The organism is Micromonospora sp. NPDC002411, from assembly GCF_053592955.1.
The window spans coordinates 1-57,671 of the sequence record NZ_JBSFBM010000006.1 but is presented as its reverse complement, the minus strand read 5'-3'; the positions used below and the strand labels follow the sequence as shown (position 1 = coordinate 57,671).

General features: G+C 70.2%; 46 protein-coding genes and 1 pseudogene (1 of these 47 running past the window's edge). 18 read left to right on the top strand and 29 right to left on the bottom strand.

Annotated features, from left to right (window positions below):
• From ACWCO3_RS01935 to ACWCO3_RS01915, 5 genes and pseudogenes are all read right to left on the bottom strand, one after another.
• Window positions 1-184 carry the 5' portion of a YybH family protein gene (locus ACWCO3_RS01935; RefSeq protein WP_167524796.1) on the bottom strand. The gene continues 182 nt to the left of window position 1, outside the view, so only the first 184 of its 366 coding nucleotides appear in the window; the start codon lies at window positions 182-184; its stop codon lies beyond the left edge, outside the window.
• Window positions 185-186: 2 nt separating this feature from the next.
• A complete protein-coding gene (locus tag ACWCO3_RS01930; protein ID WP_357929324.1) occupies window positions 187-498 on the bottom strand; it encodes a muconolactone Delta-isomerase family protein in 312 nt (103 codons plus the stop codon).
• Between the two features lie 72 nt (window positions 499-570).
• Window positions 571-1,222, bottom strand: a pseudogene (locus tag ACWCO3_RS01925) (acVLRF1 family peptidyl-tRNA hydrolase).
• Between the two features lie 37 nt (window positions 1,223-1,259).
• Window positions 1,260-1,892, bottom strand: coding sequence for a LysE family transporter (locus tag ACWCO3_RS01920; RefSeq protein WP_358168128.1), 633 nt, complete (start codon window positions 1,890-1,892; stop codon window positions 1,260-1,262).
• A gap of 403 nt (window positions 1,893-2,295) precedes the next feature.
• Window positions 2,296-2,904 (bottom strand): TIGR03086 family metal-binding protein, encoded by a 609-nt coding sequence (locus ACWCO3_RS01915; RefSeq protein ID WP_358078300.1) that lies wholly within the window; start codon window positions 2,902-2,904, stop codon window positions 2,296-2,298.
• Between the two features lie 342 nt (window positions 2,905-3,246).
• Between ACWCO3_RS01915 and ACWCO3_RS01910 the strand changes: the two genes are divergently transcribed.
• Complete coding sequence (locus tag ACWCO3_RS01910; protein WP_145784444.1) at window positions 3,247-3,585, top strand: hypothetical protein; 339 nt, start codon at window positions 3,247-3,249, stop codon at window positions 3,583-3,585.
• Here the strand turns inward: ACWCO3_RS01910 and ACWCO3_RS01905 are convergent.
• The 5 genes from ACWCO3_RS01905 to ACWCO3_RS01885 form a co-directional block, all read right to left on the bottom strand.
• Window positions 3,582-4,844, bottom strand: coding sequence for an ROK family transcriptional regulator (locus ACWCO3_RS01905; RefSeq protein ID WP_145784446.1), 1,263 nt, complete (start codon window positions 4,842-4,844; stop codon window positions 3,582-3,584). The two genes, ACWCO3_RS01910 and ACWCO3_RS01905, sit on opposite strands and share 4 nt — an antisense overlap.
• Before the next feature lie 112 nt (window positions 4,845-4,956).
• A complete protein-coding gene (locus tag ACWCO3_RS01900; RefSeq protein WP_145784448.1) occupies window positions 4,957-6,060 on the bottom strand; it encodes a substrate-binding domain-containing protein in 1,104 nt (367 codons plus the stop codon).
• Window positions 6,061-6,111: 51 nt separating this feature from the next.
• The gene (gene mmsB / locus ACWCO3_RS01895; protein ID WP_145784450.1) at window positions 6,112-7,410 is read right to left on the bottom strand and encodes a multiple monosaccharide ABC transporter permease; all 1,299 of its coding nucleotides are present in this window, start codon (window positions 7,408-7,410) and stop codon (window positions 6,112-6,114) included.
• Window positions 7,407-8,954 carry a multiple monosaccharide ABC transporter ATP-binding protein gene (gene mmsA / locus ACWCO3_RS01890; protein ID WP_145784452.1) on the bottom strand — a complete coding sequence of 516 codons (1,548 nt, stop codon included), beginning with the start codon at window positions 8,952-8,954 and terminating at the stop codon, window positions 7,407-7,409. The genes mmsB (ACWCO3_RS01895) and mmsA (ACWCO3_RS01890) overlap by 4 nt, the downstream gene beginning before the upstream one ends.
• A 522-nt stretch (window positions 8,955-9,476) precedes the next feature.
• Entirely contained in the window at window positions 9,477-10,655 is a 1,179-nt protein-coding gene (locus tag ACWCO3_RS01885; RefSeq protein WP_145784455.1) for a glutathione-independent formaldehyde dehydrogenase, read from the bottom strand.
• Window positions 10,656-10,792: 137 nt separating this feature from the next.
• On the opposite strand from ACWCO3_RS01885, the gene ACWCO3_RS01880 reads away from it, so the two are divergent.
• Window positions 10,793-11,377: a TetR/AcrR family transcriptional regulator gene (locus ACWCO3_RS01880; RefSeq protein ID WP_145784457.1), complete on the top strand. Its 585-nt coding sequence runs from the start codon at window positions 10,793-10,795 to the stop codon at window positions 11,375-11,377.
• Window positions 11,374-12,204 carry an alpha/beta fold hydrolase gene (locus ACWCO3_RS01875; RefSeq protein WP_167524897.1) on the top strand — a complete coding sequence of 277 codons (831 nt, stop codon included), beginning with the start codon at window positions 11,374-11,376 and terminating at the stop codon, window positions 12,202-12,204. Before ACWCO3_RS01880 ends, ACWCO3_RS01875 begins: the two co-directional genes overlap by 4 nt.
• A gap of 14 nt (window positions 12,205-12,218) precedes the next feature.
• Here ACWCO3_RS01875 and ACWCO3_RS01870 read toward each other — a convergent pair whose 3' ends face one another.
• From ACWCO3_RS01870 to ACWCO3_RS01860, 3 genes are all read right to left on the bottom strand, one after another.
• Entirely contained in the window at window positions 12,219-12,890 is a 672-nt protein-coding gene (locus tag ACWCO3_RS01870) for a maleylpyruvate isomerase family mycothiol-dependent enzyme (protein ID WP_450007984.1), read from the bottom strand.
• Window positions 12,891-13,049: 159 nt separating this feature from the next.
• Window positions 13,050-13,286, bottom strand: coding sequence for a tautomerase family protein (locus ACWCO3_RS01865; RefSeq protein WP_145784463.1), 237 nt, complete (start codon window positions 13,284-13,286; stop codon window positions 13,050-13,052).
• A 29-nt stretch (window positions 13,287-13,315) separates the two neighbouring features.
• Entirely contained in the window at window positions 13,316-14,032 is a 717-nt protein-coding gene (locus ACWCO3_RS01860) for an SDR family NAD(P)-dependent oxidoreductase (RefSeq protein ID WP_145784465.1), read from the bottom strand.
• Between the two features lie 115 nt (window positions 14,033-14,147).
• Here ACWCO3_RS01860 and ACWCO3_RS01855 point away from each other — a divergent pair, with 115 nt between their 5' ends.
• The 3 genes from ACWCO3_RS01855 (at window position 14,148) to ACWCO3_RS01845 (ending at window position 18,018) form a co-directional block, all read left to right on the top strand.
• On the top strand, window positions 14,148-14,768 hold the full coding sequence (locus ACWCO3_RS01855; protein WP_145784467.1) for a TetR/AcrR family transcriptional regulator: 621 nt from the start codon (window positions 14,148-14,150) through the stop codon (window positions 14,766-14,768).
• Window positions 14,769-14,879: 111 nt separating this feature from the next.
• Window positions 14,880-16,562, top strand: a complete 1,683-nt coding sequence (locus tag ACWCO3_RS01850; protein ID WP_450007980.1) for an ATP-binding cassette domain-containing protein — start codon at window positions 14,880-14,882, stop codon at window positions 16,560-16,562.
• Window positions 16,549-18,018 carry an aminotransferase class V-fold PLP-dependent enzyme gene (locus ACWCO3_RS01845; RefSeq protein WP_450007978.1) on the top strand — a complete coding sequence of 490 codons (1,470 nt, stop codon included), beginning with the start codon at window positions 16,549-16,551 and terminating at the stop codon, window positions 18,016-18,018. Before ACWCO3_RS01850 ends, ACWCO3_RS01845 begins: the two co-directional genes overlap by 14 nt.
• 23 nt (window positions 18,019-18,041) lie before the next feature.
• Here the strand turns inward: ACWCO3_RS01845 and ACWCO3_RS01840 are convergent, their stop codons facing one another.
• Window positions 18,042-18,440, bottom strand: coding sequence for a hypothetical protein (locus ACWCO3_RS01840; RefSeq protein ID WP_357932009.1), 399 nt, complete (start codon window positions 18,438-18,440; stop codon window positions 18,042-18,044).
• A gap of 382 nt (window positions 18,441-18,822) precedes the next feature.
• On the opposite strand from ACWCO3_RS01840, the gene ACWCO3_RS01835 reads away from it, so the two are divergent.
• The 4 genes from ACWCO3_RS01835 to ACWCO3_RS01820 all read left to right on the top strand — a co-directional run bounded on the left by ACWCO3_RS01835 (window position 18,823) and on the right by ACWCO3_RS01820 (window position 23,073).
• Window positions 18,823-20,079, top strand: a complete 1,257-nt coding sequence (locus ACWCO3_RS01835) for a glycoside hydrolase family 16 protein (RefSeq protein WP_145784475.1) — start codon at window positions 18,823-18,825, stop codon at window positions 20,077-20,079.
• Window positions 20,080-20,248: 169 nt separating this feature from the next.
• Window positions 20,249-21,271 (top strand): DUF4331 family protein, encoded by a 1,023-nt coding sequence (locus tag ACWCO3_RS01830; protein WP_145784477.1) that lies wholly within the window; start codon window positions 20,249-20,251, stop codon window positions 21,269-21,271.
• A gap of 256 nt (window positions 21,272-21,527) precedes the next feature.
• Window positions 21,528-22,073 (top strand): hypothetical protein, encoded by a 546-nt coding sequence (locus tag ACWCO3_RS01825; RefSeq protein WP_145784479.1) that lies wholly within the window; start codon window positions 21,528-21,530, stop codon window positions 22,071-22,073.
• Window positions 22,074-22,113: 40 nt separating this feature from the next.
• On the top strand, window positions 22,114-23,073 hold the full coding sequence (locus ACWCO3_RS01820) for a COG1361 family protein (protein ID WP_145784481.1): 960 nt from the start codon (window positions 22,114-22,116) through the stop codon (window positions 23,071-23,073).
• Window positions 23,074-23,149: 76 nt separating this feature from the next.
• Here the strand turns inward: ACWCO3_RS01820 and ACWCO3_RS01815 are convergent, their stop codons facing one another.
• From ACWCO3_RS01815 to ACWCO3_RS01805, 3 genes are all read right to left on the bottom strand, one after another.
• Window positions 23,150-26,158, bottom strand: coding sequence for a fibronectin type III domain-containing protein (locus ACWCO3_RS01815; protein WP_450007974.1), 3,009 nt, complete (start codon window positions 26,156-26,158; stop codon window positions 23,150-23,152).
• 171 nt (window positions 26,159-26,329) lie between these two features.
• Window positions 26,330-26,560 (bottom strand): DUF2188 domain-containing protein, encoded by a 231-nt coding sequence (locus ACWCO3_RS01810; protein WP_088990612.1) that lies wholly within the window; start codon window positions 26,558-26,560, stop codon window positions 26,330-26,332.
• 74 nt (window positions 26,561-26,634) lie between these two features.
• Complete coding sequence (locus ACWCO3_RS01805; protein WP_244311817.1) at window positions 26,635-27,282, bottom strand: M23 family metallopeptidase; 648 nt, start codon at window positions 27,280-27,282, stop codon at window positions 26,635-26,637.
• 148 nt (window positions 27,283-27,430) lie between these two features.
• Here ACWCO3_RS01805 and ACWCO3_RS01800 point away from each other — a divergent pair, with 148 nt between their 5' ends.
• The 3 genes from ACWCO3_RS01800 to ACWCO3_RS01790 are packed head-to-tail and all read left to right on the top strand — an operon-like array spanning window position 27,431 to window position 31,164.
• A complete protein-coding gene (locus ACWCO3_RS01800; RefSeq protein ID WP_450007971.1) occupies window positions 27,431-29,839 on the top strand; it encodes a PEP/pyruvate-binding domain-containing protein in 2,409 nt (802 codons plus the stop codon).
• A 28-nt stretch (window positions 29,840-29,867) separates the two neighbouring features.
• Window positions 29,868-30,533 (top strand): PH domain-containing protein, encoded by a 666-nt coding sequence (locus ACWCO3_RS01795; protein ID WP_450007969.1) that lies wholly within the window; start codon window positions 29,868-29,870, stop codon window positions 30,531-30,533.
• A 52-nt stretch (window positions 30,534-30,585) separates the two neighbouring features.
• Complete coding sequence (locus ACWCO3_RS01790) at window positions 30,586-31,164, top strand: TetR/AcrR family transcriptional regulator (RefSeq protein WP_145784494.1); 579 nt, start codon at window positions 30,586-30,588, stop codon at window positions 31,162-31,164.
• A 22-nt stretch (window positions 31,165-31,186) separates the two neighbouring features.
• Here ACWCO3_RS01790 and ACWCO3_RS01785 read toward each other — a convergent pair whose 3' ends face one another.
• Together ACWCO3_RS01785 and ACWCO3_RS01780 are read right to left on the bottom strand one after the other, a co-directional pair.
• Complete coding sequence (locus tag ACWCO3_RS01785) at window positions 31,187-32,203, bottom strand: N-acetylmuramoyl-L-alanine amidase (RefSeq protein WP_450007966.1); 1,017 nt, start codon at window positions 32,201-32,203, stop codon at window positions 31,187-31,189.
• Window positions 32,204-32,268: 65 nt separating this feature from the next.
• Window positions 32,269-33,432 carry a peptidoglycan DD-metalloendopeptidase family protein gene (locus tag ACWCO3_RS01780; protein WP_450007964.1) on the bottom strand — a complete coding sequence of 388 codons (1,164 nt, stop codon included), beginning with the start codon at window positions 33,430-33,432 and terminating at the stop codon, window positions 32,269-32,271.
• Window positions 33,433-33,585: 153 nt separating this feature from the next.
• Between ACWCO3_RS01780 and ACWCO3_RS01775 the strand changes: the two genes are divergently transcribed.
• The 4 genes from ACWCO3_RS01775 (at window position 33,586) to ACWCO3_RS01760 (ending at window position 39,575) form a co-directional block, all read left to right on the top strand.
• Window positions 33,586-34,785, top strand: coding sequence for a low temperature requirement protein A (locus tag ACWCO3_RS01775; RefSeq protein ID WP_145784499.1), 1,200 nt, complete (start codon window positions 33,586-33,588; stop codon window positions 34,783-34,785).
• A gap of 101 nt (window positions 34,786-34,886) precedes the next feature.
• Window positions 34,887-35,534: an ABC transporter ATP-binding protein gene (locus ACWCO3_RS01770; protein WP_145785785.1), complete on the top strand. Its 648-nt coding sequence runs from the start codon at window positions 34,887-34,889 to the stop codon at window positions 35,532-35,534.
• A gap of 79 nt (window positions 35,535-35,613) precedes the next feature.
• The gene (locus ACWCO3_RS01765) at window positions 35,614-38,643 is read left to right on the top strand and encodes an FtsX-like permease family protein (RefSeq protein WP_450007961.1); all 3,030 of its coding nucleotides are present in this window, start codon (window positions 35,614-35,616) and stop codon (window positions 38,641-38,643) included.
• Window positions 38,640-39,575 (top strand): ABC transporter ATP-binding protein, encoded by a 936-nt coding sequence (locus ACWCO3_RS01760; protein ID WP_450007959.1) that lies wholly within the window; start codon window positions 38,640-38,642, stop codon window positions 39,573-39,575. Before ACWCO3_RS01765 ends, ACWCO3_RS01760 begins: the two co-directional genes overlap by 4 nt.
• Window positions 39,576-39,590: 15 nt before the next feature.
• On the opposite strand, the gene ACWCO3_RS01755 is transcribed toward ACWCO3_RS01760, so the two are convergent.
• The 4 genes from ACWCO3_RS01755 to ACWCO3_RS01740 all read right to left on the bottom strand — a co-directional run bounded on the left by ACWCO3_RS01755 (window position 39,591) and on the right by ACWCO3_RS01740 (window position 44,838).
• Entirely contained in the window at window positions 39,591-40,901 is a 1,311-nt protein-coding gene (locus ACWCO3_RS01755; RefSeq protein WP_450007957.1) for a hypothetical protein, read from the bottom strand.
• Window positions 40,902-40,913: 12 nt separating this feature from the next.
• Window positions 40,914-42,440: an alkaline phosphatase D family protein gene (locus ACWCO3_RS01750; RefSeq protein ID WP_450007955.1), complete on the bottom strand. Its 1,527-nt coding sequence runs from the start codon at window positions 42,438-42,440 to the stop codon at window positions 40,914-40,916.
• A 119-nt stretch (window positions 42,441-42,559) separates the two neighbouring features.
• Complete coding sequence (locus ACWCO3_RS01745; RefSeq protein WP_450007953.1) at window positions 42,560-43,543, bottom strand: TolB family protein; 984 nt, start codon at window positions 43,541-43,543, stop codon at window positions 42,560-42,562.
• Window positions 43,540-44,838 carry an MFS transporter gene (locus tag ACWCO3_RS01740; protein WP_450007951.1) on the bottom strand — a complete coding sequence of 433 codons (1,299 nt, stop codon included), beginning with the start codon at window positions 44,836-44,838 and terminating at the stop codon, window positions 43,540-43,542. Before ACWCO3_RS01740 ends, ACWCO3_RS01745 begins: the two co-directional genes overlap by 4 nt.
• Before the next feature lie 221 nt (window positions 44,839-45,059).
• Between ACWCO3_RS01740 and ACWCO3_RS01735 the strand changes: the two genes are divergently transcribed.
• A complete protein-coding gene (locus tag ACWCO3_RS01735; protein ID WP_145784514.1) occupies window positions 45,060-46,436 on the top strand; it encodes a CBM96 family carbohydrate-binding protein in 1,377 nt (458 codons plus the stop codon).
• A 1,089-nt stretch (window positions 46,437-47,525) separates the two neighbouring features.
• Here ACWCO3_RS01735 and mmsB (ACWCO3_RS01730) read toward each other — a convergent pair.
• The 6 genes from mmsB (ACWCO3_RS01730) to ACWCO3_RS01705 form a co-directional block, all read right to left on the bottom strand.
• Complete coding sequence (mmsB, locus tag ACWCO3_RS01730) at window positions 47,526-48,776, bottom strand: multiple monosaccharide ABC transporter permease (protein WP_088990622.1); 1,251 nt, start codon at window positions 48,774-48,776, stop codon at window positions 47,526-47,528.
• A complete protein-coding gene (gene mmsA / locus ACWCO3_RS01725) occupies window positions 48,773-50,311 on the bottom strand; it encodes a multiple monosaccharide ABC transporter ATP-binding protein (protein WP_358162981.1) in 1,539 nt (512 codons plus the stop codon). Before mmsA (ACWCO3_RS01725) ends, mmsB (ACWCO3_RS01730) begins: the two co-directional genes overlap by 4 nt.
• 80 nt (window positions 50,312-50,391) lie before the next feature.
• A complete protein-coding gene (chvE, locus tag ACWCO3_RS01720; protein WP_145784518.1) occupies window positions 50,392-51,534 on the bottom strand; it encodes a multiple monosaccharide ABC transporter substrate-binding protein in 1,143 nt (380 codons plus the stop codon).
• Between the two features lie 273 nt (window positions 51,535-51,807).
• Complete coding sequence (locus ACWCO3_RS01715) at window positions 51,808-53,463, bottom strand: glycoside hydrolase family 27 protein (RefSeq protein WP_145784521.1); 1,656 nt, start codon at window positions 53,461-53,463, stop codon at window positions 51,808-51,810.
• 251 nt (window positions 53,464-53,714) lie between these two features.
• Window positions 53,715-54,701, bottom strand: coding sequence for a LacI family DNA-binding transcriptional regulator (locus tag ACWCO3_RS01710; protein WP_208745066.1), 987 nt, complete (start codon window positions 54,699-54,701; stop codon window positions 53,715-53,717).
• 412 nt (window positions 54,702-55,113) lie between these two features.
• Window positions 55,114-57,234, bottom strand: a complete 2,121-nt coding sequence (locus tag ACWCO3_RS01705; RefSeq protein WP_450007946.1) for an RICIN domain-containing protein — start codon at window positions 57,232-57,234, stop codon at window positions 55,114-55,116.
• Between the last annotated feature and the right edge of the window lie 437 nt (window positions 57,235-57,671).

The following is a 57,671-nucleotide window of genomic DNA, read 5'->3' as shown; positions in this document are numbered from 1 at the left end:
GGCCGAGCGGCTGGGCGGCGTAGTACGCGGCGACCCCGGCCCGGCCGACGGTGTACGGACGCAGCCCCTGGAAGATCGCGTCCTCGGTGAAGGACGACGCGACGCGCTCCGGCTCGTGGGCGTCGACCGCCGACGCCCACCGGTCGAGGACGGTCCGCAGGATCTCCACCTCGCTGCTGGCCACGATCACCGCCCCGGCTGCCGGGGCGGCTGACCCGGGTCGTTCGGGTGCGGCGTCAACGGCGTGACGGTCTCCCGCCGCCAGGCCCGCAACGGCATCGACGCGAGAACCGCCTCCAACTCGTCCGCGTCGGCGGCCTCGAACAGCCCCCAGGTACGCCACTCCCCCGGCGCCAGCGGCGGTCGCCACAGCCGCAGGAGGCTGCCCTGCGCCGTCAGCTCGGCCGAACGCGCCGCCTCCCGCCCACGCATCGCGGCGACCTCGTCCTCCGACGTGCCCTCCGGCACCGTCGTCACCATGTCCACCAGAAACTCCACGCGCCCATCCTCCGTCCGGTGGCACGGCGGCAGGCCGGGAACCCCGTTTTGCGTGGCGGTCGTCTCCCGCCCTCAGCCGGGTTCCGGGTCGCGCAGCCGGATGTGCACCGCCCGCGCCGCGGTCACCGCCGCGACGAGCACCGCGTGCCGTGGCTCCGGCACGTCGAGCAGCCGCTCCGCGCGCAGCGGCACGAGCGGGGCCAACCGCCGGTCGGCCAGCACGGTGTCCACCGCCCGCCGGTCCCCGCCGCCGACCACCGCGGTCAGCCTCGTCACCTCCGGCAACAGCAGCCGTACGGCCAGGTCGGCAGCGTCACCCATGGCGGCCTTGGCCTGGTTGTCGCGCCGCCGGGCGAACCGCTGCTGTGACCATCCCCGCGGCGGTGCGCCCCTGCACGTAGCGGGTGTCCACCTTGGAGACAACCAGGTCGACGCCATCGGCCACGCCAACAGCCACCGCGCCCTTGCGGGCCAGCAGCAGGCCGATCCGGCGGGACGCGACAGCGGCGGCCACGAACCCGGCGACGTCGTCGCCGGCCGGCGCGCCGGGCGGGGCGTACAGCTCGGCGGTGGCCCCGTCGTCGGCGGTGAGCAGCAGCCCGTACTCCCGCACTGTGGTGGTGTGCGGGCCGTGCCGGTCGGCGAAGCCCTCGACCCAGCGGCCGACGCGGGCCGGGTCGACCTCCACCCAGCGGCCACCTCCGGCTGCGGGTCGACTGGTCATCGCCCGACCGTACGGCACGGCCGGGTGGGCGGGCCGCTCAGCCCGGCAGCAGCGCGACCACCGCCAGAGCCGCGATCAGCGCGCTGGAGACCAGACCGGTGACCAGCCGCCCACGCGGACTGCTCAACGCCCGACCGACCACGGTGCCGCCGCCGGCGATGAGCAGCTGCCAACTCGCCGACGCGAGGAACACGCCCGCCACGAAGAGCACCGCCGCGCCCGCGCCCGCGCTGGCGGTGTCCCGACGACCGAGCACCAGCGCGGTGAAGTACAGCACCGTCGCCGGGTTGAGCAGGGTCAGCCCGAGCAACGCCGCGTAGGCCCGTCCCGGAGTGCTCAGACCCCCGCCGACAGTTGCCGTCGGCGTCTGCCGTGACCGGTGCGCGGACCAGGTCCGCCACAGGCCGTGCGCGGCCAGGCCCAGCAGGACGACGGCCGCGACCACCCGAAGCGGCCCGGCCACCGGCGCGACGAACCCGGCCAGGCTTGCGCCACCGAGAGCGGCGACCGCCGCGTAGAGCCCGTCGGCCGTCGCCACCGCGAGCGCCGCCGCGGCACCGACCCGGAACGAGGTACGGGCGCTGAGCCCCAGGATGAGGATCGCGATCGCGCCGACCGGGATGGCGACGCCGTAGCCGGCCACCAGACCGGCGAGGAACGCCCCGCTCACGGCCGTCGGTGGCGGGTCGAGGCTCGCCCCCGGACCGGCCGCTGTCGACGCACGGCAGTCGCCGCACGGACAGGGACCTGCATCGGGTACGCCTCAATCACACGCGCATCCTGCGCGCTGAAGCCCCGCCCCCGCCACCGCTTTTCGCCGCGCCCCGCCGCGCCCCCGCAGCCGCCCCCGCGGCCAAGATCGTCACAACATCGGGGATGTTGCTGCCTCCGACGCGCAGGAGACACCAACATCCCCGATGTTGTGTGGATCTTGGGGACGACGACCTGGCGCGGACGGCCGCAAGCCCGCCCACCCCCATGATCGTGCTTGAACCAGGATGTAGTGGTCTCGGCGAGCCGCCGAGACCACTACATCAATGATCGAGCACGATCATCCGCGTCGTCGGGCTCTGTCAGCGCTTGCCGGCCGACCACTGGGGGTCGCGGCCGAGGTAGGCGAGCAGGGCGCTGACCTCGTCGGCTTCCGGGCTGGTGGTGATCGCTGGGGCGTACGCGCCGTAGTTCCGGAGCGGCTCGACGATCTGCCGAGCGACCGCCAGCAGGGGGCGGGCCAGGTCGTCGCCGAGCGGGGACGCCTGGCCGGTGGCCGTCGCGATGTCCCAGGCGTGCACCGCCGCGTCGAGTGCGCATGCGACGGCACCGACGTGGGCCGGCAGCTTGCCCTGGGGCAGCGGCGTGGGCACCTGCGGGTTGTCGTCGGCGACACTCGCCCAGGCGTGGGCCGAAGCGTCGAGAGCGGCGCGCAGGTCGACCAGCTTGTCACCCTCGATCCGGCCGGAGGGAGCGAACGGGTCCTCCGTCGGCCCGGGCCCGCCGACGATCGCCGACGCGAAGGCAAGCTGGTCACCTGTCGCATGCTGGAGCACCTGGGTGACCGTCCACCGCTCGCACGGGGTGGGCAGGTCCCAGGCATCGGCCGGGACCCCCTCGACGGCCGTCCGGAGCGCCGTGTGCGCCTCGTCGAGCACGATCCGCCACTGCGCCGCTGCCATCTCGCTCATCGTCCTGGCCCCTCCGCCGATCCGGCCAGACGGGCGGCAATCCCGCCCGCCTGTGGAGCGGAATGTTCCGCTCCGTTTGCTGAGATCAGCCTATCAGACCGGAACGATCCGTTCCATACCTGGAGCGGGCGGGATTCGGAAAGCGTCGAGCGCCGGTGTCCACCCGGAGGTCGAAGCCGTCGAGAGCGAACCGGTCCCGATACCGCTTGCGCAGCCCCTCCGCGGCTATCGCCGCACCGTTCGTTGTCACGCCTGTCCCCTTCCCGTGGCCCCAACCTTCGGGCTCACCGTACAACATACGGTAGGACGTACGGGAACAGTGGATCGACTAGCGTCGGTGGCATGACGATCTCGTTGGACGGCCGGCGGTTCGCCGCGCTCACGGATGTGGTGGCCGGCGAGGTGGGCACCGAGACGGTCTTCACGTACCACGAGCGGGCCGGTGAGGTGTGGGCCGAGTACGCGGGCGGGTCCATCCGACGCGGCTACCTCGTCGGCACCCGTGAGGGCGACCGGTTGGAGTTCCGCTACGTCCAACTCAACGCCGAGGGGCAGACATCCTCCGGGCGCTGCGTGACCGAGGTGGGCGCGTTGGCCGACGGCCGCCTGGAGCTGCGCGAGAGGTGGACCTGGGAGTCCCGGCCGGGCAGCGGCACCAGCGTGGTGCGGGAGCTCCCCTAGATCGGGTCGACGGGATCCATCTGGCCGGCGACACCGACGTTGAGCGGGTCGGCCAGCAACTTGTCGAACGCCAACTCGGCAGCGCCGATCAGGACGGCGTCGCGGCCCAGTGCCGCCGCACGCAACCGCAGGTACTCGCGGGAGGCGGGCAGTGGCATGGTGTCCAGCCGCTCACGGACCACGTCCGCGCCGGCGGTGAAGATGTCGCGAAGCGACCCACCGAACACCACAGCGTCCGGGTTGACCACGTTGACCAGGTTGGCCACACCGAAGCCGAGCCAGTCGGCGACCTGCGCGACCGCCGCGCTGGCGGTCCGGTCGCCGTCCGCCGCCGCGCGCAGCACCTCGGCCACCGCCGCCCGGTCGCTCGGGTTCCGACCGGCGTGCCGCAGCAGGGCGGCTTCGGAGATCTCGGTCTCCCAGCAGCCACGTGACCCGCAGCCACAGGGCAGACCGTTCGGGTTGACGACCATGTGGCCGACCTTGCCGCTGTGGCCCCGGTGGCCGATCACCAGCCGACCACCAACGATGATGCCGGCGCTGATACCGAGGTCGCCGTGCAGGTAGATGACGTCGTCGATGCCCGTCGCCACACCCCGGACCTGCTCGGCCAGGGCGGCGATGTCAGCCAGGTCGCCAGTCACGAAACCTGGGCCGGCGCTGAACTCCGCCTCCAGGGCGACACCGAGCGTCTCGTCGACGCCGGCGATCCGGATTCTGCCGTCCGGCTCGCGGGTGGTGTCGGTGACCGCGACCGCCCCACCGACCAGCAGCGCGTCGGGGGCCACGGATCGTTCCATGTCACGGACCAGGTCGGCGAGGGGCCGGACGGCGTCGATCGCCGACGTCCCGCTCAGTCGCGGGATCTCCCGCAGGTCCAGGATCTGCCCACCGAGACCGACCCGAGCGGCGCGTAACCGGTCCGCGTCGATGCTCAGGGCGTGCGCGTAGACCCGGTCGGAGCGGGGACTGACCACCAGCGAGGGCCGCCCGGCGCGGCGCACGCTCGCCGGCGCCCCCTCGGTGACCAGTCCGCCGGCCACGAGATCGGCGGCGAGGGCGCCGATGGTGCTGCGGTTGAGGCCGAGCTGGCTGGTCAGTTCGGCCCGGGACGTCGGACCGTGCAGGTGGACGTAGCGCAGGACGGCGCCGAGGTTCTGCCGCCGGATCTCCTCCTGGCTCGCGCCAGGGACCGCCGGAAGCGGGGATTCGGTGGTACGACCGACGCCGGTTGGCCTGGCCCGGACTGGTGCCGCCACGGTCAGACCTCCTTCCGGGTCGAAGCCGATGGGCGCGGAGGTGCGGAGACGACGATGGGTCCCGGTAGTGGAGACCCGGGACCCATCGGCGTTGCTGCCTACCGTGCGGTGATTACTTGGTGAGCGGCGCGAGCTTCGGGTCGTTGGCGTACGCCTCAGCCGCGTTCGCCTTGGTGACGGCGACCGGCGGGAGCAGGAACGTGTCGACGACCTTGCTGCCGTTGTTGTAGGACTTGGTGTCGTTCACCTGCGGGGCGTTACCGGCCTGGAGAGCCTTGACCATGTTGATGGTCTCCTTCACCAGGTTGCGGGTGTCCTTGTTGATCGTCATGTACTGCTCGCCCTTGACGATCGACTTGACCGACTCGACCTCGGAGTCCTGACCGGTGACCACCGGGGTCGGCTTGCCAGCGCCCTTGACCGAGGTCAGGATCGCGCGGGCCAGGGTGTCGTTCGGGGAGAGGACGCCGTCCAGCTCCTTGCTGCCGTAGGTCGAGGTCAGCAGCTGGTCCATGCGGGCCTGCGCACCCTCGGCCTTCCAGCCCTGGATGGCGGTCTGCTTGACGTCCTTCTGGCCCGAGGCGACGACGACGTTGCCCTTGTCGATCTCCGGCTTGAGCACGTCCATCGCGCCGTTGAAGAAGACACCGGCGTTGTTGTCGTCCGGCGAGCCGGAGAACAGCTCGATGTTGTACGGGCCGTTCGGCTTCTTGGCCTTCATGCCGTCCAGCAGGGCCTGGCCCTGGAGCTGGCCGACCTTGAAGTTGTCGAACGCGACGTAGTAGTCGAGGTCCGGCGTGTTGGTGATGAGGCGGTCGTACGCGATCACCTTGGCACCGGCGGCGTGCGCCGCGGCGACCTGGGTCGACAGCTGCGCGGCGTCGGTCGCGCCGATGACGATGACCTTGGCGCCCTTGGTGGTCATGGCGGTGATCTGGGCCTGCTGGTCGGCGACCGTGGTCGACGCGCCGGCGTACTGCACGTCAGCCTGGAAACCGGCCTCCTTGAGGCCGTTGGTGAACAGGTCACCGGCGAGGACCCAGTTCTCCGAGGTCTTGGCCGGGAGGGCCACACCGATCAGCGAGTTCGCAGCGAAGCCCTTGGCGTCGCCCTTCGAACCCGAGTCGTCGCCGTCGCGGCCGGAGCCGCAGCCCGCGAGGGCCAGCATGGCGGCGGCGCTGACCGCGACCACCGACGTGCCAAAGAATTTACGCATGGTGAGGACTTGCCTTTCTTGATGTGAGACGGGTGGAGAGGTCGGTGGCCGTCAGCCGGACACCGCTGCCTTGGCGGGCTCGCGCTCCGCGTCCGGCGGTGAGGCGGGTGGGGCGGAGTCCTCGCGGCGGAACGGCCGCATCAGGCTCCCGATGATGGAGAAGCGCCCCTGGCTCTTGTTGTAGACGTCGATCGCGACGGCGAGCAGCAGGACCAGGCCCTTGATGATCTGAACCCGGTCGGTGCCGACGCCCATCAGCTGGAGGCCGTTGTTGAGCACGGCCATGACCAGACCACCGACGATCGAGCCGCTGATGGTGCCGATACCACCGGAGACGGCCGCGCCACCGATGAAGACAGCGGCGATGGCGTCCAGCTCCCAGCCGTTGCCGTCCTGCGGGCCGGAGGCCGCCGAACGGGCCACGAAGATCATGCCGGCCAGCGCGGCCAGGACGGACATGTTCATCATGACGAAGAAGTTGACCCGCTTGAGCTTCACGCCGGACAGCTCGGCCGCCCGGGAGTTGCCGCCCACCGCGTAGATGTGCCGGCCACCGGCCGTGTTGCGGGTGTAGAAGGAGTACGCGATCACGAGGAGCACCAGGATGATGCCGGAGATCGGGAAGCTGGTGCCGACGCGACCACTGGCGAAGCGCAGCGCCGCGAAGGCGATCACCCCGACCATGACGGCCATCCGCAGGATCGAGATCCACATGGGCGCCGGGTCGGCGTCCATCGCCCGACGGGTCTTGCGGGCCTGGAGCTCCCGCCACACCACGGCTACCGCCGCGGCCAGGCCGAGCAGCAGCGTCGCGTTGTTGTAGCCGGTGTTCGGACCGAACTCGGGCAGGAAGCCGGAGCCGATCTCCCGGAAGCCCTCCGGCACCGGGATCGTGTTGGCGTTACCGATGAACTGGTTGCCACCACGGAACAGCAGCATGCCGGCCAGGGTCACGATGAACGCCGGCACCCCGATGTACGCCACCCAGAAGCCCTGCCAGGCGCCGATGATCGCGCCGATCGCGAGGCCGAACAGGATGGCGACGGGCCAGGGCAGCGACCATTCGGCCATCGACTTGGCCACCAGGATGCCCGCGAAGGCGGCGACCGAGCCGACCGAGAGGTCGATGTGCCCGGCCACGATCACCATGAGCATGCCGATGGCCAGGATCAGGATGTACGAGTTCTGCTGGAACAGTGCGATCAGGTTGTCCGATCGCAGCGTCAGGCCGTCCGTCAGGATCTGGAACAGGACGACGATCGCCACGAGAGTGAAGATCATCCCGAACTGACGGGCGTTGGAGGTCGTGCCTCCGAACAGGTTCTTCTGAAGGTCCTTGATACGGCTCATCGGGTGGCCAACTTCTTCGTCGAGGTCATCTGCTTCATGAGGGTCTCCGGGTTCGCGTCCGCCCGGGCGATCTCGCCCGTGATGGCGCCCTCGAACACGGTGTAGATGCGGTCGCAGAGCCCGATCAGCTCAGGCAGCTCCGAGGAGATGACGACGACGCCCTTCCCCTGGTCGGCGAGCCGCTGGATGATGCCGTAGATCTCGTACTTGGCGCCCACGTCGATGCCGCGGGTCGGCTCGTCGAGGATCAGCAGGTCCGGGTCGGTGAACATCCACTTGGCCAGGACGACCTTCTGCTGGTTGCCACCGGAAAGCTTCGAGACACCCTCGTCGACCGTGGGGGCCTTGGTCCGCAGCTCCTTGCGGTACGACTCGGCCGCCTGGTACTCCTCGACCTCGTTCAGCACGCCGTGGTGCGAGATCTTGGACAGCTTGGCGGCCACCGTCGACGTCTTGATGTCGTCGAGCAGGTTGAGGCCGATCGCCTTGCGGTCCTCGCTGACGTACGCGAGCCCGTTGTCGATGGCGTCCGCCACCGACTTCAGGACGATCTCCTTGCCGTCCTTGATGATCGTGCCCGACTCGTACACCCCGTAGGAGCGACCGAAGACACTCATCGCGAGTTCGGTGCGGCCCGCGCCCATCAGACCGGCGAAGCCGACGATCTCGCCGCGGCGCACCACGAAGCTCTCGTTCTTGCAGACCTGGCGCTCGGCGGAGATCGGATGCCGGACGTTCCAGTTGCGCACCTCGAAGAAGACGTCGCCGATCTTCGGGGTGTGGTCCGGGAACCGGCTGCTCAGCTCGCGACCGACCATGCCCCGCACGATCCGGTCCTCGTCGACCCCGTCCGCCTTGACGTCGAGGGTCTCCACGGTCCGGCCGTCGCGCAGGATGGTGATCTGGTCGGCGATCGCCTCGATCTCGTTCAGCTTGTGCGAGATCATGATCGAGGTGATGCCGCGGGAGCGGAAGCCGCGCAGCAGGTCCAGCAGGTGCCGGGAGTCGGCCTCGTTCAGCGCCGCGGTCGGCTCGTCCAGGATGAGCAGCTTCACGTCCTTGGCGAACGCCTTGGCGATCTCCACGAGCTGCTGCTTGCCGACGCCGATGTCCTTGACCAGGGTGTCCGGGTCCTCCTCCAGACCGACCCGGGCCATCAGGTCCAGCGCCATCCGGTTCGCGGCCTTCCAGTCGATCGCGCCCCGCTTGCGCGGTTCGTTGCCGAGGAAGATGTTCTCGGCGATCGACATCCCCGGAATGAGCGCGAGCTCCTGGTGAATGATCACGATGCCGGCGTTCTCGCTGGCCCGGATGTCGGAGAACTTGCTCTCCGACCCCTGGTAGACGATCTTGCCGTCGTAGCTGCCGTGTGGGTAGACCCCGCTGAGCACCTTCATCAGCGTGGACTTGCCCGCACCGTTCTCGCCGCAGATGGCATGGATCTCGCCGGCGCGAACCACCAGGTTGACGTCGGAGAGGGCCTTGACTCCGGGGAACTCCTTGGTGATGGAGCGCATCTCAAGGAGGATCGGCACGTCGCTCATAGCTCGTACCACCTCGCCAACGTCATCGGTTGCCTCCGGAAGGTTGAACCTTCACTTGGTTTTGTTGTTGACGGCAACGTATTGCGGCCGGAGGGTCATCCGCAAGGCGAGGGCCTGTTGAAAATGTAACAATCCGGCAATATAGACGTAGCGCAGTATTCGCCCGTCACAGCCGCCCCCGCAGCCCCGCAGGGCACCTTCGCGTGCCGGTGGCAACGTTGTCAAATGATAGCGACGCGACAGCCCGACCCCAGCCGCCCTTGACAGGCCCGCTACCAGGCATGATCCGCCGCGCCCGGACGAAAGACGACACAGCCGTCTGTTCACCGCCATCGAGTGATCTTGATCGGGTCACGACGCCGGCACCGCCTCCGGGACGTCACGTCGCCCCTCGGCCCACTGTGTGACCCACGCCTCTACCAGAGAGTCGGATCGACGATGATCGTCTCGACACGGCCGCCACCAGGTGAGGGATCCGCGACCTAACGCACCTTAAGGCCGATTCGGGGCCGATCCGCACGGTCAGCTCGGACGCAGCACCGCCTTGATCACGCCGTCCTCCCGGCGGTCGAAGCGGCGGTAGAGGTCCGGCGCGTCGGCCAGGGTGCCGTGGTGGGTCACGACAACGCTCGGCCGGGCACGACCGGCGACGACCAGGTCGCGCAGCAGCACTGTGTAGCGGCGGTCGTGGGTGCGGCCGAACCGGACCGCGACTCCCTTGCTGAACAGCGTCCCCCACGGCGCGACGAGGTCTTCGTGGCTGTCCGCGCCGGGGGCGGGATGCAGGTCCTTGTCCGGGTACACGCCGGCCACCCCGATCGCCCCGACCGGGTTGACCAGCCGGGCCGCATCGGCGATGACCTGGTCCGGGCGCTCCCGCTCGGGATGCTCCCGGTCACGAGCCTGGAACCCGACCGCGTCGATCACCTTGTCCACCCCGCCCAGCTTCTCCTCGCCGAGCGGCAACCGGGCCCGGGCCCGGTCGGCACGGATCTGCTCGACCGGGTCACCACGGCGGAAGTCGATCGGCACCGCGCCGATCTCGCCGGCCTTGTCGAGCCGGGCGTCGACTCCGTCGACGCAGTAGACGACGCGGGCACCTCTCAGCAACGCCGAGTAGGCGCCCAGCAGGCCGATGGTGCCCGCACCGAACACGGCCACCGTGTCCCCGGCCTCGACCCCGGCGAGGGTGGCGGCGGCGTGCCACCCGGTGACGAACGCGTCGGCGAGCAGCACGAAGTCGTCCTCGTGCTCGTCCCCCGGCTCGCCGGGCACCGGCACGCAGTTCGCGTCGGCCCACGGCACGCGCAACAGGTCGGCCTGGGCACCCCGGTACGGGCCCATCCCGGCGTAGCCGTACGCCGCGCCCGGCGCCTCGGCCCGGGCCCGTAGGCAGGCCGCCGAGAAACCGCGCGCGCACATCACACACGTGCCGCAGAACAGGTGCGTGGGGATCACCACCCGGCTGCCCGGCCGGACGGTCTGCACCGCGCTGCCCACCTCCTGCACCACTCCCAGCGGCTCGTGACCGAGCACCAGCCCGGAGTCTGCGCCGGTCCGTCCGTCGTACATGTGCAGGTCGGTGCCGCAGAGAGCGGTGGAGGTGATCCGCACGAGCACGTCGGTCTCCGCCTCCAGCGTCGCGTCGGGCACCTCCCGCACGGCGACGGTTCGCACGTCGGCGTAGACGACGGCTCTCATCCCGGCCCTCCTGTTCGGCGACGGATGGCCGGTCTTCCCCCCACTGCGCCGTTCATGCCACCGCGCCGCCGAACCGCGTTCGCGGCGGTGCTAACTTAGGTGTCCTAAGTTCTTTCCTAGGGAAGCAAAGGACCGGCATGCCCCGACAGGGACTGACCAGCGCGCGCGTCTCCGCCGCCGCCGCGGAGCTGGCAGACGAGGTCGGCCTGGCTCGGTTGACCGTCGCGGCCGTCGCTCGACACTTCGGGGTCTCCGACGCCGCTCTGTACGTGCACGTCCGCAGTCGCGACGCGTTGATCGAGCACGTCGCGGTACGGGCGGCGGCCGGGTTCGCCGACGAACTCGCGATCGCCGTGGCCGGTCGCTCGGGCCGCCACGCACTGGAGGCGTTCGCCGACGCCTGGCGCGCGTTCGCTCTCGCCCACCCGGGGCAGTACGCGGCGACCCAGCTTCCGTTGCCGCCCGAGATCGGCACGAGTTCCGTCGGGCACCTGCGCCTGATCGAGCTGAGCTACGCGATGCTGCGCGGCTACGGGCTCGATGAGCCCGCGCTGACCGACGCGATCCGATTCGTCCGCAGCACCCTCCACGGCTTCACGAGTATCGAGACCGTCGACGGGTTCGGGCATCCCCGCCCTCTCGACGCCTCCTGGCACTCTCTTCTCGACGCCGTGCACACCACACTGAACAACTGGCCGACCGGAACCCGGGAGCAGAAGTGAACAGCGACGACCTGACCGTCGAATCCCCCGACGGGACCCGTCTGGTGGTGCGGCGTCTCGGGGCCGGGGATCCCGTCGTACTCGTGCACGGATCGGGTGGCGGGCTGCACTCGTGGGCCGCCGTCGCGGACGATCTCGCTCGGGATCACACGGTGTGGATGCCGGCCCGGCGCGGATACGGCCCCAGCGACGTCCCGCCGGGCACGAAGTCCTTCGCGGACGAGACCGTCGACCTGCTGGCCGTCATCGAGGCAGCACACCGCCCTTCGGGCAAGCCGGTCCATCTCGTCGGGGCGTCCTACGGCGCGACCCTGGCACTGCACACCGCTTCGGCCAACCCCCGCAACCTACGTTCGCTGGCCGTCTTCGAGCCTCCGCTCTACGCCGCCGGAGCAGGGATCACACCGCTGCTCGACAGGTACCGGTCCGCCTTCGAACGCGACGACGCCACGGCGATGGCAGCGGCGTTGAACGACGTGACGCGGGTTCCGGCCGAGATCGTCGCCGCCCTCGCCGCCTCGGCCGGCGATCGGACGCCCGATCCGGTCGAGGCCCGACGCTCGGCGATCGGCTGGCTGCACGACCTCGAAGCCCTCGCCGGGGACGGCACGGACATCGCACGGTGGTCCTCGATCAGTGTGCCGACGCTCCTGCTGGCGGGCGCCGACACGTGGGAGCCGATGCCCACCACTGTTGACGCCCTGGCGGCGGCGATGCCAACGGCGCGTCACATCGTCTGGCCCGGCCAGTCGCATTTCGCGACCATGACGGCACCCAACCTTTTCGCCGACGCGCTGCGGCAGTTCTTCGCGGAGGTCTCGGGATAGCCCGAACGCGACGCTCAGCGGGCCAACCGGTCGCGCAGTATCGGGACGCCGTCACCGGACAACTCGGCGAGGACGATGGACCGACCGGTCAGCGCGAGCATCACCGCCTCTGCCGCGCCCCGGACCACTCGCCCCTCCCCTGATGCCCAGCCCAGGTCGGTCGCCTCGAACCGCAGGCCGTCGGTGTGACCTCTGCGGACGAAGGAACCGATCGCGCGACGGTGCACCAGGAAGTCCAGCGACGCCCGGAGCCGATCGGGACGCAGGTCGTGCGTCAGACCCAGCGGGCGGCGGATGTCCTGTCCGTGCACCTGGAGGTCGGTGAGCTGACCGAAGAAGCCGACCCGCGGTGCCCGGAACGGCGTCTCGGCGTTCTCGCGCAGCAGCGCCGAGATCTCACCGGCCGGTCGGCGGGCGACCATCCCGGCCAGCCGGGCGTTGGCGTCGTGCAGATTGAAGCGGCTCCGCAGCAGGAGCGGTAGGAACCAGCGGCGACGAGCGGCGAAGGGGGCGACGAGATGAGCGGCCACCTGCCGGACGGTCCATGCGCCGCACAGACTCGGGACGCCCAGTTGCTCGGGCGACAGCGCGTCGATCAGGTCAGCGGCCCGCCGCCGTTCGTCGCTGATCATGACCATGAGGTCGGTGGGTGTGGGATCTGGCGGGCCGGCGGACGGTGTGGTCATCGGAGTCCTCCCCGTTAGGACAGTGAACTCGGCCAGTATGCCGACCGCGTCCGTCCGAGACTGCCCCCTCGCGTCCGGCTCACGACCCGGCAGCGGCCCTTGCCGACGAGCCCGCCCTCGCCGGTGCGGAGACTGGGCCGCACCGGCGAAGGGCCGGGTCTACTCGGACGCCTGGGCGCTCTGCTGCCGGAACTGGTCGACCGGCAGGCCGCCACGACCCCAGTTCTCGGTCGCGACTTCGTCGATCACCACGAAGGTCGACGTCAACGGCTTGTTCAGGACGTCGCGCAGCAACTCGCTCACGCCCTTGATCAGGGCGGCCTTCTCCTCGGCGGTCGCCGCGGACGTGCCGGGTGTGCTGCCCTCGCGGGTGATCTGAATGGTGACGATCGGCATCGTCTGCTCCTCTCCGGGATCGGGTCAGGTCAGTGGCCGGCGTTCTGGCCACCGTCGACGTGCAGGATCTCGCCGGTGACGAACGGGGCGGACTCGAGGTAGACGACGGCCTCGACCACGTCACTGGTCTCGCCCATCCGGCCGACCGGGTGCAGGCCCGCGAGCGTCTCGTGCGTCTCGACCGGGTGCATCGGGGTCTTGATGACGCCGGGCGCGACGGCGTTGACCCGAACACCGCGACCCGCGTACTCGATGGCCAGGGACTTGGTGGCCGAGCTGAGGCCGCCCTTGGTCAACGACGCGAGCACCGACGGAACGTTCGAGTTGGGCTGGTCGACGAAGCTGGTCGTGATGCTGACGATGTGACCGGCGCCACTGGTCAGCAGGTGCGGCATGACGCGCCGGGTGAGGTGGAAGAACCCGGCGAGGTTGATCCCGGTCACCTGGTCGAAATCCTCGTCGGTGTAGTCGGTGAACGGCTTGGCGACGAAGACGCCCGCGTTGTTCACCAGGGTGTCGATGCGCCCGAAACGGTCGAGGGCGGCGTCCACGACCCGTTGCGCCGTGTCGGCGTCGGCGATGTCGCCCTGGACTGTGACGACCTGCGGGTCGTCGGACGCGCCGATCGAGCGCGACGTGGCGACCACGCCGTAGCCGAGCTTGCGGTAAGCGTCCACGAGGCCGGCGCCGATGCCCTGGGACGCACCGGTGACCACGACGACCTTCTGTACCTGACTGGTGTTCATGGGAACCCTTCCTGACTGGCCGAAGCCCTGGGGGCCGGACCGGGAGGCCCAACCGGATGACCACTAGACGACTGGTCTACTAAAAGCTAGCCGACCGGTCGTGTATCGTCAAAGCATGGGACGGACCAGTGACGCGCGGAACAAGATCCTCGACGCTGCCGCCACGCTGATCGAGCAGCGCGGCTACTCGGCCCTGGGCGTGGCCGAGATCTGTGCGACGGCCGGCGTACCGAAGGGCAGCTTCTACTACTTCTTCGAATCCAAGCAGGCCCTCGCCCGCGTCGTCATCGACGAGCACTGGGTCGCCCAGCGTCGCCAGTGGGAGCAACTGCTCGGCGCAGAGCACGACCCGCTACGGCGGCTGCGGGACCTGTTCGTGGCGACCGAGGAGATCCAGCGCGTCGGCCAACAGAACTCCGGAGTCGTCGCCGGCTGCCTGTTCGGCAACCTCGCCCTCGAACTCAGCAACCAGGCCGAGGAGATCCGCGGTCGGCTCCAGGAGATCTTCGAGGAGCAGATCGCCCTCATCGAGCAGGTCGTCGTCGAGGCGAAGGAGCACGGCCTGGCCGGCCCGTCGGTCGACGTCCGGGAGGCCGCCCGCTCCATCGTGGCCCAGATCGAGGGACGGGTCCTGCTCGCGAAGCTGCTCAACGATCCGACCCAGCTGGAAACGCTGTGGCGCAACTGCCTGGATCTTCTCCAGGTGCCGGCGGAGGCACGGACCACGATCGACTGAGTGGGCGGACAGCGCTGACCGATCAGGCCGACACACCGACCGGGCCACTCAGTAACATCGGCGAGGCACGATATCCAGGCGGACCCTCACCGACCCGATCGGGCACCCGACATGACGACCGAGCAGACCACGACTCCCCCGCGCACCGGCGTCGGCATCGCCACCAACGGGCTGGGCCAGAGCGTCCGAGGCGGTCGTCAGATCCTGGACGACGTCTCGCTGGCCATCGCGCCGGGCGAACTGGTCGCGATCATCGGTGCCAGCGGCGCCGGTAAGACCACACTGCTGGAGCTGCTCGGGGGCGTACGGCGACCGACGGCGGGCACCGTGACGTACGACGGCACCGCGGACCCGGGCGCCATCGGTTTCGTCCCGCAGGACGACATCATCCACCGGGAGCTGCCCCTGGCCCGCACCCTGCGGTACGCCGCCCGACTGCGCCTCCCCTCCGCGACCGGGACGGCCGAGGTCGGCGACCGGGTCGCCGAGGTGCTCGCCGAGCTGCGACTCAGCGAACGGGCCGACACACCGGTGGGCCTGCTCAGCGGCGGTGAACGCAAACGCGCCAGCATCGCTGTCGAGTTGCTCACCCGGCCCGGCGTGTTCCTCCTCGACGAGCCCACCTCCGGGCTGGACCCGGCGATCGCCGTGGAGCTGCTCCAGGTGCTCCGCACCCTCGCCGACACGGGGACGACGGTAGTGCTCACCACCCACCAGATCACCGACGTGGACCACTGCGACCGGGTGGTCGTGCTGACCCGAGACGGCCGCCTGGCGTTCAGCGGCACCCCGGCCGCAGCCCGGGAGTTCTTCGGCCTGCGGTCCCTCGTCGAGGTGCACCTCCATCTCGACGAGGCGACGCACCCGACCCAGTGGCCCGACCGTTTCGCCGAGCAGCGGCGCGACGCCGAATCAGCAGCCCGTCCCACCCACGCTGGTGACAGCGCCGCGCCGGTGCCCGTCGGCCGGCTGCGTCAGTGGTCCGTCCTCACCGCACGGAACGCGGAGATCGTCGTCCGCAACCGGCTGACGCTGGCGATCCTGCTCGGCTCGCCGCTGATGGTGCTCGGCATGTTTGCGCTGCTCTTTCGTCCGGGAGCGTTCGAGCCGAGCAGGCCGAGCCCCACGGTGACGGTGATGATCCTGTTCTGGATCGCGTTCGGCGGCTTCTTCTTCGGGCTGACCTACGGGCTGCTCCAGATCTGCACCGAGCTACCGATCCTGCGGCGGGAGCGGCTGGCGGGTGTCCGGCTGGTGCCGTACCTGACGGGGAAGGTCGCGGTGCTGCTGCCGCTGCTGGCCCTGGTGGACCTGGCCCTGCTCGGGGTGTTGCGCGGCATCGACCGGCTGCCACCTGTCGACGGCCCCGACTTCGCCGCCCTGTACGCGACCCTGCTGCTCTCCTCGACGGCCGCGCTCGCCCTCGGTCTGCTGTGCTCCGCGGCCGTGTCCGACGCGGCACAGGCCACGCTCATGCTGCCGATGCTGTGCTTCCCGCAGGTGCTGTTCGTCGGCGCGATCCTGCCGGTGCCGGCCATGGCGGTCGGCGGGCAGTGGCTCAGCTTCGCGATGTCGAACCGGTGGGCGTTCGAGGCCCTGGGGCACACCGCGGGGGTGGAGCGACTCTGGCGGGACGGCGGCTCCCCGCTCGGCCCGCCGCTGCTCGCCACGTACGGCGACAGCTTCTCCCGGCCGGTGTGGGTGAACTGGCTGGTGCTCGGTGGCTTCGTGGTGCTCTTCCTGAGCGCCACCTGGGCGGTGCTGGCACGAAGGGACTCCCGTGGCAACCCGTGAGCCGGCAGCGCCCACCTCGCCGACGGCGTGGCCCGGATACGCCGCCACGAGCCGCATCGACGACCTGCGGGCCACCGAGTACCACCACCTGGACCGGAACGGGCAGGTGTACCTCGACTACGCCGGGGCGGGGGTGGCCGCACAGGCCCAGGTACGCGAGCATCACGATCGGCTGCTCGCCGGCCTGTACGGCAACCCGCACTCGGAGAATCCCACCAGCAGCGCGGCGGGTTCGCTGGTGGAGTCGGCCCGACGCGCGGTGCTCGACTTCTTCCACGCGGATCCGGCCGAGTACACGGTCGTCTTCACCCCGAACGCCAGCGGCGCCTGCCGGCTGGTCGGCGAGGCGTACGACTTCCGTCGGGGCGCGTCGCTGGTGCTGACCTGGGACAACCACAACTCGGTCAACGGTGTCCGCGAGTACGCCCGGGCGGCCGGCGCGACCACGCGCTACGTACCGCTGAGCGGGCCGGACCTGCGGGTCGCGGAGTCTGACCTGGTCGCGGTGCTCGATGCCGGCCGGGGCAGCCTGGTCGGCCGACGGGGTCGGGCCGGTGGTCGGGGTCTGTTCGCCTATCCGGCGCAGAGCAACTTCTCCGGCGTGCAGCACCCGCTGGACTGGGTGGAGGTGGCGCACCAGCGCGGGTACGACGTGCTGCTCGACGCCGCCGCGTTCGCGCCGACGAACCGGTTGGACCTCAGCGTGGTCAAGCCTGATTTCGTGTGCCTGAGCTGGTACAAGCTCTTCGGTTACCCCACCGGGGTCGGCGCGCTGCTGGCCCGCCGCGACGCCCTTGCCCGGCTGCGCCGGCCGTGGTTCGCCGGCGGCACCATCCGCGCGGTCAGCGTGCAGGGCGACTGGCACCGGTCGACGGACGACGAGTCGGCGTTCGAGGACGGCACACTCAACTTCCTCAGCATCCCGGACGTGGAGTTCGGGTTGCGGTGGCTCGACTCGATCGGCGTCGACCTCGTCCACACCCGCGTCGCCCTGCTCACCGAGTGGTTGCTGGAACGGCTGACCACGCTGCGGCACGACACCGGCGGGCCCCTGGTGCAGGTGTACGGGCCGACGACGGGTGCGGGGCGCGGCGGGACTGTGGCGTTCAACCTCCGCCACCCGGACGGCACCCTGGTCGACGAACGGCTCGTCGCACGGGAGTCCGCGGCAGCCGGGTTCTCGCTGCGTACCGGCTGTTTCTGCAATCCGGGCGCGGGTGAGGGCGCGTTCGGGATCAGGAGGGAGTCGGTGCGGCAGCGGCTGTTGGCGCGGGTCGACACGATCGACCAGTATCTCGACGCGTTACGGCTACCGACGGGCGGCGCGGTACGCGTCTCGTTCGGGCTGGCGTCGACCGCGACCGACGCGGAGCGTCTCGTCGCCTTCGTGCAGTCGACGTACCCGAACCGTGACGTCGGGGTGGGGTCACCTCTGCCACCCCGACTGCGCTGCTGACGGCAGCGCGGGCCAGCGCGGCCCTAGCTGACCTGGGCCACCGGGGCCGGGCGGTGCTTGATCTCCTCCATGAACGGGAACCGGGCGGTCAGCTCGGTGAACGCCAGCCCGGCCCGCCAGGCCGCGGCCACCTGGGCGACCTGCAACAGGTCCATGACGTCGCCGCGCGCGAGGACCTCGCCGGAGACCCGCAGGTCGATCATGAAGTATCGGGCCTGCGAGCCCAGCTTGACGCAGACCACGCCCTGGTCGGAGTGCAGTTCGGCGCAGGTGAACCGGCTGCGCCCCTGGTCGGGGGCGCTCACCCGGCCGATGTCGAGCCCGTGGCGGGTGGCGGTCTCGACGAGCGCGGGGGCCAGACCACCGTGCTCGACCAGGTCCGGGTAGAGGCGCACACCCAGCGCCGTCGACGCGTCGCTCATGACTGACTCCCACTTCCTTGTGACAGAGACCAGCAGCGCGCAGGTTACGAGGAGGTTTCCCGCACGCCTCGCCATCCTGTCCCGGTTGGACGCCCCACGGCAATAGGAAGGGTCGATTCGACCGCCATCGAGTAACGGTCGGGGTTCCCGACCTCCGTCGATGGGCTACCGCCGTCCACCTCGGAGACATCGACGAGCCTCGCGCCCTCGTCGCACTCCGACATCCCGCCGCTCACTGGCCAGCATCGGGCGGTAACGGACGGTTGTCATATTGGAAACACTCTTGACAGAAAGGACTCGACATCGACATGCTTCAGTTTGGAGAGCGCTCTCCGCCTCTTCGTCACGACGCCTCCATCACCCCCACGCTGAGGAGCCTCCCGTGTTCACAGCCCGCCCCAGACTCCGCTTCCGACCATTCGTACTCGCGGCAGCCGCGCTGGTCACCACCACCGTGGCACTCGTCGTCCCGCCGCAGCCCGATCGGGCCGAGGCCGCCATCGGCCCGATCAGCTGGCAGGACGAGTTCAACTCCCCCGCCGGCACGCCCGTCGACCAGAACAAGTGGCGGTTCGACATCGGCGGCGGCGGCTGGGGCAACAACGAACGGCAGTACTACACGAGCAGCACCAGCAACGCCGTCCACGACGGCCAAGGCAACCTGGTGATCACCGCCCGCCGGGACAACCCCGCCAACTACCAGTGCCACTACGGGCGCTGCGAGTACACGTCGGCCCGACTGCTGTCGGCGGCCACCTTCACGCAGACGTACGGCCGGTTCGAGGCACGCATCAAGATCCCGCGTGGTCAGGGCATCTGGCCGGCGTTCTGGATGCTCGGCACCGGCGGCGGGTGGCCCGACGCGGGCGAGATCGACATCATGGAGAACATCGGCCGGGAGCCCAACACCGTGTACGGCACCGTGCACGGGCCCGGCTACTCCGGCGGCGGCGGCATCACCGGCAGCCGCACCCTGGGCAGCCCTCTCGCCGACGGCTTCCACACCTACCGGGTCGACTGGGAGCCGAACGTCATCACCTGGTACCTGGACGGCGTGCAGTACCACCGGGTCGACCCCGCGCGGCTCGGCGGCAACCGGTGGGTGTTCGACCACCCCTTCTTCATGATCCTCAACGTCGCGGTCGGCGGTAACTGGCCCGGCTACCCGGACGGATCGACGCAGTTCCCGCAGCAGATGCTCGTCGACTACGTCCGGGTGTCCAGCTACACCTCCGGCGGAGGCGACCCCGCCCCCGGCACCAGCCGAATCCGGGGCGCGCAGAGCGGTCGCTGCATCGACATCCCCAGCGCCAACCCGGTCGAGGGCGCCAAGTTGCAGATCTGGGACTGCAACACGAGCGCCGCACAGGCGTGGACCTTCGCCTCCGACGGAACCGTCCGCGCGATGGGCAAGTGCATGGACCCCGCCTGGGCCGGCACCGCCAACGGCACCGAGGTCAACCTGGTCAGTTGCAACGGCAACACGGCGCAGCGCTTCACCCTCAACGGGTCCGGCGACCTGGTCAACCTCAACGCCAACAAGTGCGTGGACGTGCGGGAAGCCAACCCCAACAACGGCGGCAAGCTGCACCTGTGGGACTGCCTGGGCGCGGCCAACCAGAAGTGGTCTCGCATCTGAGGCACCGGCACCGCGAGTGGGCCGTTCGAGCACAGTCTCGGGCGGCCCACCGCCCTGCGCGGACCGCTCCGCCGCCCGGGTGAATCGCGAGCCAACCCTCGCTCCGGTCCAGCCCACGCCCACTACGTTCGGATCAATCCAGATATCCGGCCGTTCCGGGAGTGAGTTCATGTCGCACCATCTCGACACCCCCCTCGCCGCCCAGGGCGGTCAGCTCTACATCGACGACCTCTTCGTCTTCAACGGCGATCGCGCCACGGTGTTCGTCATGGACGTCAACAGCTCGGTGACCAAGGCTGACATCAAGCGTGGTTTCCACGCCGAGGGCCGGTACGAATTCAAGATCCACGTCAACGGCACGGAGATGGAGGACCTGACCTACCGGTTCGCCTTCGGTGAGCTCGACGGCGACGGCAAGCAGGCCTTCCAGTTGTACGAGCTGACCGGATCGGACGCCCGCGACGACGCCGCGATGGGCACTCCCATCGCCGAGGGACGGACCGGTGAGATGTCGACCGGCACCAACGTCCGGATCTGGGCCGGGCGGATCACCGACCCGTTCTTCGTCGACCTCGACGAACTCGCCACCATCAACGGCGCGGTCAAGGACGGGTCGACTGTGGACCGTTCGGCGTGGCGCGTCGACCAGGCCAAGAACAGCTTCGCCGGCACGACCGTCGAGTCGATCGTCCTGGAGGTCTCCCACGACGAGCCGCTGCTGCGCGACGGCACCGAGATCGGCGTGTGGTGTCGGACCCTCCTGGCCACCGACGCCGGAGGATGGCGCCAGATCAACCGCGCCGGCCACCCCATGATGTGGCCGATCTTCTGGCCGCACGACACCGACTTCTCGGACCCCGCCAACTTCCGCCACCCCAGTCGCGACCTCGCCGAGGACGGTGAGGAGATCGCCAACGCGGTAGCGGGTGTCGTCGCGGCAAACGGCACCGCACCGGACCCGCAGGCGTACGGCTGGAGCGTCGCCCGGCAGCTCTATCCCGACCTCCTGTCGTACACGGTCGGCACTGCCGCGAACTACGGCTTCGCGATCCGCAACGGACGCGCCCTGGCCGACAACGCGCCCGAGGTGATGTTCTCGCTGGTCCTCAACACCGGCACCACCTCGGGCCTCACCCCGGAGGTCACCAAGGCCGCCCGCGCGAGCAGCTTCCCCTACGTCGTGCCGGCCTGAGGGTCCGCAGCGCAGCGGGCCAGGCTCCAGCAGCCGACGCTCGGCCGCATGCCGAGGGCCCGGTCTCTCTGCAGGATCGGCTTGTCGACCCAGTCGCGATCGCTCGCTGTCGTAACGACCGGCGGGCGATCGACTTTTCCCAGCTCACGACTGCCAGACGACCGGGTGATCTACGGGCTGTTTGCCCATTTATGGGCGATTCGCGTAGTTAGTCTTCGAGAGCTCCGTATGGGCGATTCGAGGATAAGGAGATTCGATGCGCAGGAAACTTCTCGCGGGCTTGGCCGGCGTCGCCGCCGTCGTCGCGCTCGCCGGACCGGCCGCCGCGGACACGACTGGCGACACGATCGTGACCCTGACCGTCGACGCCGCCGGCGGTCTGTCGATCACCGTTCCGGCGACGGCGAACATCGGACACGGTGTCGAGGGCTCGACCGTAACCGGGCAGCTCGGCCCGGTCACGGTGCTCGACCAGCGCGGGTCGCTCACCCCCAACTGGACGGCCAGCGTCATCTCCACCGACTTCGTCACCGGCGGCGGCAGCTCGGGAGAGACGATCCCCAACATCAACGTCCTCTACTGGTCGGGTCCCGCGACAGCGACGGCCGGCGGCGGCACCTTCACGCCCGGCCAGCCGACCGCCGCCCAGCAGGTGATCATCAACGTCCCCCGGACGGCGATGACCCACACCGGCGGCACCGGCAACAACTTCGCCAGCTGGAACCCGACCCTGGTGGTGAACGTACCGGTCGGCACCGTCCAGGGTGTCTACACCGGGACGGTGACACATTCGGTGGTCTGACCCGCTCGGCCGGCTGGCGCTGCTGGCCTCGGTCGCCCTCGTGGCGCTCGGGGTTTCGGCGGCGCCAGCCGTCGCCGTGCGGGAGCACCGACAGGAACCCGCCGAGGAAGCCGCGATCAGCATCCGCATGCTCGACATCCCCGCCAGCCGCGTGCAGGATCCCCGCGCCCAGGTCTACATCGTGGATCACCTGAAGCCCGGGACCACGATCAACCGCCGGGTCGAGGTGCTGAACTCCTCCGGCGAGTCGCAGGAGATCGACTTCTACTCCGGGGCGGCGTCGGTGGAGAACAACGCCTTCACCGTGCCGGAGGGGCGCACGGGAAACGAACTCAGTGGATGGATCCGGTTGAAGACCGCCACGATGGTGCTGGACCCAGGCGAGCGACGGCCGGTCGAGGTCGAGATAGCCGTGCCGAAGAAGGCCTCGAAGGGCGAGCGGTACGCCGCGATCTGGGCGCAGGTCACCAGCGCGAAGGAACGCACCGGCAACGTCACCCAGATCCACCGGGTGGGCATCCGGGTCTACCTGGACGTCGGTCCGGGTGGAGAACCACCGACGGACTTCCGCATCGACGGGCTGGCCGCCGAACCCGGGATCGGTGAGTTCCCGGTGGTCACCGCGAAGGTCACCAACACCGGCCAGCGGGCGCTGGACATGACCGGCACCCTGTCGCTGAGCAGGCAGGCGGTCCGGGCCGGTCCGTTCAAGGTGACAAACGGTGTGACGATCCTGCCCGGCCAGAGCGGCCAGGTCCGGATCGAGGTGAACCAGGCGCTCCCCGCAGGGACCTGGGACGTGCAGGCGAAACTCGCCAGCGGCATCGTGGAACGCACCGCGACCGGGACGATCAGCCTGCCCGTCGCCGCGCCGATGACTGTCGCGACGTCCGCCGGGCCGAGTTGGCTGGTCTACACGGTCGGCGCGATCGCCCTGCTGGTGCTGGTCACCCTCGGCGGCTGGTATCTCGTCCGCCGGCAACGGCCCCGGCTCGCCTGAGGTTCCAGCCCGCACGGACTGCCCGGCCGTTCCGCTGCGAAACGGCCGGGCAGCGTCGTCTCCGACGACGGGCTCCTCAGATGACCGAGTGCGTCACGACTGCCACGTAGTCGCCGACCACCACCCCGGACGGGAGCGTCACCAACAGGGTGGGGTTCCAGGTGGCGGAGTTCGGACCGCCGGCCTGGCCGGTCCACTGGGCGGCCGTACGCGGGGTGTTCAACACCGCGCCGGGTTGCGGGACGAAGGTGCCGACGCCGCTGGCGGCGAGGGCGGCCCCGGAGGCGTACGTGATGCTGCTGTTGGGGATGGTCTCCCCGCCCGAGCCGGAACCCGTGGTGAAGCTCGTGCTGGAGACGACGCTGACCCAGTTCCCGGAGAACGGTCCGCGGTCGTCGGTGACGGTCACCGGGCCGAGTTGGCCCGAGACGCCCGTCGTACCCGAGGTGACGGTGCCCAGTGCGGAGATCGCCGGGACGCTGATGGAGAGCCCACCGAGCGGGTTGACGACCAGCTCGACCGGTCGGGTCGCGGACTGGTTGTACGAGTCGGTCACCCGCACGGTGAACGGGAACGTCCCGGACACTGTGGGTGTGCCGGAGAGCAGGCCGGTGGCCGGGTCGAGGGTCAACCCGGTGGGCAGGCTCCCGGCGCTGACCGACCAGGCGAAGGGAGCCGTGCCGCCGGTCACTGTGAGCTGGTGCTGGTACGGGTCGTAGACCCTGCCGGGCGGCGGCGGAGCGAAGGTCAGCGTCGGCGCCGGGTTGACAGTCACCGACGCGGAGGCGGCCGACTGTGGGCCGGTACCGGCGGCGTTGATCGCCGCCACCCGGAAGGTGTAGCTGGCGCCGCCGGTCAGCCCGGTGACGATCTGGGTCGTTGCGGTTCCGGTGAAGGTCTGCGGGGTCTGCGCCACAGCGCCGAGGTAGGGCGTCACTGTGTACCCGGTGATCGGCGACCCGCCGTTGGCCGGGACGGTCCAGCTCAGCCTGGCGGCGGTGGTCCCGGCGGTGACCGAGGTGATCGTCGGGGCGCCGGGCAGGGTGTACGGGACCACAGCCGCCGAGGCCGGGCTGGCCGCGCCGGTGCCGTACGCGTTCACCGCCGCCACCTGGAAGGCGTACGAGGAGCCGGCGGTCAGGCCGGTCAGGGTGCGGCTGGTGGTGGAGGCGTCGAACGTCAGGGTCGGCTGCGTGACGCCGTCCCGGATCGGGGTGATCAGGTAACTGGTGATCGGGCTGCCGTTGCTGGCCGGCGCGATCCAGGTCACTGTGGCGCTGGTGAAGCCCGCGACGGCGGTCGGCGTGGCCGGTGTGCCCGGGGCGGACGCGTAGACGTAGCTCGCCGATCCGGCGGCGCCTCGGGTGACGACCGTGACCGTGACGGTGGCCGGGCCGGACCGGGCGGGCATGGCGGCAATGGCGAGCGTGCCGTTCGCGTTCACCGTGAAGCAGCCGGCGGCCGGGCCGGAGGTGCACGGCACCAGCAGCACCGAGGTGCCGGCCTGCTGTTCGGCGGCCGTACCGATGGTGATCGCTGTCGCGCCGGTGAGGTTGCTGCCGCCGACGGTGACCGGGATGCCGCCGGAGATCGAGCTCTGGCCCGGGGTGACGGTGACGCCGGTCGGTGCGGTCGCCGGCGCGACAGGGGTGGTGCCGGTGGCGAGCCCCGGGTTCGCGTCGATCGACGACGAGGTCGCCACGGTCGCGGTCTGGATCTGCGCCGGGGTCACGCCCGTGCCGGTGACTGTCGCGACGACAGTGATGGGTGGCAGGAAGGTGCCGCCGGGGAACGGGCCGTTGCTGTTGGTGCAGGTGATGGTCTGCCCGGAGGGTGCGCCGCAGACCCAGCCGGACCCGTAGGCGGCGCGCGGCGCGACACCGGTGGGGAGGGTCTGGGTCACCGAGATCGGTGCCGTCTCCGTGGCCCCGGCGTCGACCCCCGCGGTGATCGAGTAGGTGACCAGGTCACCGGGTTGCGTGGAAGCGCCGACCGCGCTGGTCTGCGACACGTTCAGGTCCGGCACCTGGTTGAAGCTGACCGCCCGGGCCTCGTCGACCTCGTGGAAGTCGGTGACCGAGCCGGTGGAGCCCACCCACCCGAAGGCGAGCTGCCGTGGGTAGCCGTTGGCGTTCAGCCAGGTCGGCGACGGGTACAGGCTGGGCGACACCACCGGGAGCGTGCCCTCCAGAAGTCGTGCCTGCCCGCCGACCGGGGTGAATCTGATCCGGTACTGGCCGGCGGGAGTGGTGATGCCGGTGTCGGTGGTGTACGGCGACGAGGTGGTGTTGATGACGACCTCGACCGGCACCACGGAAGCGGCCCGGGTGCTGGCCCGCAACGGGATGGCCGGTGCCGAGGTGCTTCCGGCGGTGCTGTTGAGCGCGCAGTAGCCGACGCCGTTCCGGCCCGGTCCACGGACCACGACCTGGCCGGGGACGCGCCCGTTCGTGGTCGAGATGTACGGCGGGTTCGTGCAGCCGGTGCCCTGGTAGGTGCTGTTGCTGAAGTTGCCGAAGACGTCCAGCCCGACGCCCAGGTAGCCGTTGGAGAGGCCCGGTGACACACCGTTGAACGCCGCCGAGTAGCCCAGCGAGCCGCCCGACGGGCCGAGGGTCGACGGCGACCTCGGGTTGGCCGGGTCGACAGCTGCCAACGCGAAGGCGAGGCCGTCCGCACCCGGGGTCGTGCCGCCGTACTGGTAGGTGTTGAAGGTGAGGTGCAGGCCCTGTGAGGTGGGCACGCTCACCGCGCTGAACGCCCCACCCTGCCGGTTGACGGTGGCGGGGGTGAGGCGCAGTTTGCCCGCGCCCTGCGGGTCGGTGGCGGTGGTGCAACTCAGCAGCGGACCGATCGTGGAGTTGCCGGCGGCGCTCAGGCAGGCGGCGTTGGTGGCGGAGACACCGGGCACGGCTGGCACCGCCACGGCACCGATGCCGTTCGCGGTGTTGTTGTGGAATGGCTGGTCGAACAGGACGGAGCCGGCCGCCGACGCCGGAAGTGGTCCGAACGCGAGCACGCCCGCGATCAGGACGACGACCAGCGCACCGGCACTGGCCGGACGACGCCGGCCCCACAGCGACATGCCCACTCCCAGCTTTCACTCCAGTCCCGATTCGGACTATAACCCCCCAAACCACCCATATTTTCGGTACGCAAATAACATCGGAAGGCGACGACGCCTCGACGGAAACGGACCGACCCCCGTCGGCTCCTGCCGAGGGGATCGGTCCGCAGAAAACACGGACGAGGGCGGTCAGCCCTCGATGTCCCGGGGATCGCGGCTGCGGGGATAGGTGTTCTTCTCCCCGATCGTGCCGTCCTGCTTCTTGACCACGTGTTCGACGCCCCGGTCGGCCGCCATCTCGCGGCCCTGGGCCTGCGCGTCGGCCTTCACGTCATGCGTGCTGCTGGCCCGCTCGTTGCCCTCCGGCTTGTTCTTCCACTGCCCGTCCTCGTGGTACGTGTCGACGTCACCCTTAGCCATGGCCAGCTCCTCCCTGCGCGTCCGAACTGTTCCCCGAATCAGTGCCCCGAGACGCGCCGGGCAAACCGCCGTCCTCACGAGACGGCCGGGCAGTTGTTGCTCACCCGCCGCAGAATCTGTTCACGGTCGTCGGTGGTGATCCCCGACGGCTCACCGTCGAAGTAGGTCTCGACCTTCTCCCAGCCGCGCCGCTGCTCGTAGTGCAGGTGCGGGGCACCGGAGTTGCCGGTGCTGCCGAGTTTCCCGATCTGCTCACCCTGGGCGACCTTCTGACCCACAGCGACCAGCGGTGGTTCGAGCAGGTGCAGGTACTGCGTCTCCCACTTGCCGCCGTGATCGATCTTCACCCAGTAACCGCCGCCGCGCCCGCGTGGACCCTCTGGGTTCTCCGGGGTACGACCACCGAGCGACCCGTTGATGCCGGCCACGGTGACCGTTCCGGCATAGGACGCGAGGACCGGACGCCCCCACGCCTCGCCCTCGATGGGGAAGAAGTCGACGTCGTAGTCGTCGTGGCCGGGATAGGTGCTGAGCTGCCAGGTCTCGTCGCAGGCGACCGGCATCTGGAACAGCGGGCGCGGACCCGCCGGTCGCAGCATCGGCACCACGACCAACGCGACGCCGAGGACGGCTGCCACCGCGACGAGCGCGAGGAGAACGAGGAGGATGCGGCTTCGCGGGCGGCGGTGGGTGCGGGCTCTGGCGGGGCGGCCGGTCGTCACCGGCCCGAGCATGGCAGACGCCGACAACGTCGCGGCTCCGGGTCGCCCCCAGATGGGTCGCCCCCGAATCGGAGACATTGCAGTCGCATCGTAAACGAGCTACGGTCGAGCGCAATGCAGTCGTATTGCAACGAGAGTGGGCTCCCCGATGCACGTGATCCCGTTGTCCCAGGTGACCACCGAGATGCTCGACCTGGTCGGCGGTAAGGCCGCCGGGCTGGGCGAGCTGATCCGGCGGGGCGAACGGGTTCCCGAGGGCTTCTGCGTCACCACCGAGGCGTACCGACTCGGCGTGATACCCACCGCCGAGGTCGCCGCCGCCTACGAACGGCTCGGGGCGGGCCCGGTCGCGGTGCGTTCCAGCGCCACAGCTGAGGACCTGCCCGACGCGAGCTTCGCCGGACAGCAGGACACAGTGCTCGACGTGGTCGGCACCACCCAGCTGATCGCCGCCATCGAGAAGTGCTGGGATTCGCTGCACAGCGACCGCGCCACCGCCTACCGCGACGCCCGCCAGATCGACCACCGGCAGGTGCGGATGGCCGTCGTGGTGCAACGCATGATCACGCCCCGGGCGGCCGGGGTGCTGTTCACAGCGAACCCGCTCACCGGACGTCGCGACGAGATGGCTGTGGATGCGGCTCCGGGTGTCGGTACGACAGTGGTGGACGGCGCGGCGACAGTGGACCACTACGTCCTCGACGGTGTCGTCCGGGACGACACCGGATGCCTGACGTCCGCGCACCTGGCCGACCTGCGCGCCACCGGCGAGCGACTCCAGGCCCACTTCGGCTGCCCGCAGGACATCGAGTGGGCGATCGACGCGCACGACGTCCAGTGGCTCCTCCAGTGCCGACCGATCACCAGCCTGTTTCCACAGCCGCCCGCCACCGACAAACCTCTCCCCCGGGTCTACCTCGAGTTCGGTCACGTCCAGGGCATGCGGCAGCCGGTCACCCCGATGGGCATGGCGACCCTGCGGACACAGATCGCCGCCATGCTGGCGTCGCTGGGGGTGCGGGTCGAGATCGTCGACATCGGTGGACGGCTCTACGGTGACCTGACGGACCTGGCTCGGGACCGGTCGTCCCGCAAGCGGCTGGTCAAGCTCCTGGCTGTCGACTTCGGGCCACGCGCCCAGGCGGTGATGCAGCACGTGCTTGCCGATCCCCGCTTCGCCCCGACCAGCGGCGGCGCCCGGCGCGGCGGAGCGCCGACGGCCGCGTCGCTGCGGACGGCCCGGCGGGCGGTGGTGGGGATCCTGCGGTCCCTGGCCCGTCCCGACACCGCGCGGATCCGGATGTTCGAGGCGATCGAGCAGATGAGGACACGATCGGCCGCCCCGGCCGACCTGAGTTCCGCCGCCGACCGGCTGCGCTTCGTACAGGCACGGCACGCCGACGCCGACGACAGCGCCGACGCGATCATGTGGCCGATCGTCGCGGGGATGCTCGCCGCCGCGCTGCCGGCCGCGCTGCTCAAGGGCATCGCCGGCCCGGACGAGATCCACACCGTGCTGGGCGGCATGCCGCACAACGTCACCATCGAGATGGACCTGGCACTGTGGCGGCTCGCCCAGAGCGCGGGCGACCACCGTCAGCTCCTCCTCGACACACCGCCGGCTGAGCTGGCCGCGCGCCACCTGCGCGGAACCCTGCCCGACATCGGCATGACCGCCTTCCTGGACGTCTACGGTCACCGGGGCGTCGCCGAGGTCGACCTCGGCGTACCGCGCTGGGAGGAAGACCCCACTCCGGTCTTCGCTGCGGTCGCGAACTACCTCCGGGTCACCGATCCACAGCAGGGCCCCGACCGACGCTTCCAACGGGCCGCCTCCGCAGCGGAGACAGCTCTGCAGGAGCTGACCCGGCGGGCCCGCCGCCGGCGGCCGGTGCGGGGCACCATCGCCGCCTTCCTGCTGCGCCGGGCACGGTCCCTGGCCGGCCTTCGCGAGGCCGGCAAGTTCGCCGGGCTCTACCCCCTGCGCGAGACGCGCCGTCAACTGCTGCTCGTCGGCGCCGACCTGCACGACTCCGGGTTGCTGGACCAGCCCGACGACATCATGTTCCTGACTCTCGACGAGGTGCACAGCGCCGTACACCAGGGGGTTGATCCGCGTGCGACAGTCACCGCCCGACGGGCCGTGCACCGGCGGGAACTACGGCGCGCGGCGGTGCCCGTGGCGCTGCTCTCCGACGGCACGGATGTCGAGGCCGTCCTGCCGGCGGCGCCCGCCGGCGACGGGACGCTGACCGGCGTGGGCGCGTCGGCGGGCCGGGTGACCGGCCCCGCCCGGGTCGTCCACGACCCGCGTACCGCGCACATCGAGCCCGGCGACGTCCTGGTGGCCGCGACCACCGACCCCGGTTGGACGCCGCTGTTCCTCACCGCCGCGGCGCTGGTCACCGAGACCGGCGCGATCATGGCGCACGGCCCGACGGTGGCCCGTGAGTACGGCATCCCCGCCGTCATCTGCGCCCCCGACGTCACCCGGACGATCCGCACGGGGCAGGTCGTCACAGTGGACGGCGCCGCCGGCACCGTCACGCTGCACTGACCGTCGACAGCTACCGAGAAGGACGACCATGAGCGACACGAAGGCCCCGACCAGGGCACGGGTGGGCCCGCTGCTGCGTCGCGCGGCGCGGGCCGAGGCGGCGACGTGGCGCAGCCTGTACGTGTGGGCCCGACGCCGCCCGCTGCCGCTGGCTCCCGGCGACGAGCCGTTCGGCTACCTCGGCGTGGTCAAGCCGATCCTGGGCATCTTCATCGGCCTGTCGGCAGTGGAGATCCCGATCTTCGATGTCGTCGTCACCCACGTGGTGCCCTGGCGGCCCGCCCGTTGGATCGTGCTCGGCCTCGGCGTCTGGGGTCTGCTCTGGATGATCGGCCTGTACGCCAGCATGACCATCCACCCCCACGTCGTGGGCGACCGGGGCCTGCGGGTGCGGCTCAGCTCCGGCATCGACGTCTTCGTCCCGTGGACGGACGTCGAGGCGCTGCGCAAGCGTTACCGCTCGCTGCCGTCGAGCAGGTCGGTGCAGGTCGAGCAGGAGGGCGACCGGCGGGTGGTGTCCATCCCGGTCGGCAGCCAGACGAGCATCGACGTCCTGCTGCGCCGGCCGATGACCTTCGACCTGCCGAAGGGCGGATCCGTGCCGACGAACGAGCTGCGACTGTACGCCGACGACCCCGACGGCCTCCTGCGCAGCGCCCGGGGCACCCCCACGAGCAACACCGTCAGCCGGTAACCACCGCCGCTGGCGGGGTGTCCGGGTCACCCACTGTGAAACGATCGAGGCCATGCCCAAGAAGGTCGATCACCAGGAGCGACGCACCCTCATCGCGGACGCGTTGATGCGGGTCGCCGCGGACCAAGGGCTGGAGGCCGTCAGCCTCCGACACGTGGCCGCCGCGGCCGGCGTGTCCGCCGGGATGGTCCAGCACTACTTCCGGACCAAGGACGAGATGATGGCGTTCGCGTTGAGCGTCGTACGCGAGCGCAGCCAGGTCCGGGTCACCGACGCGGTGGCCCGGCTGGGCGAGAACCCGCCGCCTCGGCTGCTGCTGCGGACCCTGCTCGCCGCCCTGCTGCCCCTCGACGAGCACACCCGCGACGACGGGCGGGTGGCGCTCGCGTTCCTCGCGTACACCGCGGTGCGACCGGCCGCCGCGACCGGCCTCCGTGAGGGCACCCGGCAGCTCACCGAGTTCGTCGCCGGCGTCCTGCCCGCCGGCCGGGGCGACGCCGCCGCGGCCGGCCTGCTGGCGCTGATGGAAGGGCTGGGTGTCTACCTGCTCGGCGGGCAGTACACCGCCGAGCAGGCGCTGGGCGCGCTCGACGCCCACCTGGACCTGCTCTTCGGCTCGTCGCCCGCCTGAGCGGTCATGGGAGTACCGCGCCTCAGCAGCGCGGCACGTTCGGGATGTACCCGTCGTAGCCGGTGAGCACGTACGCGTCGGAGACGTAGCGGTTGGTGCCGATCCGGTTCCAGACTGCCGTCGTGCCGTACGGGCCGGTCACAGTGCTGCCGACGGCCTGACAGTAGACGGCGACGGCAGCACCGCCGGCGACGGATCCGACGACCGGATAGTTGGCTCCGGGGCCGGAACGGACGTTCAGGGTGCTCGCGCTGGTGCTCACCGTGCCGGACCCGACTCCGGTGATCCCGTTCACCAACTGCAGGTAGTAGGTCCAGTTCCAGTTCGGGCCCGGGTCGGTGTGGGTCGCGCCGGGCACCTCGTTGTGCCCGATGATGTGCGCCCGGTCCTTCGGGATGCCGTACTTCGTGGCGAGGCTGCGGGTGAGCGCGGCGGAGGCACGGTACATCGCGTCGGTGAGCCAGGCGGCGTTGTCGACGAACCCCTCGTGCTCGATGCCGATCGACTGGGTGTTGTACGTCCAGTTGCCGGCGTGCCAGGCGATGTCCTTCTCCCGCACCGACTGGGTGACAGCCCCGTCGGAGGACCGGAACGTGTAGTGCGCGCTGGCCTGGGCGGCCGGATTCTGGAACCAGCCGACGGTGCCGGAGTACGAGCCCTGCGCGGTGTGGATGACGATGCGGTTCACCTGGTGACTGCCCGGTCGACTGGCCACCGTGTAGTTGCTGGTGCTGGCCGGTGCCCAGGCGGCCGGCCCGTAGTCCGTGCTGAGGGCGCCGACCCCGCCGGGCACTACGACGCGCTCCAGGCCGCCGGCCGCGCTCGGTGCGCCGCCGTGCATGTCCAGGCGCGACTCGGCGTACCCGAGTGCCACCAGCAGGTCCCGCGGTACGTCGTACCGTGCGGCGGCGGTGTCGAACGCGGTGGCCAGCGGGGCGGCCGACGCTGTTGTCCCGACGGGGTCGGCGATGGCTGGTGACGCGCCCACGACGACTCCGGTCAGGGCGGTGGTCAGGGTGAGCAGGGCTCGAACGGACATCAGCGCTCCTTGCGGTGACTGAGGTCGGCGGCCCGTGGAGACCGCCGACCTCGGGGGCGGGCTCGTCAACACCAGCCGTTGACCGGACCGTTCACACCTGTCGACAGGTAGGCGTCGGACACCCAACTGCCGTCGCTCAACCGGTTCCAGAGCGCCGTGGTGCCATACCGCCCGGTGTGGGAGGTGCCGTTGGCGGAGCAGGAGATGGTGACAGTGGCGCCGTCGGCCACCGAGCCGAGCGAGCCGTAGCCGGTCCCCGGCCCTGCACGGCGGGTGAGCATCCCGCCGCCGTTGGCGTCGACGACCCCCTGGTTGAAGCCGAGCGCGCCGTAGTTGTAAATACCCGCACCGGCACCGGCCCAGGCCGAACCGTGCCGCGCCCCGCCCTGGTAGGCGGCGGCGCCGTTGGCCAGCACCCACTTGCCGATGTCGTGCCCGGCGATCGGCACGTACGCGCTGTTCTGCCGCAGCCCGAAGTGGACGTGCCGGCCGTAGGCGGCTCCGCCGCAGGTGACGTCGGTGCCGGTGTTGCCCAGCACGGCACCTTGGCCGACGCTGGCACCGTTGACGGAGATGCTGTTCCAGAGGTGGTAGTAGTCGGTCGAGTAGCCCCGGTCATGGATGACCCGGATCCACCCCTGGCACATCGTGTACGCGGCTCCGGCCCGGGCGGCGCGAACCACCTGGTCACCACCGGCCAGGTCCACCGAGCTGTACGGCGACTCGCTTCCACCCCAGCCGTGTGGGCCGCTGGTGAGCGTCCACGTCTGGCCCACACCGAAGGGCAGTGCCATGCCGGTCCGGTAGTCCCCGCCCGCGTACATCGGGGTGGGGGTGGTGGTGAGCACGTCCCTCTCCTGGCTGGTCGTCAGGGGCGACTCGGAGGCCAGTGCGCCGAAGGCGGCCTCGCCGTCGAAGGCGATTCGCCAGCCGGCGGGCTCGGATCGGGCGATGAAGATCGAGCCGGTCGGGTGGGCGCCCTCCTGGCGGGGTGCGAGCGCGACGGCGGTGCCGAACGCCCACCGGCCGCTGGTGCGGCTGACGGTGACCCGGGTCTCCGGTCGCGCGGCGCTGGACATCTGGACGGTGCCGAGCAGCTTGGCGGTCACCGCGTCGGTGAGCGCCGGGGTGACGGCTGCGGAGGCGGCGCTGGGCGCGGCCCCGATCAGGCCCGTGACCATCAGCAGGACTGCGGCTGTGCCGCCGGCCAGTCGTCGACCGTGTCTCATCGCGCCCTCCCAATAAAGAGACGAACGTAAATGTTGACGCCGATTGTTGTGTAGCAAATCATCGAAGTCAACGCGGCTGTCGAAGGTTTTCTACAGACCCCGATTTCGCGCATCGTCCGCCGGGCAGGGTGACCGACCGGCGAGGATGAGCCGATGAGCCGCGCCCTTCGGTCCCGGCCGGTGCCGGTCGAGGAGGCGCACCGGGCCACGACCTTCGAGATCTTCTTCGACCTGGTCCTGGTGTTCGCGCTGACCCGGCTGATCGGTTTCATGGCGGAGTCGCTGGGGCCGCTCACCCTGTACCAGGGGCTGCTGCTCCTGCTCTGGTTCTGGTACGCGTGGAGTTGCTACGCGTGGCTCGGCAACCAGGTACGCGCGGACACCGGGCTCGTGCTGGCCGGGATGCTCGCGGCGATGGCCGCCATCTTCGTGGCCGCGCTGGTGATCCCGGAGGCCTGGCAGCGCCACGACGGCACGTTGAGCCCACCGCTCACCCTGGCCATCGCCTACCTCGTGGTCCGCGGCCTGCACCTCACCCTGATGTTCTACGCCTCATCCGGCAACCCGCAGTACCGCCGGCAGGCCTGGCGCTTCGCCGTGACGACCACCCTCGCCTGGATCCCGCTGCTGCTGGGAGCCGTCCTCGGTGGGACCGCGCAGACCGTGCTGTGGACCGTCGCGTTCCTCGTCGACTACGGCGGCGGCCGGATCGCCACCGCCGCCAGCTTCGGCGAGGTCCGCAGCGGGTCACACTTCGCCGAACGTCACGGCCTGGTGCTGATCATCGTGCTCGGTGAGTCCCTGCTGTCGGCCGGCGCGGGCGTGGGTTCCGTCGTGATCGGTTGGCCGGTGCTGCTGGCCTCGGTGCTCAGCTTCGCCGCGACCGTGTGCCTGTGGTGGCTCTACTTCGTGGGCGGCGCACCGGCCGCCGCCGAGGCGCTGACGGCGGCCTCACCGCGCTCCCGACGCCGCCAACAGCTGGCGTCGGACGCGTACACGTTGGCGCACCTGCCGATGGTCGCCGGGGTCGTCTCCTTCGCCCTGGGCATCCACCTGTGTCTCGACGGTCTGGCCGACGAGGCACGACCAGGCGACGACAACGCCGTTTCGATGGGTTGGGCCCCGGCGACAGTGCTCTACGGCGGGGTAGCGCTCTATCTTGTCGGCCGTTTCCTGTTCCTCCGGCTGACAGTGCGTACGCCGCCGAGTCAACTCGTCGCGGTCATCGTGCTGCTCCTGCTGGTGCCCGTGGCCCGGGTCCTCCCCGCGTTGGCCGCCCTGGGGCTGCTCGCGGCTCTGCTCACCACGATCGTCAGCTACGAGAGGCTGGCGGGACGGGCACGGACCGGCTGACGACGAGGCAAGCCCGTGCAGCGCGGGCCGCCTCGACGAGGATTGTGCGATTCCGTCGGGCGTGGCACTCTGCGGACGCGGTACGGGGAGGGCGGGTGCAGATGTTGACCATCCACGACATGTCTGTCGGCTACGGCGAGGATCGAACAGTTCTCCGGGACGTGTCGGTGACGGTCCGCCCCGGCCGGATCCTGGCGCTGACCGGTTCGTCCGGTGCCGGCAAGAGCACCCTGCTCAACGCGATGGCCGGGCTGCTGCGCCCACGCGACGGAGTGGTGCGCGTCGACGGGCAGCCGCTGCGCGATCGCGACCACGCGGTCGAGCACCGGATCGTCCTCGTCCCGCAGGACAACGGTCTGGCCCCGATCCTCACCGCCGCCGAGAACCTTCAGGTGGCGCTCGTGGCCGACGGCGTGACGCCACCCGAGGCCCGTCGGCAGACCACCGCGATGCTGGATCTGCTGGGCCTCGCCGGCCAGGCCGACCAACTCGTCGAAGAGCTGTCCGGTGGCCAACAGCAGCGGACCGCGGTCGCCCGCGGCCTGGCCCTGCGCGGAGGCGTGTTGCTCGCCGACGAGGTGACCAGCGAGCTGGACGCGGGCAACCGGCAACGCGTTCTGGACCTGTTGCACGACGAGGCGCGGCGGGGCGCGGCCGTCGTGTTCGCCACCCACGACCCGGAGGTGGCCGCCGCCTGCGAAGCGGAGCTGCACCTCGTCGAGGGTCGGGCGGAGGTCCTGCGCGACTGAGGAGCCCCGACAACCGACAGGGCTCGGTGCGTTCGCACGGGACGGCGGGCCGTCGGCCCGGCCGATACCCTCGGCACCAATGCTGACCGTCATCTGGGGCGCGATCGCGGCCCGCCGGGTGCAGGCCCTGGCGGTGCTCCTGCTCACTGTGCTCGCGAGCGCGGCCGCCGCGGCCGCGCCGAGCTATGTCGCCGCCGCCGGCCAGGCCCTGGCCCGCTACGAGGCGTCCAGGGCAACGCCGAACGAGCTTCGGCTGCGACTCGCCGAACCCGTCGAATATCCGGGGATGCCCGGCGACCCCGCGCGGACCCCGTTCGCCGACAAGGTGAGGCAGCTGACGCCAGCCGGGTTCGAGGTCGTCCTGGGTGCGCAGAGCAGCGGCGTCGCCGCCGGCCGTTCCGGAAGGGTGACCTCGAGCCTGGTCTTCCGCGCGGGGGTCTGCGAGCGGGTCACCCTGTCCGGCGCCTGCCCCCGGGCCACTCCACGGGGGCAGGCCCCCGAGGTCATGGTCAGCACCCAGACCGCCGCGCGTCTCGGTGTCGCCGTCGGCGACCAGTTCACCTTCGGCGTGGTGCCGGTGCGGGTAGCCGGCGTCTACCAACCACTGGACGTGACAGATCCGTTCTGGCTGGGCGCGGAATACATTCGGCCCGCCGCGGCGGGCCCGTCCAGCACTCCGGCCGTGGGGAGCGCGGAGGACGCCATCTTCACCGCCGAGGCCGCGCCCCTGACCGACGACGATGCGATCCTGCATCGCTCGATTGCCGACCTCTACGTCACCGAGCACCTGCTCGACACCCGTTCCGCTTCGGACCTGCGGACCGCTGTCGCGGTGGTGACGCGGGACGGGAGCAGCGCGGGCCTCGGGGGCGGCAGCAGCCTGTCCCTTCTACTCGACCGAGTGGCCCTGCAACGTGGGCAGTTGGCCGACGGCGTGACGCTGGGCGCCGGGCTGCTCGTCCTGCTCTGCTGGCTGGTCCTGTTCGTCGCGGTCAGTTCGGCGGCGGATCAGCGCCGACCGGAGCAGGGCCTGCTCCTGCTCCGCGGGGTGCAGCGCCGACGGCTGTGGGCGCTGGCGATCGGCGAGCACGCCGTACCCGTCTTGATCGCGATCCCCCTCGGCTGCCTGGGCGGCGTCGCCGCCGCCACACTGCTCGCCGCGCACACCCTTCCGGCCCGGGCCGACGTCGCAGTGGACGCCACCGTGATCGGCTTCGCCGCCGTCGGCGCGGTCGGCGCGCTCGCCGCGGTGCTGCTTGCCCAGCTTCGGATGTTGTCCGGGTCGGTCGTCGACCTGCTGCGGCGGGTTCCCGCCCGGACCCGCGGCTGGCGGGCGACCATCGGTGACGTCGTCGCGGTGTCCGTCGCCGTGGCCGCCGTGGTGCAGTTGCGCTCCGGCGGATCGCCCAGCGGACTGGCCCTGGTGGCACCGGTCGCCGGGGCGCTCGCCGCAGGTGTGCTGCTGGCCCGGGTCGCGATGATCATCGGCGCGGCGGCAGGCGCGGCGCTCCTGGCGCGCGGGCGGACGGCCACCGGTCTCGCCCTGGTGCAGGTGGCCCGACAACCCCGCTTCCGGCCCCTGATCGCGCTTCTCACAGTGGTCGTCGCGATGCTCGCCTTCACCGCCGCGACGAGCGAGGTCGCCTCGGCCGCCTACACCGACCGGGCAGTTGTCGAGGTCGGCGCACCGCGCGTGGTCCAGGTCGACGCGACGTCCCGTTCGCACCTGTTGAAGGCCGTGCGGACGGCCGATCCCGAGGGTCGCTTCGCGATGGCCGCAGTGGTGACGAGCGTGTCCTCCGCGGCCGGCACACCGCTACTCGCTGTGGACGCCGACCGGCTGGCGACGGTGGCCGCGCCGCATCCGTCCTACGGCGTGTCCCTGACGGACGTCGCGCGGAAGATCCACCCGGCCGCGCCCGGGGAGCCGGTGTACTTCCGGGGGCAACTGCTCGACATGGTCCTCTCCGCCAGCTTCGACGCCGAGGCCTTCGCCGGGAACAAGGTTCGCCTCGCGGTCACGGTAGCCAGTGCCAACGGCACCCGGGTGGTCGCCTCCCTCAAGGACGTCGAGCCCGTCCGCCAGGCTTACCCATTCCAGGTGCCCGAGTGCGCGCAGGAATGCCGTCTGATCAAGATCGAGATCGTCGCTCCAGTGGTCTCCCGCCAACTGGAGGTCCACTTCGAGGAGTTACGCAGCAGCGACGAGGACGGCGGACGCGAGATGGTGGTGCTGACCGGCGCGCAGTTCGCCGACCTGACGCGGTGGCGGCTGTCTGACACGAGCACCACCCGCGCGAGCGCGACGACCACGGCGATGGTCCTCACCGTGGACGAGAACCGGCGGGCGACACCGGCCGGCATCAGTGTCGTCGACGCGCCGTTTCCGCTGCCGGGCTACCTGACCGGATCGACGGGGACCCCGCTCGGCGGGGCCCACCCGTACGACGGCGTCGACGGCACACCGACCACGGCATCCGTCCAGGGCCTGGCCGATCGGCTGCCGCGACTTGGTGGCACCGGTCTGGTCGTCGACCTGGAGTACGCGGATCGCCTCGCCGTCGCCAGCCAGAACGGCAGTGAGGAGGTCTGGTTGACGTCGTCGGCACCCGCCGACGTCCTCGACCGGCTTCGCGCCCAGGGTCTGGTCATCACAGCCGATCGGACGACCGCCGCCGTACGACAGGAATTCGACCGGCAGGGTGCCGCGCTGGCCCTGCGCTTCAACCTGTTCGCCGCGCTGGCCGGGGTGCTGATCGGGGCGGCCGGCCTGGTCGCGATGGCGGCGGCCGAGCAGCGTACCCGGGTGGCCATGTTGGTGGCGCTGCGCCGGCAGGGGCTGCCGCCACGAGCGGTGCGGGGCGGTTACGGGTGGCCGGTCGCCGTCGCCGCCGTGTCGGGCGGTCTCGTCACAGTGATGATCTGGCTGCTCACCCGGGGTGGGCAGCGCCTGTTCAGTGACGGCCGCTCGCCGGTCCCGTTGCCCGACTGGCCGGACGTCGGCCGGCTGCTGTTGTTCACGGTGCCGACCATCACGCTGTTCGCCCTCACCGCGCTCGTGCTCGGTCGGGTCGTCGCCGCCTCGGTGCGTCGCCGGAGCAGCCGATGACCATCGAGCCGCAGGAGCCGACGACCGCCGCGCGGCCGGGCGGGGGCGTGGCCGTCACCTGCCACCGGCTCATCCACATCTACCCCACCGGCACCGGTGACGTCGTCGCGCTCTCCGGTGTGGACCTGCGGATCGCACCGGGCGAAATGCTGGCGCTGGTGGGGCCGTCCGGCTCGGGAAAGTCCACTCTGGTGGCGATCCTCGGCGGGCTCATGCAACCGTCCGCCGGGCGCGTGCACGTGGGCGACCACGAGCTGTCCCGGCTCTCGGCCAAGGGCTTGGCGGCCCTTCGCGGGGCCACGGTCGGCACGGTGCTCCAGGGCGCCGAACGCAACCTGCTGCCGTACGTGTCGCTGGCGCGCAACGTCTGGTTGGCGCAGCGACCTGCGGCACGCATCGCCGGACGCCGGCTCGATCCGCCGGAGGCGATCCTGGACCTCGTCGGTCTCGGCGGCGCCAGCGCGCGGCGGGTGGGCGACCTGACTCCGGGGCAGCGTCAGCGGGCAGCTCTGGCGCAGGGGCTCGCGGCCGGGCCCGGGCTGCTCCTGGTCGACGAGCCGACCAGCCAGCTCGACGCGTCCGGTCGCGACGAGGTGCTCGCGGCGCTGGCCACCGTCAACGCGGAGCGCGGCACCACAGTGGTCGTGGTGACCCATGACGGCGAGGTGGGTGCCCGGTTGGGCCGCGCCGTCACGATCCGGGACGGTCGCGTCGGGGCCGAGGGGCGGGACGGGCGGGACTTCGCCGTGGTGGCCGGCGACGGCACGATCCAGTTGCCACCCGAGACGCTGGCCGGCTTCCCGGCCGGAACGCTCTTCGAGGTCGACCACACCGACCAGTCGGTAACTCTGCGCGCCGTGGCCACCCCGTCGTCCGGCGGCGCGGACGACGGGGTGGCGAGAGTCGGCGACGAGCCCGACCACGCAGGCTGAACGGGCCCGGCCGGCTCAGTGGGTCGGGGTGCCCCGCGCCTTCAGTCGGCGCAGTTCGTCGGCGGACATCAGCCAGGTGGAGTTCGTCGTACCGAGGCCGAGGAGCACCTGGTCGAAGGTGTTCCCGTCGTTGTCGTCGGTGTAGCAGACGCTCACCTCTCCCCACGGGGACGCGGCGAGCGCGACGTGTTCCTGGCGCCCGGTCGTGGTCTGGCTCAGCGCCTGGGCGGCCAGCCGGCCGTCGACAGTGCCGTCGGGATTGAGGCCCCGGGCCCAGACGTCCGGGTTGGCGCCCGACACGGCCCAGCCCACCACGGCGTTGTCCTGGTCGTCGATGCCCACGCTGGGCACGATGGCGCCGGTACCGGTGGAGACCTCGACCTCCCCGTGCCGGGCCGCGCCGGCCGCGGTGAACGACCGGGCCCAGACACCCCGGGTGCCGGTGTGGTCGGATTCCCAGCCGACGGTGAAGTCACCGGCGAAATTCGCCGCGACCGAGGCACGTTGCTGCTGGCCGCCGCTCTGCGCGTTGGCCGTCCGCCGGGACAGCACCACCGCGCCGTTCGACCGGGCCAGCCGGGTCAGCCCGATGTTGTACGACCCGTTCGCGTCGGCGTCCTCGTCCCAGACCACAAGTGCCTCCCCGGACGCCGACACCGCCACGTCGGGACGGTGGTGCGTTCCGGTCGTCTGCGAGGCCGTCACCTCGTACCCCTTGGTGGTGGGCGCGGTGAAACCGGCGGCCTTGACGGTGGCGGGTGCGGTTCCCTGCACGTCCTCCCAGACGACGGTGAAGCCGACGGCGGCGTTGGTGGGCGAGCCGTCCGGGTCGACGCCGACCTTCGGCCAGATCTGCTGACCGGCGTCGGAGGCGTTGGCCTGACCCGAGCCGAGCACTGCCCCGGTCGGCGAGACCACCCGGTACTGGATGTTGTAGACGCCGTTGCCGTCGCCGTCGGCGGCCCAGACCACCACGGCGTTGCCCTTGTCGTCGAGCCCGACGTCCGGACTGATGTGCCGCCAGGCGGCCCCGCTGGTGCCGCCGTTGGAGAGTTTCAGCTCGTAGCCGGGGGTGCCGTCGCGGAACAGTCGCAGGTAGATCTCGCTGTGGGTGTCGTCCTCGGGCGCGCTGCCGTCCCGGTCGTCTTCCCACACCACAGCGACCTGACCGTTGCGGTTCATGGCGATGGAGGGCAGGTCCTGGTCGCCGGTGGCGACACTGTTCGCGGTGGTCCAGGTGACCGCCTCGGCGGTCATGGCGGTCGGGGCCGGTGCCAGGTTCGGGACTAGCAGGGATGCGGTGAGCAGTGCGGTGATCGCGGTCATGGTGGCTCTCCCTTACCCGGCCTGGAGGCCGGGCTGGCCGTCGAGGATCACGAACGAACGCACCGTGGACGCCGCCGCGTCGTGCTCGGTCACCGTGTTCAGCGCGCGGAAGTCCGCGCGGACCTGGCTGCGACTGATCGTGGTACGCACGTAGCCTCGCCGGTCCGAGTGGAACTTCAGGTGCGGGTTGGTCGCCGCGTTCGGGATGGTGGTGCTGCCGGTGCCGTTGCCGGCGGAGGTGATCGAGGTGCAGACCAGTTCGGTGCCGATCGTCGCGGACGACGGGTTGGCGTAGTCGGCCTTGAGTTCGTTCGCCCACGACTTGTGGACGTCGCCGGTGAGCACCAGCGGGTTGCGTACCCCGCGCTGCTGCCAGCCGGTCTGGATGCGGCTGCGGGAGGCGCGGTAGCCGTCCCAGGCGTCCATGCTGGCCGCCCCTGCGGCGTCGAACTGACGGGCGAAGAAGACCTGCTGGCCGAGGATGTCCCAGGTGCCGTAGTGCTGGGCCAACCCGTCGAGCAGCCACGCCTCCTGGCTCGCCCCGGTCAGGGACCGGGAGGTCAGGTCCGCGTCGGCGCACACCTTCCAGCCGTCGCCGCACGCCTGGTCGTCGCGGAACTGCCGGGTGTCGAGCATGTGGAAGGTGGCGAGCTGTCCCCACCGGACGCGTCGGTACAGCGGGATGCTGTTGCCGCTCGAAGCGGAGGCCGGTCGCAGCGGCATGTTCTCGTAGTACGCCCGGTACGCGGCGGTCCGCCGTGCGGTCCACTGCGCGGCGGTCAGCGTGGGGCTGCTGTCGTTGCGGACCATGTTGGCGTAGTTGTTCTCCACCTCGTGGTCGTCCGGCACCACCAGCCAGGGTGCTGCCGCGTGCGCTGCCTGCAGGTCCGGGTCGGACTTGTAGAGCGCGTACCGGCGGCGGTAGTCGGCCAGCGACACGACCTCGGCGCCGACGTGCTGCCGCACCGCCGAGGTGTTGACACCACCCTCGTAGATGTAGTCCCCGAGGTGCAGGATCAGCCCGGGGTTGTCCTCGGCCATCCGCCGGTACGCGGTGTAGTAGCCGGCCTCGTAGTGCGCGCACGACGCGAACGCCATCACCAGGTCGCGGCCGAAGGAGCTGGGCGCCGGGGCGGTCCGGGTCCGCCCGACCGGCGAGATCTGGCCCTGGGCCCGGAACCGGTAGTAGTAGTCGGAGTCGGCGGCGAGCCCTCCCGCGATCGCGTGCACCGAGTGCGCGTCGGCGTAGCGGGCGACCACCGAGCCGGAGGCGACCAGCGAGGTGAACCGGTCGGTGGTGGACACCTGCCACTCGACTGTCACGTCGGCGTTGGCCATGCCGCCCTGCCCGTCGGCGTTGAGCGGTGATGGTGCCAGCCGGGTCCAGAGGACCACGCTGTCGGGCGCCGGGTCACCGGACGCCACACCGAGCTTGAAGGGGTACGGCACCGCGGCGCGGGCACCCTGACGGGGTGTCACCGCCACTCCGGCGGCGGCGAGTCCACTGAGGACGAAGATGCGACGGCTGAGCCTTGTCATGGTCAGCAGCCTCGAGAACGTCGATGAACGGCGATGGGTGCGGCGCGGAATCCCACATGACGGAATGCTGTCCGCGCCAAGGCGGTCAGGTGTCCTGACCGCCCGACGAGGCCGGACCGTCAGGTCAGCGGGGACGGCGACTCGGCGCCGGGGATCACCAGCTTCGGCGCGCCGGACCCGTCCGCCGGGACGCTCCACACGTCCGGCCGACCGTCGTCCTGCCGCAGCGTGTAGGCCAGCGTGCCGCCGTCCAGCCAGGCGGCCTGGTCGTCGACGCTCGTCGTCTCGGCTGTCGCGGTGACCCGCATGGTCGCCAGGTCGAGGACCGAGAGCCGCCAGCCCTTCACCGGATCGGCGTCGACGGCCTCCTTGAACGCGAGCCGGGTGCCGTCCGGTGACAGCGACGGGCACTCGACGTTCTCCTTCATCGTCTCGACAGTGCGGGCGGCGACGTCACCCCGGACGAGGTACCTCTTGCCCCCGGTCGACATGGTCGCGTAGAAGCGGTTGTCGTCGGCGGTGAAGGTGACACCCCAGTAGTTGACGTCCGGGTGGCGGTAGCGCCGGCCGTCCTTCGTGATCGCGAACTCCTCCAGCGAGGCGACAGTGGCACCACTGCGGGTGTCGAGGATTCCGGTGCGGGTGGAGAAGCCGCTGGAGGTGTAGGAGTCGCCGCCGACGAACGTCGTCCAGGAGACCATCCGTCCGCTGGCCGAGACCCGGGCCCGGTTCGGCAGACCCGGCACGCTGATCGTCCGGGTCTCGCGCAACGCGGCGTCGAGCACGACCATCTGGTACGACCACGCGGTCTCCGGCTTCAGGCAGACGCCGGTGCCGGCGGCGGCGTACACCCGGAGGCATTCCAGACCGGCGACGGTACGCGGCCCGCTGGGGTCGGCCGCGGCGACGGTCGAGACGTGCCGGTCGGTGATCGCCAGCAGGCGCGGGCCGGATGTCAGGGTGACCGCCTGGTCGCCGGTGGCGGGAGGCGGCGTCGGTGCGGTTTCCGCCGCCGTGGCCACGTAGCCGGCCGCCACACCGCCCAGCAGCACAGCCGAGGCGGTCACCACGCCGAGTTTCGCCCGGGTCGACATCGCGGTCATCGGGGCACCTTCCGAGTGGTCAGTCGGGACGGGGAGATCAGCAGAAGCAGCGTGAGGACCAGGACCCCGGCGACGGCTGCGGCCGCCGCGCGAATCGCGGTGTCCGGCCCGAACGCCTGCCAGGCGAGACCGAACAGGACCGAGGAGACGAGGTACGCCAGGGCCTGCCCGGTCTGCACGAGAGCGATCCCGGTGGTCCGCAGCCGCGCTGGCAGGACCGGCCCAGCGAGCGCGATGAGCACGCCGTCGGTGGCCGCGTAGAACGCGCCGTACAGCGTCAGCGTCAGCACGATCAGCGGCCAACCGTCGACCGGGCCGGCCAGCAGCAGGTACGTGGCGCCGAGGGCGGTGTAGCCGCCGATCACCACGGGCAGTCGGCCGATCCGGTCGGCGAGGACACCGAGCGGGGCGGCGAGCAGCAGGTAGGCCAGGCTGGTGCCCACCGCGAGCAACGGGAACCAGCGCAGGCCGAGGTCCTCCCGACGCTGCAACAGCAGGTAGACGAAACCGTCGCCGATGGTGGCCAGCCCGAGCATCGCCGCGGCCAGCACGAGTCGACGGGCCGGTCCGCCACGGAACAGCCCGAGAGCCTCCCGGACGGAGACCTTCGGCTCGCCCTTCACCTCGCCCTTCACCTCACCCGGTGGCCGCTCCCGGACGAAGAGCACGAGGACGACCACCGCCAGGGCGGCGACGCAGAAGCTGGTGACGAACACCGCGTCGTACGACTGCCCGACGACCAGCAGAACCGCGAACGCGGCGAGCGGCCCGAGGAACGCTCCGAAGCTGTCCATCGCCCGGTGCACCCCGAACGCCCGACCCAACGCCTCGGGTGGGGTGGAGAGCGTGATCAGGGCGTCGCGCGGGGCGCTGCGGACACCCTTGCCGAGCCGGTCGACGGCGATCACGGCGCCGATCGCCGGTATCGACCGGCCGGCGAGCAGAAGCCCGAGCTTCGCGACCGCCGAGAGGGTGTACCCGAGGCCCGCGATCAGCTTGCGCCGTTGGAACCGGTCGGCGGCGTAGCCACCGACGACCCGCAGCAGCGCTGTCGCGCCAGTGTGGACGCCGTCGAGCACGCCGAACGCCACCGGGCTGAGTTGCAGGCCCAGCACCAGATAGAGCGGGAGGACGGCGGCCACCATCTCGGCCGAGACGTCGGTGATCAGACTGACCGTGCCGAGCGCTACGACGTTGCCGCTGACCATCGCCAACCGCCGGCGCCGCGGCCCCGATTCCGGTGACCCCGATTCCGGTCGGTCGGCGACCGGTCGGGAGACGGTCGACAGGTACACGAGCATCTCCTCAGGTCGGAAGCTGACGGTCAGCCATCGTGGCGACTGAGCGGAGAGGCGGCAAGGGTCCGTCGGGGACCGCCAGACGTGCGTCGGGTGAACATACGACAAACATCGAGATGTTTCACTGCCTGAGCGTACTGTTCATACGACCGTGGCCCTTCGGACCGTCGACTCTCCTACATTCCTTGCGCTCTTCCCACGATGTGAAGGAGTCCTGGATGGACATTCGATTCCCCCGTCCGTCGGTGACGCTGGGGGTGGTCACGGTGGTCCTCGCCGCGACCGCCGCCGTCGTCGTGACCGGCGCTGGCTCGGCGTCGGCGGCGAGCGTGACGTTCACGCCGGTCGCCGACACCTACGTCCAGAGCGACACGGCCTCCACCAACTACGGCACGTCCACGCAGATCGTGGTCGACAACTCCCCCGTACGGCGTTCGTTCCTGCGCTTCACGGTGAGCGGCGTCAGCGGCACGGTGACCAGCGCCAAGCTGCGGCTGCGCACGATCAGCGGCAACAGCGGCAGCGACGCCGGCGGCACGTTCCGCCGGATGTCCAACACGACCTGGTCGGAGACCGGCACCACCTGGAACAACCAGCCGACCATCGACGGCGCCACGCTCGGCACGGTCGGCGCGGTCAGCGGCAACACCTGGTACGAGGTCGACGTCACGGCTGCGGTGACCGGCAACGGCACGTACAGCTTCGGTGCGACCTCCACCAGCGGTGACGGCGCGTACTACGACACCCGCGAGAGCGGCGCGGACGCCCCGCAACTGGTGGTCACCACCGGGACCACGACCCCTCCGTCCGGCGACCCGGTGTTCGTCGGCGCTGGTGACATCGCCGACTCCGGTTCCGGCGACAGCGCCACTGCCGCGTTGCTCGACACCATCTCCGGCACGGTCTTCACCACCGGCGACAACGTGTACGACAGCGGCACCGCATCGCAGTTCAGCAACTACTACGAGCCCACCTGGGGGCGGCACAAGAGCCGCACCCGCCCGTCGCCGGGCAACCACGACTACAACACGTCGGGCGCGACCGGCTACTACAACTACTTCGGTACGTCCGCCGGCCCGAGCGGCCGCGGCTACTACTCGTTTGACCTCGGCAACTGGCACATCGTGTCGCTGAACTCGAACATCAGCATGTCGGCAGGCTCGACGCAGGAGCAGTGGCTGCGTGCCGACCTGGCCGCCACCAGCAAACCGTGCACATTGGCGTACTGGCACCACCCGCTGTTCACGTCCAGCTCCAACCACGCGCCGTCGACGTCGACGCGCCCGCTGTACCAGGCGCTCTACGACTACAACGCCGACGTCGTGGTGTGGGGCCACAACCACGTGTACGAGCGGTTCGCGCCGATGAACCCCTCCGGCGGCGCCGACGCCAGTCGGGGTCTGCGCAGCTTCGTCGCCGGCATGGGTGGCGCGAGCCACTACGGCTTCGGCACCATCCAGCCCAACAGCGAGGCCCGCAACAGCTCGGCGTGGGGCGTTCTGAAGTTCACCCTGCACTCCGGCAGCTACGACTGGCAGTTCGTGCCGGTGGCCGGGCAGACCTACAGCGACAGCGGCACCGGCAACTGCCACTGACCGCGCGATCCCGCTGCACCGTTCGCGGTGCAGCGGGATCCCCTCCCACCCGTTCCTCCCGCCCCTCCCCCACGACCCAAGCCCACCCTGGACGCCGTACCCCACGCCCGCACCCCACGCCCGCGCTCCACGCGCACGCCCGCGGCCCCGGCTCCGGCTCTCGGGCCGGGCCCCGCGGCCCTGCGGCGCTGTGACCACAGGGCCCCGTGACCCCGTGACCCTGCGGCCCACGACGTGCCCTCGGGCCGCATGACCTCGAGCCCTTGCGCGGGAGTCCGGCGAGCGCCCCACACCGGGGTAGCGGTGGGCGGTGATGACTTGCACGGCTCGCTGTAGACCTGCCCCACATGTGGGGCGGCTGCGGTTCAACTGGCGGTCGCTCCGGAAAGGGATATACCAGGCAGCCAATCGAAATGGCCCCCTCGATCACGGTCATCCGCGCCGCGCAGGGCGAGATCTTGGACAGTTTCCGTTCAGCGCGAACGGAAACTGTCCAAGATCTACGGAAAATGCCACGTCCAACGACGCCGACCGCTCCCCAGACGGCCAGACGGTGGGCCCGTCCACGGATACCCGGACGGCGGGTCGGCGCGACGGCCGCGCGGTAGGTCACCCCGGACGGACCACGGCAGGCCAGCCCCGGACGCACGCACGACGGGCCAGCCCCGGACAAACGCGCGACGGGCCAGCCCCGGACCACCGCACGGGGGTCGACGCCCCACGAGGACCAGGACCACCCGCCCACAGCACAGGAATGTCACCCACACCGAAGGTGTGCCGGCCGCACGCGCGACGACCGCGACACGACCGCAGGGCCGGTCCCGGTCAAGCCCTTCGCGCGGGGTCGCGGCCCATATGTGGGGCAGCTCTACAGCGCCGCACCGGGAGGGGTGGACCCGAACCCGGCGAGCCAGTTCCGGCATCCCACTGCCAGCATCCGGCCGTGTGCGACGCCCGCGGCCGAAACGGGTCGGACAGCCGGCCTCGGCACCGCTGAAGGAACGGCACCGCAAGGGACGGCACCCCGCCAAGCGACGTGTGCCCCCACCCGCGGAACGGGCAGGGGCACACGTGCGTACGGTCCAGGCGTCAGCGGGCCGTGCCGGCCCGACGCTTGTTGTAGACGTCGAAGGCGACTGCGACGAGCAGGACGAGGCCCTTCACCACCGACTGGGTCGACTGGTCGATGCCCATCAGCTGCATGCCGTTGCTCATCACCGCCATGATCAGACCGCCGACCATCGCACCCACCACGGTGCCCACGCCACCGGTGACCGCCGCGCCGCCGATGAAAGCCGCGGCGATCGCGTCCAGCTCGAACATGTTGCCAGCCGCGGGTTGGGCGCCGTTGGACCGCGAGGAGTAGATGACACCGGCCACGGCGGCCAGGAAGCCCATGTTGACGAACATCCAGAAGTTGACGGTCCGGACCTTCACCCCGGACAGCGCCGCCGCCGACAGGTTGCCGCCGATCGCGTAGACCTGGCGACCGAAGACGGTACGCCGGGTGACCAGGCCGTAGACCAGCACGAGGACCGCGAGGATGATCAGCACGATCGGCAGACCGCGGGCGTGGGCCAGCTGCCAGGCGAAGTACATGATGACCGCGCCGACCAGCACGACCCGGGCGACGAACAGCGGGAACGACTCGACGTGCTGCTGGTAGCGGATACGCGCCACGCGGGTGCGGAAACCGCTCACCGCGTAGCCGGCCACCGCGACGGCGCCGATCAGCAAGGTGAAGGCGTCGAAGCCGTTTCCGCCGAGCAGGCCGTTGAGGAAGCCCGCCGCGACCTTCTGGTATTCGGCCGGGAACGGCGACAGCGAGATGTTGTCGAGCACCCGCAGGGTGAGGCCCCGGAACAGCAGCATGCCCGCCAGGGTCACGATGAAGGCCGGAATGCCGGCGTACGCCACCCAGAAGCCGTGCCAGGCGCCGACTGCGATGCCGACGGCCAGTGCCGCCAGGACGCCGATCCACCAGGGGTGGCCCTGCTGGATCACCAGGACGGCGGAGACCGCCCCGGTGAGCGCGACGACCGATCCGACCGACAGGTCGATGTGGCCACCGATGATCAGGATGACCATCCCGATCGCGAGCACCAGGATGTACGAGTACTGGAGGACGATGTTGGTGATGTTGCCGGGGCTCAGCAGCACCCCGTCGGTCAGGATCGCGAAGAGCCCGACGATGACGACCAGGGCGACGTAGATCCCGCTCTGCCTCAGGTTGTTCAACACCAACGCGCGTAGGTCGCTCGTCCCGCTGTGCAGGGCGGCGGCGGGCGCGCTGTCCGGGGGCGTCGGGCGCTCCGTCGAAGGGGTCTTGATGTCGGTCATCCGACGAGCTCCTTGTCCTTGGTCATCAGCTCCATGAGGCTCTCCTGAGTCGCCTCGGCCACCGGCATCTCACCGGTGATCCGGCCGGCGGCGAGGGTGTAGATGCGGTCGCACATCCCGAGCAACTCCGGCAGCTCGGAGGAGATGACGATCACTGCTTTGCCGGCGGCCACCAGCCGGTTGATGATCGTGTAGATCTCGTACTTGGCCCCGACGTCGATCCCGCGGGTGGGTTCGTCCAGGATCAGCACGTCCGGGTCGGTGAACAGCCACTTCGACAGCACGACCTTCTGCTGGTTGCCGCCGGAGAGCTTGCCGACCACCGCCATGACGCTGGGCGTCCGGATGTTCATCTCCTGGCGGCTCGCCTCGGCAACCTTGATCTCCTCGTTGCCGTTCACCCAGCCCAACCGGGACAGGCGGTCCAGCGCGGCGGCGGACACGTTGCGCCGCACGTCGTCGATGAGGTTGAGGCCGTAGTGCTTGCGGTCCTCGGTGACGTACGCGATGCCGTTGTCGATGGCCTCGGCGACGGTACGCGCCTGCACCTCTTTCCCGCGCACGAACAGTCGGCCGCTGATGTCGCGCCCGTACGACCGACCGAACACGCTCATCGCCAGCTCGGTGCGCCCGGCGCCCATCAGGCCTGCGATGCCGACGACCTCACCGGCGCGCACGGACAGGTTGACGCCCTCGACGACCATCCGGTCCTGGACCGGGTGCCGCGCCGTCCAGTCCTCGATGCGGAGGACCTCCTCGCCGGGGGACGACTCACGGTCGGGGTAGAAGCTGTCCAGGTCCCGTCCGACCATGCCTCGGATGATCCGCTGCTGGGTCACGTCGTCGGACTTCATGTCGAGGGTCTCGACCGTGCGTCCGTCCCGGATGACGGTCGTCGCGTCGGCGATGGCCATGATCTCGTTGAGCTTGTGCGAGATCATGATGCAGGTGATGCCCTGGTCGCGGAGTGCCCGCAGCAGGTCGAGCAGGTGAGCGGAGTCGATGTCGTTGAGCGCGGCGGTCGGCTCGTCGAGGATGAGCAGCTTCACCTGCTTCGACAGCGCCTTGGCGATCTCCACCAGCTGCTGCTTGCCGACGCCGAGCTGGATGACCGGGGTGACGGGGTTCTCGTGCAGCCCGACTGACGCCAGCAGCTTTGCCGCCTCGGCGTTGGCCAGGTTCCAGTCGATGAGCCGGCTGCGGCCACGCCGCTCGTTGCCGAGGAAGATGTTCTCCGCGATCGACAGGTACGGCACCAGGGCGAGTTCCTGGTGGATGATGACGATGCCGTTGGCTTCGCTGTCGCGGATGCCCCGGAACTGCATCGGCTTGCCGTCGAAGAGGATCTCACCGTCGTACGAGCCGGACGGGTGGACGCCGGACAGCACCTTCATCAGGGTTGACTTGCCGGCGCCGTTCTCCCCGCAGATGGCGTGGATCTCTCCGCGCCGGACGGCGAGGGTGACGTCCTCCAGCGCGGTCACGCCGGGGAAGGTCTTCGTGATGCGGCGCATCTCAAGGATGGTGTCGTCCATGGTCACTGTCCTCTGTCAGGTCGGACGCGGTACGCCACGGCGTCGGGCCCGGCGGAGACCGCCGGGCCCGACGAGTGGCTTTACTTCTTGGCCTGGCCGGCGGCGACCTCTTCCGCCGTCCAGTAGCCCGAGTCGATCAGCGTGGCCTTGATGTCGTCCTTGTAGACCGTGGCGATCGGCAGCAGGTACGACGGGACGACCTTGACGCCGTTGTTGTACGTCTGGGTGTCGTTGGCCTGCGGCTGCTTCTTCTGCAGGAACGCCTCGGACGCGTTGACGGCCTGCTCGGCGAGCAGTCGGGTGTCCTTGAAGACCGTGGAGTTCTGCACGCCGTCGTTGATCAGCTTGATCGAGGCGATCTCCGCGTCCTGGCCGGTGACGACCGGGAGCTTCTTCGCGCCGGTGCCGTAGCCGGCGTTCTGCAGGGCGGTGATGATGCCCCGGGAGATGCCGTCGTACGGGGACAGCACCCCGTCGACCTTCGCGCCGTCGTTGTAGCTCGAGGTCAGCAGGTTCTCCATCCGCTTCTGCGCGGTCTCCTGCTGCCACCGCAGGGTGGCGATCTGCTCGGGCGTGGTCTGCTTGGACTTGACGACAAGCGTGCCGGCCTCGATGAACGGCTTCAGCGTGTCCATCGCACCGCCGTAGAAGTACTGGGTGTTGTTGTCGTCCAGCGAGCCGGCGAAGAGCTCGACGTTGAGCGGGCCCTTGGCCGTGCCCTTCGAGCCGTCCTTGTTCAGCAGGCCGAGGCCGACGAGCAGGGCGGTGCCCTGGGCGACGCCGACCTTGTAGTTGTCGAAGCTGACGTAGAAGTCGACGTCCTTGCTGCCGCGGATCAGCCGGTCGTAGGAGATGACCGGGATCTTCGCGGCCGCGGCGGCCTGCAGCTGGCTGTTGAGCGCCGTGCCGTCGATCGCCGCGATCACCAGGACATCCGCACCCTGGGTGATCATCTGGTCGACCTGCTGCGACTGGGTGGGGATGTCGTCGCCGGCGTACTGGAGGTCGACCTTGTAGCCCTTCGCCTCAAGCTTGGACTTCACCGCGTTGCCGTCGGCGATCCACCGCTCCGAGGTCTGGGTCGGCATCGACACGCCGATGGTCAGGTCGCTGGGCTTCTCGCCGCTCTTGTCGCCGCCGCTGCCCGCTCCCTCGCCACTGCACGCCGCAAGGCTCAGCGCCAGCGCCGCGCTGCCGAGAGCAACCAGGAATTTCCTGCGCACGGGGTTCTCCTCTCTGGACTCCCCCGCCGACTGCCGGGGCAACTGTCATCTTTCGGGTAGTGTTAGCGCTCACATAGGTTGCGTCAACACCTGGTTCGAAATACCGGTGTCACGGTCTCGTAACGGAGCATCCAGGCGAGCGTAGCCATGCGGTCAATCGGCCCGGAGTGAGGGTACGACAACTCTCCGAGGTCGGTCCGACGCTCCACACGCCGATGCCCGCGGACGACGCTAGTCGTCCGCGGGCACCGACAGAAGCGGCGGTTCAGGGAACTACCGCTGCGACCACCGCTGGTTGGCCGCCGCGGTGCAGTTCCACAGGATCACCGTGGTGCCGTTGGCCGTGCCGTTGTTGTTGACGTCCAGGCAGAGCCCGGACTGGACGCCGCTGATCGTCCCGTTGGCGTTGATGTTCCACTGCTGGTTGGTCCCGCCGTTGCAGTCCCAGATCTGCACCTTGGAGCCGGCCGCCGCGTTCGTCGGTGCGTCCAGGCACTTGCCGAGGGCCTGGAGGGTCTGACCGTTACGCGTCCAGCGTTGGTTGGCCGCGCCGTTGCAGTCCCAGATGACCGGCTGGGTGCCGTTGGTGGTGTTGCTGTTCGGCACGTCCAGGCAGCGGTTGGAGGCGGCGCTGGCGTACGCGCTCGACGTGGTCGGCGGCGGAGTCGTCGGCGGGGTCGTCCCGCCACCGCTGACCCGGTAGACGACAGTGCCGTGCGCCGGGACGCTGGCGCTGATCGTTCCGCTGCTGGAGCTGGTGCCACCGGTCCATGCGTCCACCAGGGTGAACGACGAGCCGGACTTGCCGATCGCGGAGGCCGTGGTCGAGATGGTCGTCGTCGAGGAGCCCTGGTTGAACAGCGCGACGGCGACGTCACCGTTGGCGAGCCGCTTGGCCAGCACCCGACGCGTACCGTCGAACGACACCTGCGTTCCCTGCAACCCGAGGGAGTCCTGGTTGATCGCGATCAGGTTGGCGTTCTTGAGGATGGTCTGCGTCGCGGCGTTCATGTTCCGGACGTCGTTGCCGGCGATCAACGGCGAGGCCATGATCGCCCACATCGCGAAGTGGCTGCGCATCTCCGTGTCGTTCATGCCGCCACGACCGACCTCCATCATGTCCGGGTCGTTGAACCCACCCGGGCGCGCGTAGGAGGCGAGTGGAACTGTCACGTTGATGATGTTCTGGATGCCCATCGGGTAGCCGTTGGTCTGGCCGGTGTCCCACGCGTTGGTGATGTCCTCGGTGGTCCGCCACATGTTGGCCACGTCGCCCCAGTTGCGCTGCGGGCCGGTCTTGGCGTGGATGCTGTTCGGGTTGATGCTGTAGACGATCGGTCGGCCGGTGGCGGCCAGCGCGTCGCGCATCTTGGCGAAGGTGGCCACCTGGTCGTTGATGCTGCCCTCCGGCGAGCACCAGTCGTATTTGAGGAAGTCGACACCCCAGGCGGCGAACTGGTTTGCGTCCTGCACCTCGTGGCCCCGGCTACCGGTGGCACCGGGGTAGGAGCCGAAGTATTGCGCGCAGGTCTTGTCGACCGGCACCTGGTAGAGACCGAACTTCAGGCCCCGGGCGTGCAGGTAGTCGCCGAGCGCCTTCATTCCGCTGGGGAACCGGGTCGGGTCGCCCTGGATGTTGCCGGAGGAGTCCCGGTTCGGGTTGAACCAGCAGTCGTCGACCACGACGTACTGGTAGCCCAGATCGCGCATCCCGCTGCTGACGATCGCATCGGCCGTGCTGCGGATCAGCGCCTCGTTGATGTTGCAGCCGAACGAGTTCCACGAATTCCAACCCATCGGCGGAGTACGCGCCACGCCGTTGTCGAGCGCCTGCGCCGCGGGGGCGCGGAGGCCGACCAAGGCGCCGGCGACGAGCAGACCGGCTGCCAGTACGCTCCCCCAGCGTCGACCTCGAGTGATGCGGTTCATCGAGCCTCCTTGTCGGTGGCGCCCGCCCCTGACTACGATCTCCGGTCGATGGGCCGATAGCTGGACGCCAATTGTTGTTAGCGTTAACAGAGACGTCCATCATGTTACGGTCACATTTCACGAGGTTCAATACCTTGACCGCACCGCATTGCCGCTCATCGATAACTAAGATCGCCCAGCGATTGAGTGCGGTCTTATCGACCGGAGCGACGCGGTGGACCCGGACGTCAGCGACGCGGTGGACCCGGACGTCAGCGACGCGGTGGGGCGACGCTCTCGCGGGAGACCAGGGTCGGGGCGACCGTCTGCCGCAACGCGCCACCGGTGCCCGACTCGATCTGCGCCAGCAGCATCTGCAGACTCGCCCGCGCGACCGCGTCGAAATCCGGACGGACGGTGGTCAGCGGCGGGATGAAGTACGCCGCCTCCGGCACGTCGTCGAAGCCGACCACGCTGATGTCGTCGGGCACCCGCCGGCCGAACTCGTGCAACGCCCGCAGCACGCCCAGCGCGAGGTGGTCGTTGGCGGTGAATACCGCAGTGACCTCCGGCATCCGCGCCAACATCTGCCCGCACCGGTAACCGGAGGACGCTGACCAGTCCCCGGGCATCAGCGGCGGCGGCACCAGGCCGGCGGCCAGCAGCGCCTCCCGCCATCCGTCGATCCGACCGACGCTGTCGAACCAGTCGGAGGGCCCCGAGACGTGCCAGACGGTGCGGTGCCCCGCATCGAGCAGATGTTGGGTCGCCGCACGGGCGCCCGCTACCTGGTCGACGGTCACCAACGGCACCGGTCGGCTCGGGTCACCGTCGACGGTGACCAGCGGGACGTCCTTCGGCAGACGCTCCAGCGCCTCACCGGCCGACTCGACAGGCGCGATGACCACGATGCCGGCGACCCGGTGCGACAGGTGCCGCTCGACGGCGGCCGAGATGGACCGGTGGTCGAGGTTGCGGACGCTGCCGACACTGACCGCGAAACCCTCCTGGGCGGCGGTCTGCTCCAACGCTGCCAGCAGGGATGCCGGACCATAGAGCGTGGTGTTCTGTGCGACCACGCCGATGACCTGCGATCGACCGGTCACCAGCGCGCGTGCCGCGCCGTTGGGGCGGTAGCCGAGCTCGGCGATCGCCGCCCGCACACGGAGCCGGGTCTGCTCACGGACGTTGGGGTGCCCGTTGAGCACCCGCGACACCGTCTGATGGGAGACACCGGCGAGACGAGCAACATCCGTCATCGCGGGACCGTGGACGGCCATTTCGCTCCCCCCGCTACATCTCCGGCCCGCGGCCCGTCGACGTCGACTGGAGCGGCCCGGCCCGATCCCCCTCGCTCAGCCACCACGCCGGTGCTGAATCCCAGGTGACCAGCGCTGGATCGCCGACAGTCTACGCCAGCCACTGCCCCAAACACGGCATGCCTATCGGTGGGCTGCGCAACGCAGCAGTGACGCACAATCCCAACCCCCGCCTGGAGTACGCGACCGAGTGTCGTACTCCGTCGATGCGCGATGGCACGCCGACCTGCCCTACGCCCCTGGACAGAGCGCGGAGCAGGCCGGCGAGGACCAGCGGTGGCGCCGACTCGACGTGCCGGCGGGCACGTGTCCGCCAGCGCCGCTGGTCAGACCATTGGTTGTGTGAGCGGTGTCACGGTGTTGTCAGGTCGAACCGGCGCAAGGTGACCGCACCGCCGAGCGCCTGGGTCGCGTGGTTGAAGATGGCGAACCGGTAGCCCATGAAGAACTGCCAGTTGTTCGCCAGGGTCAGGGCGTTGCCGAACGAGGTGAAGTTGACCCCGTCCGTGCTGTACGAGAAGCGGGCCTGCCGGCCGGATCCCGGTCTGATGTCGGCGTTGGCCCGCAACCAGATCCGACCACCGGAGACGGCGGTGCTCGCCACCTCGCTGCCGGTACTTGTGGTGTTCCAGCTCCCGTCCATCGTCAGGCCGTTCTGCATGACCAGTCGGGTCGACCCGTTGTCGCGTCGGATTCCGATCCAGGCGGACGAGTTGCGCAGTACCGCCAGACCGGTGCGGTCACCGTCGCGCATCGTGGAGTAGTCCAACTCGATGGTGGCCGTCGAGGTGGGGCCCTGAATGCGGTGCGTCAGCGTGTTGCGCGCCTTGTACAGATCACCGGTGACGGTGGCGGTCTGCAGGTTCAGCCCGTTGTTGACCGACCACTTGCTGTTGTCGGGGTTGTGGTTCCACTCCCACTGCGGGCCGAGCGTGGTGCCGGCGAACGTGTCGGTGCCGGTCAGCGGCTTGACCGCCCGGGGCGGGGCGGGCAGGTTCGGCTTCGGGTACGTGCTGCCCCACGCGCCGTTCACCGTCTGCAGCACCGGCCAACCGTCGCCGGTCCAGGTGATCGGCGCCAGGGCGGGCATCCGACCACCGGGGTACGCGTCGACGAAGGACATGTAGTACCAGTCGCCGTTCTGGGTCTGCACCAGCCCGCCCTGGTGCGGCACGCCGCCACCGGAGATCGGGCCGGGCAGGTTGAGGAGCACCTGCCGCTGCTCGTACGGGCCGAACGGGCCGTTCGTCGACTTGAGCACGTACTGGCCGTTGGCCGGGCGGGTGAGCCAGATGTAGTAGGCGCCGTTGCGCTTGTAGAAGCGGGCACCTTCCAGCGTGCCGATGCTCGACGGCGTCTGGTACACCTGCTGGGCTCGGACCTGGGACTTCCCGTCGGCGGAGAGCTGGGCGACGCTGATGGTGCCGTTGCCGTACGCGATGTACGGGGTGTCGTTGTCGTCGAACAGCAGGCCGGCGTCGTAGTAGCAGTTCGGGATGGTGGTGTGCTTGCTCCAGGTGCTGTCGACGGCGGACGCGGTGTAGATGTGGGTCTGCGCGAAGTCGATGCACCCGGCCCAGTAGTACGTCCGGTTGCTCGGCCGGTAGTTCAACGTCGACGCCCAGATCCCGTCGACGTACGCGTTGCCGCCACTCATGTCGTACTTCGAGCCGAAGTCGAGCCGGGGCACGGCGTGACCGGCGAACTCCCAGTTCACCAGGTCGTACGAGCGCAGCACCGGTGCGCCGGGCGAGTAGTGCATGGTGGACGACGTCAGGTAATAGACGTTGTCCACCCGGATGATGTCGACGTCGGCGAAGTCCTGCCAGATGGCCGGGTTGGAGAACGTGCCGTTCGACGGCGGCGGGGTCGTCGGCGGCGGTGTGGTGGGGTCGGTCCCGCCGCCGACGCGGACGAACTGCCACTGCTGGTTGGTGCCGTTCCAGTCGTCGTACTGCACGATGTTGCCGCCGTCGGCGGTCGAGGCGCCCTGCACCTCCATCACCTTGTTGCTGTTCCGGTTGATCAGCCGGACGTAGCCGCCGTCGGAGTCGGCCAACCGAAACTGCTGGTTGGTGCCGTTGGTGTCGCTCCACTGCACGATGCTCGCGCCGTTGGCGGTCGAGAAGCCCGAGACGTCGAGCACCTTGCCGGAGAGCCGCGACTTGACCCGGTAGTAGCCACCACCGGAGTCGACGAACTGCCACTGCTGCTGGTTGCCGTTGTTCCGGGTCCACTGCGTGATCCGGGCACCGTCGTTCGTGGCCAGGTTGTACACGTCCAAGGCCTTGCCGCTGTTGCGGTTGACCAACACGTACCAGGCGTTGGTGTCCACGGTCGCCGCCGAGGCCGGCGACGGGGCGACGGCAGCGAGGGCCGCACCGACCACCACCGCCACCACGGCCGCGCCGAGCAGTGACAATCGTCCGCGTCGGCGCGGCGCTCCCCGGGGAACCCGTCCAATGGAAATCATGATCCTCCTTCGCTGGCCTGAGGCACCGGACCATCTCAGCCGGCATCCGCATCGCTGGTCGGCACCTTGGCCAGACTGTCGATGTGATCGCTAACAGCACCCTCCGCCACGTCCCGGAGATCGTTCGACCTCGACGGGGAGGCGCGGATCAGAGCCGGCATGGCGCAGGAATAGAGCTACGTTGATGCTTACTGTTATCGATAACAAGACCGTAGTCAAGACGAAACATGAGTCGGCGGTCCGAGCGGACGGCGGCAACGCCGAAGGGCGCGAGGAGCTCGACTCAAAGGGCGAGGAGCTCGACGCCGAAGGGCGCGAGAGGGCGCGGGACGTGCGTGTGGCGCGGTCGGGGCGCGCGATCGGTGGCACCCGTCCGGTTTCGTGAAGGGCTGGGCGGCGCAGGTCGCCTCGGATCGGCTGCTCGCCGCCGGTGCTCT

Excerpts from the sequence above, each read along its gene's own strand:
- ACWCO3_RS01880 (WP_145784457.1), top strand. The coding sequence starts at position 10,793 with ATGCCCCGACAGGGACTGACCAGCGCGCGCGTCTCCGCCGCCGCCGCG.
- ACWCO3_RS01810 (WP_088990612.1), bottom strand. The coding sequence starts at position 26,560 with ATGGCTAAGGGTGACGTCGACACGTACCACGAGGACGGGCAGTGGAAG.
- ACWCO3_RS01755 (WP_450007957.1), bottom strand. The coding sequence starts at position 40,901 with ATGACCGCGATCACCGCACTGCTCACCGCATCCCTGCTAGTCCCGAAC.
- ACWCO3_RS01825 (WP_145784479.1), top strand. The coding sequence starts at position 21,528 with ATGCGCAGGAAACTTCTCGCGGGCTTGGCCGGCGTCGCCGCCGTCGTC.
- ACWCO3_RS01775 (WP_145784499.1), top strand. The coding sequence starts at position 33,586 with ATGAGCCGCGCCCTTCGGTCCCGGCCGGTGCCGGTCGAGGAGGCGCAC.
- mmsA (WP_358162981.1), bottom strand. The coding sequence starts at position 50,311 with ATGGACGACACCATCCTTGAGATGCGCCGCATCACGAAGACCTTCCCC.
- mmsB (WP_145784450.1), bottom strand. The coding sequence starts at position 7,410 with ATGAGCCGTATCAAGGACCTTCAGAAGAACCTGTTCGGAGGCACGACC.
- ACWCO3_RS01745 (WP_450007953.1), bottom strand. The coding sequence starts at position 43,543 with ATGACCGCGATGTCGACCCGGGCGAAACTCGGCGTGGTGACCGCCTCG.
- ACWCO3_RS01705 (WP_450007946.1), bottom strand. The coding sequence starts at position 57,234 with ATGATTTCCATTGGACGGGTTCCCCGGGGAGCGCCGCGCCGACGCGGA.
- ACWCO3_RS01770 (WP_145785785.1), top strand. The coding sequence starts at position 34,887 with ATGTTGACCATCCACGACATGTCTGTCGGCTACGGCGAGGATCGAACA.
- ACWCO3_RS01765 (WP_450007961.1), top strand. The coding sequence starts at position 35,614 with ATGCTGACCGTCATCTGGGGCGCGATCGCGGCCCGCCGGGTGCAGGCC.
- ACWCO3_RS01870 (WP_450007984.1), bottom strand. The coding sequence starts at position 12,890 with ATGACCACACCGTCCGCCGGCCCGCCAGATCCCACACCCACCGACCTC.
- ACWCO3_RS01865 (WP_145784463.1), bottom strand. The coding sequence starts at position 13,286 with ATGCCGATCGTCACCATTCAGATCACCCGCGAGGGCAGCACACCCGGC.
- ACWCO3_RS01790 (WP_145784494.1), top strand. The coding sequence starts at position 30,586 with ATGCCCAAGAAGGTCGATCACCAGGAGCGACGCACCCTCATCGCGGAC.
- mmsA (WP_145784452.1), bottom strand. The coding sequence starts at position 8,954 with ATGAGCGACGTGCCGATCCTCCTTGAGATGCGCTCCATCACCAAGGAG.
- ACWCO3_RS01855 (WP_145784467.1), top strand. The coding sequence starts at position 14,148 with ATGGGACGGACCAGTGACGCGCGGAACAAGATCCTCGACGCTGCCGCC.
- ACWCO3_RS01800 (WP_450007971.1), top strand. The coding sequence starts at position 27,431 with ATGCACGTGATCCCGTTGTCCCAGGTGACCACCGAGATGCTCGACCTG.
- ACWCO3_RS01760 (WP_450007959.1), top strand. The coding sequence starts at position 38,640 with ATGACCATCGAGCCGCAGGAGCCGACGACCGCCGCGCGGCCGGGCGGG.
- ACWCO3_RS01840 (WP_357932009.1), bottom strand. The coding sequence starts at position 18,440 with ATGAGCGACGCGTCGACGGCGCTGGGTGTGCGCCTCTACCCGGACCTG.
- ACWCO3_RS01785 (WP_450007966.1), bottom strand. The coding sequence starts at position 32,203 with ATGTCCGTTCGAGCCCTGCTCACCCTGACCACCGCCCTGACCGGAGTC.
- ACWCO3_RS01710 (WP_208745066.1), bottom strand. The coding sequence starts at position 54,701 with ATGACGGATGTTGCTCGTCTCGCCGGTGTCTCCCATCAGACGGTGTCG.
- ACWCO3_RS01780 (WP_450007964.1), bottom strand. The coding sequence starts at position 33,432 with ATGAGACACGGTCGACGACTGGCCGGCGGCACAGCCGCAGTCCTGCTG.
- ACWCO3_RS01830 (WP_145784477.1), top strand. The coding sequence starts at position 20,249 with ATGTCGCACCATCTCGACACCCCCCTCGCCGCCCAGGGCGGTCAGCTC.
- ACWCO3_RS01900 (WP_145784448.1), bottom strand. The coding sequence starts at position 6,060 with ATGCGTAAATTCTTTGGCACGTCGGTGGTCGCGGTCAGCGCCGCCGCC.
- ACWCO3_RS01750 (WP_450007955.1), bottom strand. The coding sequence starts at position 42,440 with ATGACAAGGCTCAGCCGTCGCATCTTCGTCCTCAGTGGACTCGCCGCC.
- ACWCO3_RS01910 (WP_145784444.1), top strand. The coding sequence starts at position 3,247 with ATGACGATCTCGTTGGACGGCCGGCGGTTCGCCGCGCTCACGGATGTG.
- ACWCO3_RS01735 (WP_145784514.1), top strand. The coding sequence starts at position 45,060 with ATGGACATTCGATTCCCCCGTCCGTCGGTGACGCTGGGGGTGGTCACG.
- ACWCO3_RS01915 (WP_358078300.1), bottom strand. The coding sequence starts at position 2,904 with ATGAGCGAGATGGCAGCGGCGCAGTGGCGGATCGTGCTCGACGAGGCG.
- ACWCO3_RS01715 (WP_145784521.1), bottom strand. The coding sequence starts at position 53,463 with ATGAACCGCATCACTCGAGGTCGACGCTGGGGGAGCGTACTGGCAGCC.
- ACWCO3_RS01860 (WP_145784465.1), bottom strand. The coding sequence starts at position 14,032 with ATGAACACCAGTCAGGTACAGAAGGTCGTCGTGGTCACCGGTGCGTCC.
- ACWCO3_RS01795 (WP_450007969.1), top strand. The coding sequence starts at position 29,868 with ATGAGCGACACGAAGGCCCCGACCAGGGCACGGGTGGGCCCGCTGCTG.
- ACWCO3_RS01850 (WP_450007980.1), top strand. The coding sequence starts at position 14,880 with ATGACGACCGAGCAGACCACGACTCCCCCGCGCACCGGCGTCGGCATC.
- ACWCO3_RS01885 (WP_145784455.1), bottom strand. The coding sequence starts at position 10,655 with ATGAGAGCCGTCGTCTACGCCGACGTGCGAACCGTCGCCGTGCGGGAG.
- mmsB (WP_088990622.1), bottom strand. The coding sequence starts at position 48,776 with ATGACCGACATCAAGACCCCTTCGACGGAGCGCCCGACGCCCCCGGAC.
- ACWCO3_RS01815 (WP_450007974.1), bottom strand. The coding sequence starts at position 26,158 with ATGTCGCTGTGGGGCCGGCGTCGTCCGGCCAGTGCCGGTGCGCTGGTC.